General features: G+C 72.6%; 35 protein-coding genes (1 of these 35 running past the window's edge). 25 read left to right on the top strand and 10 right to left on the bottom strand.

The genetic code is table 11. The features are described from left to right. From ACFVX9_RS24930 to ACFVX9_RS24915, 4 genes are all read right to left on the bottom strand, one after another. Nucleotides 1-391: the 5' portion of an ABC transporter ATP-binding protein gene (locus ACFVX9_RS24930; RefSeq protein WP_387983548.1), read on the bottom strand. Its footprint begins 401 nt before the window's first position; 391 of the gene's 792 nt are visible here — the first part of the coding sequence; the start codon lies at nucleotides 389-391; its stop codon lies beyond the left edge, outside the window. Then, entirely contained in the window at nucleotides 388-2,283 is a 1,896-nt protein-coding gene (locus ACFVX9_RS24925) for a dipeptide/oligopeptide/nickel ABC transporter permease/ATP-binding protein (RefSeq protein WP_387983547.1), read from the bottom strand. Before ACFVX9_RS24925 ends, ACFVX9_RS24930 begins: the two co-directional genes overlap by 4 nt. Nucleotides 2,284-2,290: 7 nt before the next feature. Beyond that, nucleotides 2,291-3,253 (bottom strand): ABC transporter permease, encoded by a 963-nt coding sequence (locus ACFVX9_RS24920; protein ID WP_363377303.1) that lies wholly within the window; start codon nucleotides 3,251-3,253, stop codon nucleotides 2,291-2,293. A gap of 74 nt (nucleotides 3,254-3,327) precedes the next feature. Then, on the bottom strand, nucleotides 3,328-4,920 hold the full coding sequence (locus tag ACFVX9_RS24915) for an ABC transporter substrate-binding protein (RefSeq protein ID WP_387983545.1): 1,593 nt from the start codon (nucleotides 4,918-4,920) through the stop codon (nucleotides 3,328-3,330). 210 nt (nucleotides 4,921-5,130) lie between these two features. Between ACFVX9_RS24915 and ACFVX9_RS24910 the strand changes: the two genes are divergently transcribed. The 16 genes from ACFVX9_RS24910 to ACFVX9_RS24835 all read left to right on the top strand — a co-directional run bounded on the left by ACFVX9_RS24910 (nucleotide 5,131) and on the right by ACFVX9_RS24835 (nucleotide 44,265). Then, nucleotides 5,131-6,870 (top strand): DUF885 domain-containing protein, encoded by a 1,740-nt coding sequence (locus tag ACFVX9_RS24910; RefSeq protein ID WP_387983543.1) that lies wholly within the window; start codon nucleotides 5,131-5,133, stop codon nucleotides 6,868-6,870. A 312-nt stretch (nucleotides 6,871-7,182) separates the two neighbouring features. After that, nucleotides 7,183-7,539, top strand: a complete 357-nt coding sequence (locus ACFVX9_RS24905; RefSeq protein ID WP_387983541.1) for a DUF5132 domain-containing protein — start codon at nucleotides 7,183-7,185, stop codon at nucleotides 7,537-7,539. 204 nt (nucleotides 7,540-7,743) lie between these two features. Continuing rightward, nucleotides 7,744-10,047, top strand: a complete 2,304-nt coding sequence (locus ACFVX9_RS24900) for an ATP-binding cassette domain-containing protein (RefSeq protein WP_387983539.1) — start codon at nucleotides 7,744-7,746, stop codon at nucleotides 10,045-10,047. Nucleotides 10,048-10,150: 103 nt separating this feature from the next. After that, the gene (locus ACFVX9_RS24895) at nucleotides 10,151-34,144 is read left to right on the top strand and encodes a non-ribosomal peptide synthase/polyketide synthase (protein WP_387983538.1); all 23,994 of its coding nucleotides are present in this window, start codon (nucleotides 10,151-10,153) and stop codon (nucleotides 34,142-34,144) included. A gap of 3 nt (nucleotides 34,145-34,147) precedes the next feature. Beyond that, nucleotides 34,148-34,363, top strand: a complete 216-nt coding sequence (locus ACFVX9_RS24890; RefSeq protein ID WP_380373401.1) for an MbtH family protein — start codon at nucleotides 34,148-34,150, stop codon at nucleotides 34,361-34,363. Between the two features lie 11 nt (nucleotides 34,364-34,374). Further along, entirely contained in the window at nucleotides 34,375-35,622 is a 1,248-nt protein-coding gene (locus tag ACFVX9_RS24885) for a cytochrome P450 (protein WP_387983536.1), read from the top strand. Between the two features lie 38 nt (nucleotides 35,623-35,660). Beyond that, complete coding sequence (locus tag ACFVX9_RS24880; RefSeq protein WP_387983534.1) at nucleotides 35,661-36,410, top strand: SRPBCC family protein; 750 nt, start codon at nucleotides 35,661-35,663, stop codon at nucleotides 36,408-36,410. A 7-nt stretch (nucleotides 36,411-36,417) separates the two neighbouring features. Further along, on the top strand, nucleotides 36,418-36,618 hold the full coding sequence (locus tag ACFVX9_RS24875) for a hypothetical protein (protein ID WP_387983532.1): 201 nt from the start codon (nucleotides 36,418-36,420) through the stop codon (nucleotides 36,616-36,618). A 238-nt stretch (nucleotides 36,619-36,856) separates the two neighbouring features. Next, nucleotides 36,857-37,309, top strand: coding sequence for a hypothetical protein (locus tag ACFVX9_RS24870; RefSeq protein ID WP_380373410.1), 453 nt, complete (start codon nucleotides 36,857-36,859; stop codon nucleotides 37,307-37,309). A 110-nt stretch (nucleotides 37,310-37,419) separates the two neighbouring features. Further along, nucleotides 37,420-37,656 (top strand): hypothetical protein, encoded by a 237-nt coding sequence (locus ACFVX9_RS24865; protein ID WP_380373413.1) that lies wholly within the window; start codon nucleotides 37,420-37,422, stop codon nucleotides 37,654-37,656. Nucleotides 37,657-38,309: 653 nt separating this feature from the next. Further along, on the top strand, nucleotides 38,310-38,996 hold the full coding sequence (locus ACFVX9_RS24860; RefSeq protein WP_380486550.1) for a tRNA-dependent cyclodipeptide synthase: 687 nt from the start codon (nucleotides 38,310-38,312) through the stop codon (nucleotides 38,994-38,996). Between the two features lie 92 nt (nucleotides 38,997-39,088). Further along, on the top strand, nucleotides 39,089-40,159 hold the full coding sequence (locus ACFVX9_RS24855) for a cytochrome P450 (protein WP_380373416.1): 1,071 nt from the start codon (nucleotides 39,089-39,091) through the stop codon (nucleotides 40,157-40,159). 27 nt (nucleotides 40,160-40,186) lie between these two features. After that, nucleotides 40,187-41,428 (top strand): cytochrome P450, cyclodipeptide synthase-associated, encoded by a 1,242-nt coding sequence (locus ACFVX9_RS24850; protein WP_380373418.1) that lies wholly within the window; start codon nucleotides 40,187-40,189, stop codon nucleotides 41,426-41,428. Between the two features lie 22 nt (nucleotides 41,429-41,450). Beyond that, nucleotides 41,451-42,953: an FAD-dependent monooxygenase gene (locus ACFVX9_RS24845; RefSeq protein WP_387983528.1), complete on the top strand. Its 1,503-nt coding sequence runs from the start codon at nucleotides 41,451-41,453 to the stop codon at nucleotides 42,951-42,953. Between the two features lie 88 nt (nucleotides 42,954-43,041). After that, nucleotides 43,042-43,881, top strand: coding sequence for a class I SAM-dependent methyltransferase (locus ACFVX9_RS24840; RefSeq protein WP_380486557.1), 840 nt, complete (start codon nucleotides 43,042-43,044; stop codon nucleotides 43,879-43,881). Nucleotides 43,882-43,971: 90 nt separating this feature from the next. Continuing rightward, complete coding sequence (locus ACFVX9_RS24835) at nucleotides 43,972-44,265, top strand: putative quinol monooxygenase (RefSeq protein WP_380486560.1); 294 nt, start codon at nucleotides 43,972-43,974, stop codon at nucleotides 44,263-44,265. Between the two features lie 365 nt (nucleotides 44,266-44,630). Here the strand turns inward: ACFVX9_RS24835 and ACFVX9_RS24830 are convergent, their stop codons facing one another. Continuing rightward, the gene (locus ACFVX9_RS24830; RefSeq protein ID WP_387983553.1) at nucleotides 44,631-45,803 is read right to left on the bottom strand and encodes a sensor histidine kinase; all 1,173 of its coding nucleotides are present in this window, start codon (nucleotides 45,801-45,803) and stop codon (nucleotides 44,631-44,633) included. 89 nt (nucleotides 45,804-45,892) lie between these two features. Continuing rightward, entirely contained in the window at nucleotides 45,893-46,558 is a 666-nt protein-coding gene (locus tag ACFVX9_RS24825; RefSeq protein WP_063351822.1) for a response regulator transcription factor, read from the bottom strand. A gap of 182 nt (nucleotides 46,559-46,740) precedes the next feature. On the opposite strand from ACFVX9_RS24825, the gene ACFVX9_RS24820 reads away from it, so the two are divergent. From ACFVX9_RS24820 to ACFVX9_RS24805, 4 genes are read left to right on the top strand one after another with little or no spacing between them, the layout of a single operon-like run. Beyond that, complete coding sequence (locus ACFVX9_RS24820) at nucleotides 46,741-47,232, top strand: hypothetical protein (RefSeq protein ID WP_387983525.1); 492 nt, start codon at nucleotides 46,741-46,743, stop codon at nucleotides 47,230-47,232. After that, nucleotides 47,222-48,313, top strand: a complete 1,092-nt coding sequence (locus ACFVX9_RS24815) for an efflux RND transporter periplasmic adaptor subunit (protein ID WP_387983524.1) — start codon at nucleotides 47,222-47,224, stop codon at nucleotides 48,311-48,313. Before ACFVX9_RS24820 ends, ACFVX9_RS24815 begins: the two co-directional genes overlap by 11 nt. Next, complete coding sequence (locus ACFVX9_RS24810; protein WP_387983522.1) at nucleotides 48,310-49,020, top strand: ABC transporter ATP-binding protein; 711 nt, start codon at nucleotides 48,310-48,312, stop codon at nucleotides 49,018-49,020. The genes ACFVX9_RS24815 and ACFVX9_RS24810 overlap by 4 nt, the downstream gene beginning before the upstream one ends. Beyond that, nucleotides 49,017-50,213: an ABC transporter permease gene (locus tag ACFVX9_RS24805; protein ID WP_387983520.1), complete on the top strand. Its 1,197-nt coding sequence runs from the start codon at nucleotides 49,017-49,019 to the stop codon at nucleotides 50,211-50,213. Before ACFVX9_RS24810 ends, ACFVX9_RS24805 begins: the two co-directional genes overlap by 4 nt. Nucleotides 50,214-50,550: 337 nt before the next feature. On the opposite strand, the gene ACFVX9_RS24800 is transcribed toward ACFVX9_RS24805, so the two are convergent. Continuing rightward, entirely contained in the window at nucleotides 50,551-50,850 is a 300-nt protein-coding gene (locus ACFVX9_RS24800) for a hypothetical protein (RefSeq protein WP_380486566.1), read from the bottom strand. A 364-nt stretch (nucleotides 50,851-51,214) separates the two neighbouring features. Between ACFVX9_RS24800 and ACFVX9_RS24795 the strand changes: the two genes are divergently transcribed. The 3 genes from ACFVX9_RS24795 to ACFVX9_RS24785 all read left to right on the top strand — a co-directional run bounded on the left by ACFVX9_RS24795 (nucleotide 51,215) and on the right by ACFVX9_RS24785 (nucleotide 53,389). Then, entirely contained in the window at nucleotides 51,215-51,688 is a 474-nt protein-coding gene (locus tag ACFVX9_RS24795) for a hypothetical protein (protein ID WP_387983519.1), read from the top strand. A 175-nt stretch (nucleotides 51,689-51,863) separates the two neighbouring features. Next, on the top strand, nucleotides 51,864-53,078 hold the full coding sequence (locus ACFVX9_RS24790) for an RNA-guided endonuclease InsQ/TnpB family protein (RefSeq protein ID WP_387983517.1): 1,215 nt from the start codon (nucleotides 51,864-51,866) through the stop codon (nucleotides 53,076-53,078). An 83-nt stretch (nucleotides 53,079-53,161) separates the two neighbouring features. Continuing rightward, a complete protein-coding gene (locus ACFVX9_RS24785; RefSeq protein WP_387983515.1) occupies nucleotides 53,162-53,389 on the top strand; it encodes a hypothetical protein in 228 nt (75 codons plus the stop codon). On the opposite strand, the gene ACFVX9_RS24780 is transcribed toward ACFVX9_RS24785, so the two are convergent. Then, the gene (locus tag ACFVX9_RS24780; RefSeq protein ID WP_380373450.1) at nucleotides 53,373-54,134 is read right to left on the bottom strand and encodes a polyprenyl synthetase family protein; all 762 of its coding nucleotides are present in this window, start codon (nucleotides 54,132-54,134) and stop codon (nucleotides 53,373-53,375) included. The genes ACFVX9_RS24785 and ACFVX9_RS24780 overlap by 17 nt on opposite strands. A 203-nt stretch (nucleotides 54,135-54,337) precedes the next feature. Continuing rightward, on the bottom strand, nucleotides 54,338-55,318 hold the full coding sequence (locus ACFVX9_RS24775) for a GlxA family transcriptional regulator (protein WP_380486572.1): 981 nt from the start codon (nucleotides 55,316-55,318) through the stop codon (nucleotides 54,338-54,340). A 71-nt stretch (nucleotides 55,319-55,389) separates the two neighbouring features. Here ACFVX9_RS24775 and ACFVX9_RS24770 point away from each other — a divergent pair, with 71 nt between their 5' ends. Continuing rightward, nucleotides 55,390-56,064, top strand: a complete 675-nt coding sequence (locus ACFVX9_RS24770; protein WP_380373455.1) for an HD domain-containing protein — start codon at nucleotides 55,390-55,392, stop codon at nucleotides 56,062-56,064. A gap of 68 nt (nucleotides 56,065-56,132) precedes the next feature. After that, the gene (locus ACFVX9_RS24765) at nucleotides 56,133-56,555 is read left to right on the top strand and encodes a Rid family hydrolase (protein WP_387983511.1); all 423 of its coding nucleotides are present in this window, start codon (nucleotides 56,133-56,135) and stop codon (nucleotides 56,553-56,555) included. A gap of 407 nt (nucleotides 56,556-56,962) precedes the next feature. On the opposite strand, the gene ACFVX9_RS24760 is transcribed toward ACFVX9_RS24765, so the two are convergent. Beyond that, on the bottom strand, nucleotides 56,963-57,511 hold the full coding sequence (locus ACFVX9_RS24760; protein WP_387983509.1) for a YceI family protein: 549 nt from the start codon (nucleotides 57,509-57,511) through the stop codon (nucleotides 56,963-56,965). Nucleotides 57,512-57,671: the final 160 nt, after the last annotated feature.

Here is a 57,671-nt window from a genome sequence, read left to right as displayed (position 1 = left end):
CGAGCAGCTCGGCGACGCGCTCGGCACGGGCGTGCCGGTCGAGCCGGTGGAAGACGGTGGCGGCCTCGACGAGGCTCTGGCGGACGGTCATCCGGGGGTCGAGCGCGGTGTCCGGGTCCTGGAGGACGATCTGGACCAGTCGGCCGAGCCGGCGCCGGGCGCGGACGGTGCGGACCCGGACGTCCTGGCCGTCGACGAGGACCCGGCCGCCGTGCACGGGGGCGAGCCCGACGATCGCGCGGGCCAGGGTCGACTTCCCCGAGCCGGACTCGCCGACGAGCCCGAGCGTGGTGCCGGCCGGGACCTCCAGTGAGACGCGGTCCACGGCGGTGACCGGGCCGCGCGGGCCGTGGTGGCGGACGGTGAGGTCGCAGAGCCGCAGGCTGGTCATGACGGGTCCGCCTCCACCTGATGTTCCGTAGCCTGGACCGTTTCTTCCTCCACCGGCGGGGGGTTCCAGCAGGCGACCTGCTGGAGCGCGTCCACGTGGTCCAGCCGCGGAGCCTCCCGGGTGCAGCGGTCCAGCCGGTACGGGCAGCGGGGCTCGAACGGGCAGCCCGGGGTGGGGGCGATCGGGTCGGGCGGTGCGCCCGCCACGGTGGGCAGCGGCCGGTCGCGGTCCGCGGTGAGGTCAGGCACCGAGGCGACCAGGGCCCGGGTGTAGGGGTGCCGGGCGGCGGTGGCGAGCCGGTCGGCGGGGAGGGCCTCGACGACGGAGCCCGCGTACATCACCAGGACGCGTTCGCAGAATCCGCTCACGAGCGCGATGTCGTGGCTGATGAACAGGACGGCGGCGGAGGTGTCCCGCCGCAGGTCGGAGAGCAGGTCGGTGATCTGCCGCTGCACGGTGGTGTCGAGGGCGGTCGTCGGCTCGTCGGCGATGATCAGGCCGGGCCGCATCATCAGGCCGGCGGCGATCATCACGCGCTGGCGCTGGCCGCCGGAGAGCTGGTGGGGGCGTGACCGCAGCAGGGCGGGGGGCAGGGCCACCCGGCGCAGGGCGTCCTCGGCGTCCCGCAGGGCCTGGGTGCGGCTCGCGCCGAGGTGGGTGCGGGGTGCCTCGGTGAGCTGGGTGGCGATCCGGAGTGACGGGTTGAGCGCCGTGGCCGGGTTCTGGAAGACCATCGCCAGGCCGGTCGCGAGGTGCTGGTCGCGCTGCTTCGGCGTCATGGCGTCCAGGTCGGCGCCGAGCAGCCGGAGGGTGCGGTGGGAGACCCGGGCGCGTTCGGGGAGCAGGTCGGCGATCGCGAGTGCGGTGAGCGACTTGCCGGAGCCGGACTCGCCGACGAGTCCGACGATCTCGCCCGGCCGCAGGGACAGGCTCACGCCGCGGACGGGCCGGATCACGCCGTCGGGGGTGGGGAGTTCGACGCTCAGGTCCTCGACCTGGAGGACGAGGCCGTCCTCGGCGGGCCCGTTCGGCGCGATCGTAGGCTGGGGCGTACGGTCCGTACGGCCTGCCGGGCTGCGCCGGGCGGCGCCTCCTGCCAGGACCTCGCCGAGCAGTTGGAACGTCACCGCCGCGTAGAGGATGGCCAGGCCGGGGGCGAGGGCGGGCAGCGGCTGTGCGTAGATCCGGTCGAGCCCCTGGTTGAGCAGTTGCCCCCAGTCGTAGCCGGGCGGTTGGACGCCCAGGCCGAGGAAGCTCAGCCCGGAGAGCGCGACCAGGGAGGTGCCCGCCGCCGTGGTCGCGCTCAGCAGCAGCGGTTCGGCGATGTTGGGCAGGACGTGCCGCCACAGCAGCCGGTGCCGGCGCAGGCCGAGGACCCGGGCCGAGGCCAGGTGGTCGGTGCCCGCGACGGCGGCGGCGAGGGTCTGGGCGAGCCGGGCGAAGCCGGGTACACCGGCGACGGCGAGGGCGAGCATCGCCCCGGCCGCGCCCGCGCCGAACACGACCGCGAGGAAGAGCGCGACCAGGAGTGCGGGGAAGGCGAGCAGGAGGTTGATCACTGCCGCGAGCAGGCGGCGGGCGCGGGGGCCGACGACGGCGGTGGACGCGCCGAGGAGGATGCCGGTGCTCGCGCCGATCGCGGTCGCGGCCAGTGCGAGCAGCAGGGAGGGCCGGGTGGCGGTGAGGACCCGGGCGAGCAGGTCCCGTCCGAGGTTGTCGGTGCCGAAGGGGTGGGCGGTGGAGGGGCCTTGCAGCACCGCCGAGGGGTCGGGGAGGTCCGCCGCCGCGCCCCAGAGGAGCGGGCCCGCCAGCGCGAGCACGACCAGAGAGGCCAGCATGGCGGTGGCGGCCCAGGCCATGGGCGAGCGGAGGTACCTGGTGGGAAGGGGCATCGGCACCTCAGCTCTCCCGGATCGTCGAGCGCGGGTCGAGCAGCGCCAGCAGCACGTCGACCAGGAGCGCGGCGAGCAGGACGGTCGTGCCCAGGATCAGCACCATCGCCTGGATCACCGGGTAGTCCTGCGAGCTCACGGACTGCGCCAGGGCCGAACCGATGCCGGGCCAGGCGAAGACCTTCTCCACCAGCACGGTGCCGGCGATCAGGGCGGGCAGCAGGCCTCCGGCGACGGTGAGTGCGGCGGTGGCCATGTTCGGCGCCGCGTGCCGCAGGTAGCGGCGTAGCGGTGACAGCCGCTTTCCACGGGCGGTGCGCAGGTAGTCCTCGGACAGCACTTTCAGCGCCTCCACCCGGACGATGCGCACCAGGACGGCGGTGGGCGCCACGGAGAGCGCGAGGACCGGCAGGACGAAGGATCCGGCGCCCGCCGTGCCGGCCACCGGCAGCAGTTGGAGGCCGACGGCCAGTAGCGCGGTGAGCCCGGCGGCCAGGACGAAGTCGGGGATCCCGGCCAGGCCGGCGGTGAGCGTCGTGAACGCCAGCTCGCTGCGCGGGTGCCGGCCGTCCCGGGTGCGGACGGCGGCGAGCAGGCCGCAGGGCAGGGCGACGGCGAGGGTGACGAGGAAGGCCAGGCCGGCGATTTCGAGGGTGGCCGGCAGCCGGGTGCGGACGAGCTCCGCGACCGGTGTCGAGGTGACCAGCGAGGTGCCGAGGTCGCCGTGCACGAGGCCGTCGACATAGTGCCGGTACTGGGCCAGGAAGGGTTCGTCGAGCCCGAGTTGATGCCGGCGTGCGGCCACGAGGGCGGGGGAGGCGTCGACGCCGAGCGCCGCGCGGACCGGGTCTCCGGGCACCAGGCGGATCATCGCGAACGAGGCGGTGAGCACGACCCCGAGTGAGAGGAGCAACCGGGCGGTGCGCCGGCCGAGGAACACCGTCCACGGGTGCCGCAGGAGACGGGGCATGAGCTTCCACGGCAGACGTGGCAGACGCGGCAGAGGCGGCGAACGACGGAGTGCGGTCACGCGGGATCCCCCGGTCATCGGTGCAGGCGGATGCTGGTGGGGATGACCTGGCCGCCGAAGGTCGTGGCGAAGGTGGTGCTGCGCCCGTACACGGTGCTGCGGCCGTCGGCGATCGGCAGGGCGTCGGCGGAGCGGAAGAGCGCGGCGGCGGCCCGGTTCCAGGTGGCGCAGCCCGCGGTGTCCGGCTCCCGAAGGGCCTGGGCGACCAGGGCGTCGTATGCGGGATTGGCCACGCCCGCGAAGTTGAGGCCCTGGGCGGGGGGCGGGCCGGAGAAGAACGGGATGAAGCCGACGGGCAGGGCGAAGCCGGGGGAGGTGCCGACGACGACGTCGAAGTCGCCGGTCTGGTACATGGCGTTGACGAGGGCGGGCAGGCTCTCGGTGACCAGCTTGACGTCCGCGCCCAGGGCCGTCCAGGAGCGGGCCATCAGCTCGGCGACGGGTGCCAGCGTCGGGCCGAGGTCGGGGCTGGTGATCAGGCGTAGCCGGAGCGGTCGGCCGTTCTTCGTCAGTCGGGCGTCGGCGGCGCGGGTCCAGCCGGCGGCGCGCAGCGCCTCGGTGGCGTCCTGTACGGGCAGGTTGGCGGCGGCGAGGTCGGCGTGGCAGACGGCGCCTTGGGCGCCGAAGTCGGTGGCGGGTGTGCCGGTGCCGCCGACGGCGACGTTGGCGAGCCCCTGGCGGTCGAGTGCGGACACCAGGGCCCGGCGCAGTGCCGGGTCGGCGAGGGGGCGGCCGGGGCGCTGGTTGAAGAAGGTCAGCCCGATGACGGTGGCCACGTCGGCGGTGGCCAGGCCGTGGTCGGTGAGCCGGGCGCGGTCGGGTCCGTTGACGCTCGCGATGTCGATGCCGCCGGTGAGCAGCAGGTTGGCGGCGGTGGAGGCCTGGGGCACCACGGAGATGACGATGCGGGCGGGGAGGCCGGGTTCCGCGGTGGTGGCTCCGGCGGGCCCCCAGGTGTAGCCCTCGCGCACGGTGAACTCGTACGGTCCGCCCGGGGTGTAGTGGGTCAGCACGTACGGTCCGGTGCCCTGGGTGGAGCGGTCGAGTGACTGGGGCCGGTCGAGGCCGGCGGGGCAGACGATCGGCAGCAGTCCGAGTGTGCGGGTGAGGAACGGGAAGGGGGCGGTGGTGGTCGCCGTCACGGTGCCGGTCGAGTCGTCGGCGCTCGCGGTGAACGGGACGGTGGGCAGGACGGTCTGGGCACCGGCGAGCTGGTGGGCCGGGTCGGCGGCGTAGGTGAGTGCGCGGGCGACGGCCGTGGCGGTGAGGGGGGTGCCGTCGGAGCAGGTGGTTCCCGGGCGGAGGGTGAAGGTGGCCGTGGTGGTGGTGGCCTGCCAGGAGGAGGCCAGGCCGGAGACCAGGGTGGCGTCGGCGGCGACGTTGACCAGCGAGTCGTAGGCGTAGCGGGCCGGGCCGGCGCCGAAGGCCGTGTACGGGTTGAAGCTGGGTGTCTCGCTGGCGGCCGCGATCCGTACGGTCCCGCGGTCCACGAGGGGACCGGTCGTGGAGGAGGGGGCGACGCTGCCGCAGCCGGTGAGTGCGCCGGCCGTGACGGCCGTGGTGGTCAGGGCAGCCGCCAGCGGGACCGGCAGGGGGCGACGGGGCATGGCGTCATGGTGCCACCGAGTGCTGGCGCTGGCGAGTCAACTCACCTGTACGGCAAGCCTGTTCGAAAGGTCTTGGCCGTGTGCCGCCTTGGCGGGCGGAAGGGGGCGCGGGTGGCGGGGGCCGATCCGGTTCACCCGTTCGGGGGGCGCCGTGGCCGGTTGTCCGCGGACCGGGGTGGCCGGGCGGCGCGTCCTCGGCAGGATGGCCGGATGAGGACGAATGAACCGGGCCGGGAGATCGGTCGGCTGGCGGACCGCTACTGGGAGTTCCTGTTGGAGCGTGACCCGCTGCTGCGGGCCCGGCAGGGGCTCCCGGTCGAGTCGCTGCCGGGGGTGTCGCCGGCCGAGGCCGAGGAGCGGGCGCGGTTCGCCGCGGGTGTCGTGGAGCGGGTCGGGGTGATCGTGGAGGGAGCCCGGGCGCTCGACGGCGCGGGGCTCTGCGGCGCCGATGCCGATACGGCCGCCTTCCTCGTCGGGTCGGCCGAGCAGGAGCTGCGGGCCCACCGCTGCTACTGGCTGACGCCCGCCGTCACGCCGTACCGGCTGTTCCCGTTGTCGCAGTACGTCGATGCCGTCCTGCGGCCCCACCGCTTCGACCAACCTCCGGACGCCGAGCGGTACTTGGTGCTGGTGCGTGAGCTGGCCCGGGTGGTCGGCTCGATCGGCGACAAGGTGGCGGGGCAGGCCGTGCGCGGCTTCCGGGTGCCGGCACCCGCGCTGCCCGGGGTGCGCGCCACCCTCGCGGGCCTGCGGGCGTCGGCGGCGGAGCGCGTCGAGGTGGACGAGGGCCGGCTCGGTGGGCTGGGGCCGGCCGAGCGCGGACGCGTCCGAGACGGCGTGCGGCGGCTGGTGGAAGCCGAGTTGCTGCCGGCCTTCGACGGCCTGCTCGCCGCCGTCGACGGTCCGGACCAGCTGCGCGAGGCGCCGCAGGCCGTGGGCTGGGCGCGGTACGAGGGCGGTGAGGAGGCGTACCGGGAGTTCGTCCGGACGCACACGGGCGGGGGGACGCCGCCCGAGCGGCTGCACGAGCTCGGCCGCGAGCAGTGTCGCGAACTGGCCGAGCGGATGCGGGAGGTCCGTACCGCCCTCGGATTCCCGGGCCCCGAGGAGGAGTTCCACGAGCGGCTGCGGAGCGAGCCCCGGCTGTACGCCCGCACGCCGGAGGAGGTCGAGGCCCGCTACCGCCGGTACCTCGACCGGCTGGCGCCGCTGCTGCCGCGGTGGTTCGCCGCGCTGCCGGGCGCCCCGTACGGGCTGGCCCGGCTGGATCCGGCGCTGGAGGCGGGGCTGACGTTCGGGTACTACCAGCAGCCCACGGCGGCGGACCCGGTCGGGCGCTACCGCTACAACGGCGCGGGGCTGGAAGGGCGGTCGCTGCTGGGCGCGGCCTCGCTGATCTACCACGAGCTGGCTCCGGGCCACCACTTCCACCTGGCCCGCCAGGCGGAGAACCGGTCGTTGCCCCGGCTGCGCCGTGAAGTGGCCGGGTTCGGCGCGTTCAACGAGGGCTGGGCCGAGTACGCGGCCGGTCTGGGCTGGGAGATGGGCCTCTACGACGACCCGTGGGACGCGTACGGGCGCCTGGCGCAGGAGCGGTTCACCGCGCAGCGCCTCGTCGTCGACACCGGGCTCAACCTCGGCACCATGGGACTGGAGCAGGCGCGGGACTTCATGCGCGCCAACTCCACCGAGGCGGACGCCCAGATCGCCTCGGACCTGCTGCGGTACTCGACGGACCTGCCCGGGCAGGCGCTGTCCTACCGTGCGGGGTATCTGGAGTTCGCCCGGCTGCGGGAGGGGGCCGAGGCCAGCCCCGGGGTCCGTGCCGAGGCCGGCCCGGGCGGCGGGTTCGAGGTGCGGGCCTTCCACGAGGCGGTCCTGGGCGGCGGCGGGCTGCCGTTTCCCGCCCTCCGGCGGCGGGTGGCACGTGAACTCGACGGGCTCCGATGAGCAAAAAAGAATATGAACGGATTGTCGGGTGGGCATTTGTTCGTTAATCCGAGCTACAAAAACGGGCCGAGAACGCTCGCACGAGTGAAACCGGATGAGAAGGTTTGGCTTCGACGGGCCCGGCTCGACTACGGTGAAGCCAGAGCGGGCGGTTGATCCATCGAGTGCGGAATTCATCCCGGCGGGAAATCCGGCGGGGAACGTCGAATTCCGCAGTCGGGTGCTTCCGTCCGCCTAGTCGTGCGGTGCTCCGGTGCGTCCGCAGTTGCCCGGGGTCCCTGTCATACGTCCGCGTAGAGAGGATGGAGCATCATGCCGCCCCTAGTACCGCCCTTCCTGGTCGGCCTCATCGTCGCGCCACTGGCCAAGCGTCTCCTCAAGCCGCTGGTGCGAGGCGTCGTCAAGACGTCCGTCGGCCTCGTCCTTGAGGTGAAGAAGGCGGCCCACGAGGCCGGAGAGAACATCCACGACCTCGCGGCCGAGGTGGCCGCCGAGGTGGTGGCGGCGCAGGTCTCCGCCGGCGACGGCGTAGCCCCCTCGGGTGACGGCCGGCGCGCCGCCGAGGACGCCGCCCCGAGCAGCGGGAAGGACGAGGCCGCCGCCCGGGCCGAAGCCGAGGCGAGGAGCCCGAAGATCCGCGTGGGCGCCGGCGCCGGCAAGGTGCACTGACGGTCTGCCCGGCGACCCCGGCCGCCGTGTGAGCGCACCTTTCCGATGGATGGATGGATATCGGAATGAGGCTCCCGCGCGGCGGTCGGCTGCGGGCCCGTCGGTAGCAGCAATTCCCCCTCAAGAATTCCCGCCTCGTCGCAGCGATTCCGCCGTGCCCGTGACGGTCTTTCTCGCGACCTCCGCAAACAGGTGATCGTACACATGCCCTCTCTGCTGGGTGCCGCAGCCGGATACCGCTCCGTGGACGTGGACGCGGACGTGCGCCCGCGTTCGGTCATTCCGGGCCGGCAGCGCTGGGACGTCAAGCTGGTCCTCGGGCGGCCCCGGACGGCCGAAGTCCTCGCCGCGGCCCTGCGGCGCGTCCCCGGGATCAGCGAGGCGCAGGCCAGCCCGGTCACCGGCGGGGTCCTCGTCCGGCACGACGCGCGGGTGAGCGCCACGGACGTCGACCGGATCGTCCGCAGAGCCGTCACCCTGGTCGCGCAGGGCCCGGCCGGCGCGGGACACCGGGCGCCCGACCGGCCCGGCGCCCAACCGGCTCCGCGGGTGGACCGCGGCGTCGTCGTGCGCCCCGTGCTCGCCGTCGGGGGCGGTGTGGCGGCCGGTGTCGCGCTGATCCGCGGGTCGGCGCTGAGCAGGCAGCTGGTCGCGCTGGGCGGTGTGGCGGCGGCGACCGCCGCCGTCGCCCGGAAGGTCTGGCGCCGGACGGTCGACACGACCCGGGAGCTGTCCGGGGCCGGAGCCGAACGCCACCCCCTGCTGGAGATCGTCGGACCGCACCGCCGACGGCTGCGCCGCGCCTGCGCGCTGTCGGTCGCCTGCCAGGTCTCGGAGATGGCGCTGGGCACCTTCCTCGGTTGGACGGGGCTGGTGCTCATCAAGGGCGAGGCCGCGCCGCTGGTCAGCCTCGGCCTGGCCACCGCGTCCGCCCAACTCTGGGGTCTGGCCGGGCTGGTGGCGGCCGCCTGCGCCGCCGTGGCGGGCCTGTCGTACGCGTCGAACCTCCAGTGGCGCGCGCTCGGCCAGGACATCGAGCACGACTGGCGCAGCCGGACGTACGCCCACGTGCAGCACCTCGAACTGCGGCACCTGGAGGGCGAGCGGACCAGCCGGGTGGCCGGTGTGCTCACCGAGGACGTCGGTCAGCTGGGCGCGTTCTTCGCGACCTCGGCCAACGACGTGCTGCACCTGGGCACCAGTCTGGCCGTCCTGGTGCCGGTGTTCCTGCTGATGGCGCCGCAGATCGCCTGGATCGCGTTCCTGCCCATCCCGGTCATCGCCTGGCTCTCCTTCCGCTACCAGGAGAAGGTCGCGGGCGACTACGCCGTCTCCGGTGAGCACCGGGCCAGGTTGCACAGCCAGCTGGTCAACACGCTGGAGGCCGGTGCCACGGTCAAGAGCTTCTGCACCGAGGACTACGAGGCCGAACGCATCGACGGGTTGAGCGCGGTCGCCCAGGACAGCCGGCACCAGACCGACCGGAGCACGATCCGCCACGCCGAGACCGTCCGGGCCTGCACGACCGCCTCGATGGCCGGCACCCTGCTGGTCGGCGGCCGCGCGGTGCTCAACGGCACGCTGCGCTTCGAGGTGTTCAGCCCGTTGATCGGGCTGCCCCAGATGGTGCTGTTCCGGATGAGCCGGCTCGGCGGCATCGTCGACCAGTACCAGCGCACCCTGGCCGCCTACGACCGGGTCCAGCGGCTGCGGGCCCTGCCGGTGGAGGCCGAGGGGACCGGCGGGCCGCTCGACGTCGAGACGGTGAAGGGCGAGATCGTCCTCGACGGTGTGACCTTCGCCTACCCGGGCCGGCCGCCGGCGCTGGAGGACCTCTCGCTGACCATCCCCGCCGGGCAGGTCACCGCCCTCGTCGGCGCCACCGGCTCCGGCAAGACGACCATCGCCAAGCTGCTGATGCGCTTCCAGGACGCGGACTCCGGCGCTGTGCTGCTCGACGGGAGGGACGTGTCCGAGGTGCCGCGCCGCGACCTGCGCCACGCGATCGGGTTCGTCGCCCAGGACCCGTTCCTCTTCGACGGAACCATCGCCGACAACATCCGCTACGGCAGCTTCGCCGCCTCGGACGAGGCCGTCGTCGAAGCGGCCGCGACGGCCGAGGCGCACACCTTCATCGCGACGCTGCCGGACGGCTACGACACGGTGATCGGCGAACGCGGCGCCGCCCTCTCGGGCGGCCAGCGGCAGCGGATCGCCCTGGCCCGGGCGATCCTCAAGGACGCGCCGGTCGTCATCCTCGACGAGGCCACCTCCGCCGTGGACAACGAGACCGAGGCCGCCATCCAGCGCACGCTCCGGGCCTTCGCGACCGACCGGACGATGGTCATCATCGCCCACCGGCTCTCCACCGTCCGCCATGCCGACCGGATCTACGTCATGGACAAGGGCGGCGTGGTGGCCGAACAGGGCACCCACGACGGACTCCTCGCCCGGCACGGACTCTACGCATCCCTCTGGCAGCTCCAGGCCGGCGAACTCGCCGCCTGACCGCAGCAGGCCGCCCTGCCCGCCGACCGCGTGACGCCACCGCGGTCGGCGTGGCCCGGCGTGCCCCGCGCGCATGCCCGCCCACACTTCTGGAGGTACCCCCATGTCCCGTCGCGACGGCGACGCCCTTCCCCTGACCGGGGCCCAGCGCGAGATCTGGCTCGCCGAGCAACGCTCCCGGACACCGATTCCCGGCTACCGCGTCGGTGAGTGCCTGGAGATCCACGGGCCGGTCGACCCGGAGCTGTTCGAGACCGCACTTCGCCGGGTGGTCGACGAGGTCGACGCCCTGCACGTGACCTTCGTCGACGAGGGCGAGGGCCCGCGCCAGGTCCTCCGTGAGACCTGGGACTGGGCGCCGGTACACCTGGATCTCAGCGGGGAGCCCGTACCCCGTGAGGCGGCCATGGAGTGGATGGAGCGGGACCTGCTGCGCCCGCTGGACCTCGCGCGCGACCCGCTGTTCGGGCACGCTCTGGTCCGGCTGTCGCCGACCGAGTATCTCTGGTACCTGAACTACCACCACGTGGTGCTGGACGCGATCAGCAGCTCCATGGTCCGCCAGCGGGTCGGCGAGGTGTACTCGGCGCTCGCCGAGGACGGTGCCGTGCCGCCATCGCCGTTCGGCTCGCTACGGGACCTGGTCGACAGCGACGAGGCCTACCGTGCGTCGGCGGACTTCACCGCCGACCGCTCCTACTGGACGGAACGCTTCGCCGACCGGCCGGGACCGACGCGGCTGACCCGCACGGCCCCGGCCGACCCGGACCGCGCGCTCCGGTTGGCCGAGGAGCGGGAACTGCGGCGCCCGGACGCGCTGCGCGCGGCGGCGGGAAGGATCGGCGTCCGCTGGTCCCGCCTGGTGGTCGCGGCGGCGGCGCTCTACGCACATCGGCTGACCGGAACGCAGGACGTGGTGCTCGCCCTACCCGTCACGGCCCGTCGGTCCGCCGACCGCGACCTGATGTCGGTGCCGGGCACGATGTCCAACGTGGTGCCCCTGCGGCTGACGGTACGACCGGACATGCCGTGGCGCGACCTCGTCGCCCAGGCGGCGCGGGAGGTCGAGGCGGCCGTCGCACACGAGCGGTACCGGAGCGAGGACCTGCTGCGGGACCTCGGGGCCCCGGGCAGCATCGGGACGGCGTTCCCGCTGATCGTCAACATCATGGCGTTCAACTCCCGGCCGACCTTCGCCGGTCACCCCGCCTCCGTGCACCACTTCGTGTCGGGGTCGACCAGCGACCTGGCCGTCTGGGTGTTCGACTACCGGGACGGCAACCCGCCGTTGCTCAGGCTCCACGGCTCGCCCGAGGCGTACGGTGAGGACGACCTCGCCGCCCATCAGCAGCGGCTGATCTCCCTGCTCGACGCCGTCGCGGACTGGGACCCGGACGAGGTGCTGGGCCGGATCGACCTGCTCACGGCCGAGGAGCACCACCAGGTGGCGGCCCTCGGCACCGGGCCGACGGTGGAACTCCCGGCCGAGACCCTGCCGGAGCTGTTCCGCAAGCATGTGCGGGCGACGCCGGACCTGGTGGCGCTGGTGTGCGGGGACGTTTCCCTGACCTATGCGGAGCTGGACGAGCGGGCGAACCGGCTGGCGAACGCCCTGGTCGCCCGGGGCGCGGGGCCGGAGCGGCTGGTGGCGGTCGCCCTCCCGAGGTCGGCCGAACTGGTCGTGGCGATCCTCGCGGTGCTCAAGACCGGGGCGGCCTACGTCCCGCTCGATCCCGAGTACCCGGCCGCCCGGATCGCCCTCCTGCTCGATGACGCACGCCCGGCCCTGCTGGTGACCGACACCCTCAGCGAGGGCAGGCTGCCGGGGAAGGGTTCCGTCGACCGGCTGGTCATCGACGACCCGGCTACGGCCGAGCTGGTGGGTGGTCTGTCAGCGGCTGACCCGATGGCGGCCGTCGACCCGGGCCACCCGGCGTACGTCATCTTCACCTCCGGCTCCACCGGCAGGCCCAAGGGCGTGGTGCCGACCCACGGCGGCCTGCTCAACCTGCTCACCGACCTCCGGCAGGCGCACCTCCCGCCGGTGACCGACGAACGGCAGCGACTGCGGATCGCCCTGACCACGTCGGTGTCGTTCGACGCGTCGTGGAACCAGTTGCTTGCCCTGTTCGCGGGGCACGAGCTGCACGTCCTGGACTACGAGACCTGGACCGACCCCGACGCCTTCGTCGGCTACGCGGCGCGCCGCGGGCTGGACTACATCGAAGCCACCCCTTCCTACCTGCACGTCCTGGTCGCCCACGGGCTCCTGGGCGACCAGAGGTGGCGTCCGGCGCTGGTGGCGGCCGGTGGCGAGGCCGTCCCGGAGCGGCTGTGGGAAGAACTGCGGGCGGCGGACGGGGTCTCCTGCCTCAACCTCTACGGACCGTCCGAGTGCACCGTCAACCCGGTGGTCGCCTCCGTGGGGTCGAGTCCGCTCCCGGTCATCGGCCGGCCCGCCGGCAACGTCCGACTGTACGTGCTCGACGGCGCCCTGCGGCCGCTGCCGGCCGGTACGCCGGGCGAGCTGTACATCGCCGGGCCCTGCCTGGCCCGCGGCTACCTGAACCGGCCGGGCCTGACCGCCGGGCGGTTCGTGGCGGACCCGTTCGGTCCGATTGGCACGCGGATGTACCGCACCGGGGACCTGGTGCGGTGGGGTGCAGACCGGAACCTGGAGTTCCTCGGGCGCACGGACGATCAGGTCAAGGTCCGGGGCTTCCGGGTGGAGCTCGGCGAAGTCGAGGCCGTCCTCGCCGAGCACCCGCAGGTCGCCCGGGCCGCCGCCATGGTGCGTACCGAGGACGAGCCCCGACTGGTCGCCTACGCCGTCGCCGAGCCCGGCGCCACGGTCACCGGCACCGCCCTGCGCGAACACCTCCGGGAGCGGCTGCCCAAGCACATGGTGCCGTCCATCGTCGTGCTGCTGGACGCCCTGCCCCTGACTCCCAACGGCAAGCTCGACCGGCGTGCCCTCCCCGCGCCCGACCGGCAGCCCGCCGACCCGGGCCGTGCTCCGCGCACCGCGACCGAGCACCTGCTCGCCGGGCTGTTCGCCGAGGTGCTCGGCGTGCCGGAGGTCGGCGCCGACGACGACTTCTTCGACCTCGGCGGGCACTCCCTGCTGGCCACCCGGCTGGTCGCCCGGGCCCGGTCGGTGCTGGGCGTGGAGCTGGGGCTGCGCGACCTGTTCGACGCGCCGACGGTGGCGGAACTGGCGGCGGCGGTGGACATCGCCGGCCGGGCGCGGCCCGCGCTGTCGCGACGCGAGCGTCCCGACACGGTGCCGCTGTCCTTCGCGCAGCGCCGGCTGTGGTTCCTGCACCGCATGGAGGGCCCGAGCGCCACCTACAACATCCCGCTGGCGCTGCGCCTCGGCGGAACCCTCGACGAGCGGGCCCTGGAGGCGGCCCTGACGGACCTGGTCGAGCGGCACGAGAGCCTGCGCACCGTCTTCCCCGTGGCCGACGGCGTTCCGTACCAGCGGGTGCTGGAGGCCGACGAGGCCCGGCCGCGGTTGCGGGTGACCGAGGGCGGCGAGCGCGACCTGCCGCAGCGGCTGGCGGAGGCGGCGCGGTACGGCTTCGAGCTCTCCGACGAGCCACCGCTGCGTGCCGAGCTCTTCCGGCTCGGCACCGAGGACCACGTGCTGCTGCTGGTGGTGCACCACATCGCCGGTGACGGCTGGTCGGCGGGCCCGCTCCTGCGGGACCTGCGGACCGCCTACGCGGCCCGTACCGAGGGGGCGAAGCCGGAGTGGTCGCCACTGCCGGTCCAGTACGCCGACTACGCCCTCTGGCAGCGGGAGCTGCTCGGTGACGGCTCGGACCCGGACAGCCTGCTGAGCGGCCAGCTCGCGTACTGGCGGGGGCAGTTGGCGGACCTGCCCGAGCAGGTGGAGCTGCCCTTCGACCGGCCCCGCCCGGCGGTGATGTCCTACCGGGGTGCCCACCTGCCGGTGCAGGTCGACGCCGAGCTGCACGAGGGCCTGCGCGAGCTCGCCCGCGACGGTGGCGCCAGCCTCTTCATGGTGCTCCAGGCCGGTCTGGCCGCCCTTCTGGGCAAGCTCGGCGCCGGCACCGACGTCCCGATCGGCACGCCGATCGCGGGACGCACCGACGAGGCGTTGGACGACCTGGTCGGATTCTTCGTCAACACCCTGGTGCTGCGCACCGACCTGTCCGGCGACCCGTCGTTCACCGAACTGCTGGGCCGGGTGCGCTCCGACGCGCTGGCCGCGTACGCGCACCAGGATGTGCCGTTCGAGCACCTCGTGGAGGCACTGAACCCGACCCGGACACTGGCGCACCACCCCCTGTTCCAGACCATGCTCGCCCTGCAGAACGCCCCGCTCGGCGCCTTCGACCTGCCGGGGCTGCGGGTGACGACCGACCTGGTGCACACCGGCACGGCCAAGTGCGACCTGACCTTCATCCTGGCCGAACAGCCGGGTACGGAGGGGCTGTCGGGCGTGGTCGAGTACAGCACCGACCTGTTCGACGAGGGCACCGTGGCGGGGATCGTCGACCGGTGGCTGCGGCTGCTGCGCGCCGTCGTCGCCGACCCCGGTCGGCGGATCGGCCGGGTGGACGTGCTGTCCGCCGAGGAGCTCCGCGCGCTCCTGCCGGCCGAGGCCGACCGGAGCGGGGAACAGCCGGAGAGCAGTCTGACCGCGCTGTTCGAGCGGCAGGTGCGGGCCGACCCGGCCGCGGTCGCCCTCACGGACGGCGAAGTCAACCTGACGTACGGCGAGCTGAACGCCCGGGCCAACCGGCTCGCGCACGCGCTGATCGGCCGGGGTGTCGGTCCGGAGCAGTTGGTGGCACTGGCGCTGCCGCGCTCGGCCGAGCTGGTCGTGGCGGTACTGGCGGTGCTCAAGGCCGGCGGCGCCTACGTGCCGGTGGACCCGCAGTACCCGGCGGCCCGGATCTCCTACCTGCTCCAGGACGCCCGCCCCGCGCTGTTGCTGACGACTCATCAGATCGGTGACCTGCCCGGCGCGGAGTCCGTGGACCGGCTCCTGCTGGACACCGCCGACCTGGACGGCCTGCCGGACACAGACCCCGCCGTCGCCGTCGATCCCGGTCACCCGGCGTACGTCATCTACACCTCGGGCTCCACCGGGAAGCCCAAGGGCGTGGTGGTCCCGCACCGCAACGTGGTGCGGCTGTTCGGCACCACGCGGGCGCTGTTCGACTTCACCGCCGACGACGTCTGGACCCTCTTCCACTCCTACGCCTTCGACTTCTCGGTGTGGGAGCTGTGGGGCGCGCTGCTGCACGGCGGCCGCCTCGTGGTCGTGGACCACGAGACCAGCCGCTCGCCCGGCCGGTTCCTGGAGCTCCTCGCCCGCGAGCGGGTGACGGTGCTCAACCAGACGCCGTCCGCCTTCTACCAGCTGATGCAGGCCGACGCCGAGCACCCGAGCGAACTCGCCATGAGGACCGTCGTGTTCGGCGGCGAGGCCCTGGAGCCCGCCCGCCTGGCGCCCTGGTACGAACGGCACCCGGACGACGCGCCGCGGCTGGTCAACATGTACGGCATCACCGAGACCACGGTGCACGTCACGTACGCCGCGCTCGACCGGTCCGGCACCGCCGCCGGCCGGATCGGCGCGGCCCTCCCGGACCTGCGGACGTACGTGCTCGACGACGGCCTGCGGCCGGTGGCCCCGGGCGTGCCCGGGGAGCTGTACGTCGCGGGCCCGGGGCTGGCGCGCGGCTACCTGAACCGGCCGGGCCTGACCGCCGGGCGGTTCGTCGCCGACCCGTTCGGACCGCAGGGGTCGCGGATGTACCGCACCGGCGACGTGGTGCGCCGGGCTGCGGAAGGCAGCCTGAGCTACGTCGGCCGGGCCGACCAGCAGGTGAAGGTCCGCGGCTTCCGGATCGAGCTCGGAGAGATCGAGGCGGCCCTGGCCGCGCACCCCGGCGTCGCCCAGACCGCCGTCCTCGCCCGGCAGGACCGGGCCGACGACACCCGCCTGGTCGCCTACCTGGTCCCGGCCGCCGGTGCCGCACCGCGCCCGGCCGACCTGCGTGAGCACCTGACCGAGCGGCTGCCGGAGCACATGGTGCCGTCGGCGTACGTCGTGCTGGACGCGCTGCCGTTGACCGCCAACGGCAAGCTGGACCACCGGGCCCTGCCCGCCCCCGACCTCGCCCCGGTGGTCACCGGTCGCGCGCCGCGCACCCCGCGGGAGCAGGTCCTCTGCGAGCTGTTCGCCGAGGTCCTGGGCGTGGCGTCGGCCGGCGTCGAGGACGGCTTCTTCGACCTGGGCGGGCACTCCCTGCTCGCCACCCGCCTGGCCGCCCGGATCCGTGCGACGCTCGGCGTGGAGATGCCGCTGCGCACCCTGTTCGAGGCGCCGACCCCGGCCGGCCTGGCCGCCGCACTGACGGCGGCCGGACCGGCGCAGGCGGCGCTGGTACGGCGCGAGCGCCCCGAGCTGGTCCCGCTGTCGTTCGCGCAGCGGCGGCTCTGGTTCCTGCACCAGCTGGACGGCACCGGCGCGAACTACCACATCTCCCTGGCCTGGCGGCTGTCCGGGGACCTGGACCGCCGGGCAATGGAGGCAGCCCTCGCGGACGTGGTCGGGCGGCACGAGAGCCTGCGGACCGTCTACCCGGCCGTCGACGGTGTCCCGTACCAGCAGGTGCTGGGCGTCGTGGCGGCCCGCCCGCGGCTGCTCGTGCGCCGGACCGCCGAGGCCGAGCTGTCCGCCCTGATGGCGGCGGCGACGGACCGGCCGTTCGACCTGGCGGGTGATGCGCCGCTGCGGGCCGGCCTGTTCGAGCTGGCGTCGGACGAGCACGTGCTCCAGGTGGTGCTCCACCACATCGCGGGTGACGGCTGGTCGCTGGGCCCGCTCGCGCAGGACCTGACCGCCGCCTACGCGGCGCGCTGCCGCGGCGAGGCGCCGCGCTGGAAGAGCCTGCCGGTCCAGTACACCGACTACACCCTCTGGCAGCATGAGCTGCTCGGCGAATCCACTGACCCGGACAGTCCGTTCGCCCGCCAGGCGGCCTACTGGACACGGCAGTTGGCCGGTCTCCCGGAGCGGATCCAGCTGCCCGCCGACCGGCCCCGCCCGGCGGCCGCCTCGCGCCGGGGCGGCTTCGTGCACGCCGGACTGGACGCCGAGCTGCACCGCGGTCTGCGCGAGCTCGCCCGCGAGCACGGCACCAGTCTCTTCATGGTCCTCCAGGCCGGCCTGGCGGCGCTGCTGAGCAAGCTCGGCGCGGGCGACGACATCCCGGTCGGCAGCCCGGTCGCCGGCCGGACCGACCAGGCGCTGGACGAGCTGGTCGGCTACTTCGTCAACACCCTGGTCCTCCGCACCGACACCTCGGGCGATCCGACCTTCGCCGAGCTGCTGGGCCGGGTCCGGGACACCTCGCTGGCCGGGTACGCCCACCAGGACCTGCCGTTCGAGCACCTGGTCGAAGCCCTCAACCCGGTGCGCTCGCTGGCGCACCACCCGCTGTTCCAGGTCATGCTGGTGCTGCAGAACGCGCCCCGGGCCGACTTCGCGCCACCCGGGCTGCACGTCGAAGACATGCCGTTGACCACGACCACCGCGAAGCTCGACCTGATCTTCACCATGTCCGAGCGCCAGGCGCAGGACGGCACCCCGGAGGGGATCGACGGGCTCGTCGAGTACGCCGGCGACCTCTACGACCCGGCCACCGTCGAGACGATGTTCGGCCGCTGGGAGCGGCTGCTCCGCGTCGCGGTCACCGACCCGCAGCAGCGGCTCAGCCGGTTCGGCGTGCTCTCCGCGGAGGAACGCGATGACCTGACGGCACTGGGCACCGGACCGGAGGTGGAGCTTCCGGCCGCGAGCGTGCCGGAGCTGTTCCGGGCGCAGGTGCGGGCGACGCCGGACCTGGTGGCGCTGGTGTGCGGGGACGTCTCGCTGACGTACGAGGAGTTGGACGAGCGGGCGAACCGGCTGGCGCACGCCCTGGTCTCGCGGGGCGCGGGGCCGGAGCGGCTGGTGGCGGTGGCCCTGCCGAGGTCGGCCGAGCTGGTGGTGGCGATCCTCGCGGTGCTGCGGACGGGGGCGGCCTACGTCCCGGTCGATCCCGAGTACCCGGCCGCGCGGATCGGGCACATGCTGGAGGACGCCGGCCCGGTCCTGGTGGTGACCGACGCCCGGACCCGGGACCGGCTGCCGGAGGCCGGCCCGGCCGGGTGGCTGGTGCTCGACGACCCGGCGACGGCCGCCCTGGTGGCCGACTGCCCGGCGACGGACCCGCTGGTCGCCGTCGACCCCAGGCACCCGGCCTACGTGATCTACACCTCCGGCTCCACCGGCAGGCCCAAGGGCGTGGTGTCGACCCACGGCGGCCTGCTCAACCTCTTCGTCAGCCAGCGGCCGCTGCTGTTCCCCCGGCGGACGAAGGAACGGCTGCGCATCGGGCTGACCACCTCGGTGTCGTTCGACGCCTCCTGCGACCAGCTGTCCAGCCTGTACGCGGGCCACGAACTGCACGTCCTGGACGAGGCGACCTGGTCCGACCCGGACGCCTTCGTCGACTACGTCACGCGCGTCGGCCTGGACTACGTCAACGCCACCCCGTCCTACCTGCACGTGCTCGTCGCACGGGGGCTCCTGGACGACCCGGGGCGCCGTCCCGCGGTGGTCTCGATGGGCGGGGAGGCCGTTCCGGAGCAGCTGTGGGAGCGGCTGCGGGCGGTCGAGGGCGTGTCCTGCCTGAACTACTACGGGCCGACCGAATGCACGGTGGACGCCGTCGTCGCACCGCTGGGATCGAGTCCGCGCCCGGTGATCGGCCGGCCGCTCGGGGGCATCCGGCTGTACGTCCTCGACAGCACGCTGCAGCCGGTGCCCGCGGGCGTGGCGGGCGAGCTGCACCTCGCCGGAGCGGGCCTGGCCCGCGGCTACCTGAACCGGCCGGCGCTCACCGCGGGGCGGTTCGTGGCGGACCCGTTCGGTCCGAGCGGCACGCGGATGTACCGCACCGGCGACCTGGTGCGCTGGGGCGCCGACCGGAACCTGGAGTTCCTCGGCCGGACCGACGACCAGGTCAAGGTCCGGGGCTTCCGGATCGAACTCGGCGAGATCGAGGCGGCGCTGGCGGAACACCCGCAGGTCGCCCAGGTCGCGGTGACCGTCCGGGAGGACCGGGTCGGGGACGCGCGGCTGGTCGCCTACCCGGTGGCCGTCGCCGGGGCGGAACTCCAGCCGGAGGAGCTGCGGGCACACCTGCGCGAGCGACTGCCGGACCACATGGTCCCGGCCGCCTTCGTGCCCCTGGAGGGCCTGCCGCTGACAGCCACCGGCAAGCTGGACCGGCGCGCGCTGCCCGCACCCGTCCACACCGCCGTGCGGACCGGCCGGGCCCCGCGCACCCCTCAGGAGCAGGTCCTCGCGGAGCTGTTCGCCGAGGTACTGGGCGTCGCCGAGGTCGGCGCCGACGACGACTTCTTCGACCTCGGCGGGCACTCCCTGCTCGCCACCCGGCTGGTCGCCAGGGCGCGTGCCGCCCTCGGGGTGGAACTGGAGCTGCGCGCCCTCTTCGAGACGCCGACGGTGGCCGGGCTGGCCGCCGGGCTCGGCGGGGCCGGCCGGGCGAGGCTCGCGCTGCGCCGCGCGGAGCGGCCCGAGACGGTCTCGCTGTCCTTCGCCCAGCGACGGCTGTGGTTCCTGCACCAGCTGGAGGACGCCGGCTCCGTCTACAACATGCCGCTGGCGTGGCGGCTGACCGGCGACCTGGACCAGGACGCCCTGCGGGCGGCGCTCGGCGACGTCGTCGCCCGGCACGAGAGCCTGCGCACGATCTACCCCCAGGTCGACGGCGTCCCCCGCCAGGAGGTGCTGGACGCCCGAACGGCACCACCCCGACTGGCCGTCACCCGCGTGGGTGAGGCGGACCTGACGGAGCTGCTGACGGCAGCGGCGGCGAACGGATTCGACCTCGCGACCCAACCGCCGCTGCGCGCAGAGCTGTTCGAGCTGGCGCCGGACGAGCACGTGCTGCTGGTGGTGATGCACCACATCGCGGGTGACGGCTGGTCGCTGGGCCCGTTGTCCGCCGACCTGGCCACCGCGTACGCGGCACGCCGCCGGGGCGAGGAGCCGCAGTGGGCTCCGCTGCCCGTGCAGTACGCCGACTACACCCTGTGGCAGAACCGGCTGCTCGGCGACGCGGCCGACCCGGACAGCCTGTTCGCCCGCCAGGCGGACCACTGGACGCGGACCCTGGCGGGCCTGCCGGAGCAGATCCCCCTCCCTGCCGACCGCCACCGCCCTGCGGCGCCCTCCTACTCCGGTGGCCACCTCGACGTCGAACTGGACCCGGAACTGCACGCCGGCCTGGTCCGGTTGGGCCGGGAGCACGGTGCCAGCGTGTACATGGTGCTGCAGGCCGCCCTGGCATCGCTGCTGGACAAACTCGGCGCGGGCACGGACATCCCGGTCGGCAGCCTGGTCGCCGGCCGGACGGACCAGGCGCTGGACGAGCTCGTCGGGTTCTTCGTCAACACCCTGGTGCTGCGCACCGACACCTCGGGCGACCCGACCTTCGCGGAGCTGCTGGCCAGGGTCCGGGAGGGCGCGTTGGCCGCCTACGCTCACCAGGACCTGCCGTTCGAGCACGTCGTCGAGGCCCTCAACCCGGCCCGGTCGTCGGCCCGCCAGCCGCTGTTCCAGGTGCTGCTCGCGCTGCAGAACGTGCCCCGCACCGAGTTCGCGCTGGACGGTCTGGGCTCCGAGATCCTCCTGGTGCGCACGCCCACCGCGATGTTCGACCTCGGCTTCCACCTGCTGGAGCGCGGCGGCACCGGCGGGCCGGCCGAGGGCATCGTCGGGCGGGTCGAGTACAGCACCGACCTGTTCGACCGCGCCACGGTGGAGACGCTGTTCGCCCGGTGGCTGCGGCTGCTGGCGGCGGTGGTCGCCGAGCCGGAGCGGCCGCTGAGCCGGATCGAGGTCCTCACCACCGAGGAGCGGCACGAGCTGCTGGTCGCCCGCAACGACACCGCCCGCCCCGTCCCCACGGCTGATCTGCCCGCGCTGTTCGAGGCGCGGGTCCGGGCGACCCCGGAGGCTCCGGCCGTGGTGTTCGAGGGCACCGAGCTGACCTACCGCGAGCTGAACCGCCGGGCCAACCGCCTGGCCCACGCGCTGATCGCACGCGGCGTCGGACCGGAGCAGGTCGTCGCGCTGCGGCTGCCGCGTTCGGCCGAGCTGGTGGTGGCCGTCCTCGCGGTGCTCAAGACGGGCGCGGCGTACCTGCCGGTCGACCCGGACTACCCGGCCGCCCGGATCGCGTACATGCTGGAGGACGCGGGCCCGGCCGTGGTGCTCGACGACCTCGCCGCCGTCACGGCGGACGGGGACCTGCCGGAGCACGACCCGGCCGTGGCCGTGGACGGGCGCCGTCCCGCCTACGTCATCTACACCTCCGGCTCCACCGGCCGGCCCAAGGCCGTGGTGATGCCCGCCGCCGGGCTGCTGAACCTGCTGGAGTGGCACCATGAGGTCGTCGGCGGTGAACCCGGCACGCGCACCGCGCAGTTCACCGCGATCAGCTTCGACGTCTCGGTGCAGGAGGTGCTCTCCGCACTGCTCTACGGCAAGACGCTGGTGGTGCCGACCGAGGAGCAGCGCCGCAGCGCCGAGCTGTTCGCCCACTGGCTGGACCGGCACGAGGTGGCCGAGCTGTTCGCGCCGAACCTCGTGGTCGAGGCACTCGCCGAGGCCGCGGAGGAGGCCGGGCTGGACCTGTCGGCCCTCCGGCTGGTGGCCCAGGCCGGCGAGGCGATGCGCCTGGGCGGTGCGGTGCGCCGCTTCCAGGCCCGTCGGCCGGGCCGGGTGCTGCACAACCACTACGGGCCCGCCGAGACCCATGTGATCACCGCCTACTCGCTGCCGGCCGACCCCGCCGGCTGCCCGTCGCCGGTGCCGATCGGCCGCCCGATCGCCAACTGCCAGGTGTACGTGCTGGATTCGGCGCTTCGACCGGTAGCCCCCGGGGTGCTGGGCGAGCTGTACCTCGCCGGGGCGGGGCTGGCCCGTGGCTACCTGAACCGGCCCGGGCTCACCGCCGGGCGCTTCGTCGCCAACCCGTACGGTCCGGCCGGTGCCCGGATGTACCGCACCGGCGACCTGGTGCGCTGGCGTGCCGACGGCGAGCTGGAGTTCGCCGGGCGGGTGGACCACCAGGTGAAGGTCCGCGGGTTCCGGGTCGAGCCGGGCGAGATCGAGGCCGAGCTGACGGCGCATCCGGGCGTCGCCCAGGTCGCGGTGCTCGCCCGGGAGGACCGGATCGTCGCGTACGTCGTCCCGGTGGCCGGGAGCGGGGCGACCGCGGCGGCGCTGACGGCGTACCTGCGCGGCCGGGTGCCGGAGTACCTGGTGCCGTCGGCGTTCGTGCTGCTGGAAGCGCTGCCGCTGACGCCGAACGGGAAGCTGGACCGGGCGGCGCTGCCGGCGCCCGAGGCCACGACCAGGGAGACCGGCCGGGCGCCGCGCACGCCGCAGGAGCAGATCCTGTGCGAGCTGTTCGCGGAGGTGCTGGGCCGGGGCCAGGTCGGGGTCGACGACGACTTCTTCGACCTGGGCGGGCACTCGCTGCTGGCCACCCGGCTGGTCTCCCGGGTCCGGGCGACCCTCGGGGTCGAGCTGGAGCTGCGTCGCCTGTTCCGGACGCCGACACCGGCCGGGCTCGCGGCCGGGCTGCACGACGCCGCCACCGCGCGGCAGGCCCTGGTGCCCCGGCCCCGCCGTGAGCCCATGCCGCTGTCCTTTGCCCAGCGCCGGCTCTGGTTCCTCCAGCAGTTCGGGGCACCGAGCGCCACCTACCACATGCCGCTGGCCCTGCGGCTGAGCGGCGAGCTCGACCGGGACGCGCTGAGCGCCGCGCTCACCGACGTGCTGGCCCGGCACGAGACCCTGCGGACCGTCTTCCCGCACATCGCGGGCATCCCGCACCAGCGGGTGCTGGACCCCGCGGAGGTGCCCGTCCCGCTGACCGTGCGGGCGGTCGGCGAGGCGGAGCTGCCCGCCCTGCTGCGCGAGGCGGCGGTGCGCGCCTTCGACCTGACCTCGGAAGTACCGCTGCGGGCGGAGCTGTTCGCGGTCGCGCCGGACGAGCACGTACTGCTGCTGGTGATGCACCACATCGCCGGTGACGGCTGGTCCATGGGCCCGCTGGCCCGTGACCTGGCCACCGCCTACGCCGCCCGGCGGGATGGGGGGTCACCCGCCTGGCCGCCGCTGCCGGTGACGTACGGCGACTACACACTGTGGCAGCACGAGATCCTCGGCGACGAGCACGACGGGGACAGCCTCTTCGCCCGGCAGGTCCGGTACTGGAGCGAGGAGCTGGCCGGGCTGCCCGAGCAGCTGCAACTGCCGGTCGACCGGCCCCGCCCGGCCACCATGTCGTACGGCGGCGACCTGCTGGAACTCCGGATCGACGCCGAACTGCACGCCGCCCTCCTGGGGTTGGCGCGACGGTCGGGGGCCAGCCTGTTCATGGTGCTGCAGGCGGCGCTGGCGGCGCTGTACACGCGGCTGGGCGCGGGCACGGACATTCCGATCGGCAGCCCGATCGCGGGCCGGACCGACGAGGCGCTGGACGAGTTGGTCGGGTTCTTCGTGAACACGCTGGTGCTGCGCACCGACACGAGCGGTGATCCGAGCTTCGGCGAACTGCTGGGGCGGGTGCGGGAGACGGCGCTGTCGGCGTACGCGCACCAGGACGTGCCGTTCGAGCACTTGGTGGAGGTGCTGAACCCGTCCCGGTCGCTGTCGCACCACCCGTTGTTCCAGACCGGGCTGGTGGTGCAGAACGCGCCCGGCGGGGACTTCCGGCTGCCCGGCATGCGGGTCTCCGGGGTGAGCGTGCTCACCGGGACCGCGCGGCTCGACCTGACCTTCGGGTTCGCGGAGGAGCACGGGCCCGACGGCGCGCCGGCCGGGCTCAGCGGTGCGGTCGAGTACAGCACCGACCTGTTCGACCGTTCGACGGTCGAGGCCCTGGTCGCCCGGTGGACCAGGCTGCTGGCCGCGGTCGCCGCCGCGCCCGACCAGCCGATCGGCGGGATCGAGCTGCTGTCGGCCGAGGAGCGCCGCGAGCTGCTGCCCGCCGTCGAGGGCGGGGCGGCCGGGGTGAGCCTGCCGGAACTGTTCGCCGCGCAGGTGGCGGTGGTGCCGGACGAGGTCGCGCTGGTGTGTGGTGACGCGGAGTTGACGTACCGGGAGTTGAACTCCCGGGCGAACCGGTTCGCGCATGCGTTGGTCGCGCGGGGTGTGGGTCCTGAGCAGGTCGTGGCGGTGGCGTTGCCGCGTTCGGTGGAGTCGGTGGTGGCGGTCCTGGGTGTGCTGAAGGCCGGGGCGGCGTACCTGCCGGTGGATCCGGCGTACCCGCGGGCGCGGATCGACTTCATGCTGGCGGACGCCCGTCCTTCGGTGGTGGTCGACGACCCGGCGATGGTGGGCGACGCAGACCGGCCGGACACGGATCCGGTGGTCGCGCTCGACGTCCGGTACCCGGCGTACGTGATCTACACCTCGGGTTCGACCGGTCGCCCCAAGGGCGTGGTGGTGAGCCACGGCGGGGTGTCGGGTCTGGTGGCGGCGCAGGTCGAGCGGCTCGGCGTGGCGCCGGGCAGCCGCGTCCTCCAGTTCGCCTCGCCCAGCTTCGACGCGTCGTTCTGGGACCTGTGCAGCGCCCTGCTGACCGGCGCCACCCTCGTGCTCGCCCCGTCCGGGGCCCCGCTGGAGGCCCTGACGGACCGCCGGCTCGACGTCACCCATGTGACCCTGCCGCCCTCGGCCCTGGCCGCGCTGGACGGCGCCGACCTCGCGGCCGGCACCCTGGTGGTGGCGGGTGAGGCGTGCCCGCCGGAGCTGGTGGCGCGCTGGGCGCCGGGTCGGCGGATGGTCAACGCGTACGGTCCGACGGAGACGACGGTGTGCGCGACGATGAGCGACCCGCTGGCGGCGGGCTCCGGCGTGCCGCCGATCGGCCGGCCGGTCGCGGGCTTCCGGGTGTACGTGCTGGACGAGCGACTGCGCCTCGTAGCACCGGGTGTGGCAGGGGAGTTGTACGTCGCGGGGCCGGGTCTGGCGCGCGGCTACCTGAACCGGCCGTCCCTGACGGCGGGGCGCTTCGTCGCCTGCCCGTTCGGGGCGGGTGGTGACCGGATGTACCGCACCGGGGACGTGGTGCGGCGCCGGGCGGACGGTGAGCTGGAGTACGTCGGCCGCGCCGACCAGCAGGTGAAGGTGCGCGGCTTCCGCGTCGAACTCGGCGAGGTCGAGGCCGCCCTGGCCGAGTACCCCGCCGTCGCCCAGGCCGCGGTCGTGGCCCAGGGCGACCGGCTCGTCGGCTACGTCACGGCTCGTCCGGACGCGACCGTCCGTCCGGCGGAGCTGGCGGCACACCTGCGCGACCGGCTGCCCGACTACCTGGTGCCGGCCGTGTTCACGGTGCTGGACGTGCTGCCGCTGACGCCCAACGGCAAGCTGGACCGCGCCGCGCTGCCCGCACCCGACCTCGGTTCGGCCGAGGTCGGCCGGGCGCCGCGCACGCCGCAGGAGCAGATCCTGTGCGAGCTGTTCGCCGAGGTGCTGGGCCGGGGCCAGGTCGGTGTCGACGACGACTTCTTCGACCTCGGCGGGCACTCCCTGCTCGCCACCCGGCTGGCCGCTCGGGTGCGCTCGGTCCTCGGCGTGGAGCTCGGGCTGCGCGCGCTCTTCCAGGCGCCCACGGTGGCGGGTCTGGCGGGGGCGCTGACGGAGTCCGGCAGTGCCCGCCCGACGCTGACCGCGCGGGAGCGGCCGGAGGCCGTGCCGCTGTCCTTCGCCCAGCGTCGGCTCTGGTTCATGCACCGCATGGACGGCAGCGCCGCGACCTACCACATCCCGCTGGCGCTCCAGCTGACCGGAACGCTCGACCGGGCGGCGCTGGACGAGGCGCTGGCCGACGTGGTGGCCCGGCACGAGAGCCTGCGGACGGTGTTCCCGGAAGTGGGCGGCGTCCCGTGCCAGCGGGTCCTGGACCCGGCCGAGGCCCGGCCCCGGGCCGGGCTGACCAAGGTCTCGCAGGCCGAACTGCACCACTGGCTCGCCGAGTTCGCCCGGCGGCCCTTCGACCTGGCGGCGGAACCGCCGCTGAGGGCTGAGCTGTTCGCGGTCGCGCCGGACGAGCACGTGCTGCTGCTGGTGATGCACCACATCGCCGGTGACGGCTGGTCCACCGGCCCGCTGGCCCGTGACCTGGCCGAGGCCTACGCCGCCCGCTGCCAGGGCCGCGAGCCGGACCGCGACGCTCTGCCGGTGCAGTACGCCGACTACACGCTGTGGCAGTGCGAGCTGCTCGGCGACGCCGCCGACCCGCAGAGCCGGTTCGCCGAGCAGCTCGACTACTGGAAGCGCCAGCTGTCCGACCTGCCGGAGCTGATCCAGCTGCCCGCCGACCGGCCTCGGCCGGCCGTCGCCGGTTGGCACGGGGACCACGTCGGTCTGGAGCTGGGACCTGAACTGCACGCCGCTTTGACCGAGTTGGCGCGGAACACCGGCACCAGTCTGTTCATGGTGCTGCAGGCGGCGCTGGCGGCGCTGTACACGCGGCTGGGGGCGGGGACGGACATCCCGATCGGGAGTCCGATCGCGGGGCGCACGGACGAGGCGCTGGACGAGCTGGTCGGGTTCTTCGTGAACACGCTGGTGCTGCGGACGGACACGAGCGGTGATCCGAGCTTCACCGAACTGCTCGGGCGGGTGCGGGAGACCTCACTGTCGGCGTACGCGCACCAGGACGTGCCGTTCGAGCACCTGGTGGAGGTGCTGAACCCGTCCCGCTCGCTCGCGCACCACCCGCTGTTCCAGACGATCCTGGCCGTGCAGAACGCCCCGATGGGTCGGTTCTCGCTGCCCGGCCTGGAGGTGGCCACCTACGCGGTGGCCACCGGAACCGCCAAGTTCGACCTCGGGGTGAGCCTCGTCGAGCAGTTCGGTCCGGCCGGGGAACCGGCGGGGATCGTCGGCGCGGCGGAGTACGCCACCGACCTGTTCGACCGCTCGACGGTCGAGGTCCTCGTGCGGCGCTGGACGCTCCTGCTGGAGGCCGTCACCGCCGATCCGGACCGGTCGATCGGGGGGATCGACCTCCTCGACTCCGACGAGCGGAGCCGGCTGCTGGAGCGGGGCAACGCGACCGCCCGCGAGGTGGCCGCCGTGCCGGTGCCGGAGGCGTTCGCGGTACAGGTGGCGGCGACGCCGGACGCGCTCGCCCTGGTGTCCGGTGGTGCCGAGCTGACGTACCGGGAGTTGAACGCGCGGGCGAACCGGTTCGCGCATGCGCTGATCGCCCGCGGGGTCGGTCCGGAGCAGCTGGTGGCGGTGGCGCTGCCGCGTTCGGTGGAGTCGGTGGTGGCGGTCCTGGGTGTCCTGAAGGCGGGTGCCGCGTACCTGCCGGTGGACCCGTCGTACCCGGCGGCGCGGATCGCGTACATGCTGGAGGACGCCCGCCCGGTACTGGTGGTCGACGATCCGGCGCTGGTCGCCGAGGCCTCCGAGGCCTCCGAGTGGCCGGACACGGATCCCGTGGTCGCCCTCGACGTCCGGCACCCGGCCTACGTGATCTACACCTCGGGTTCGACCGGCCGTCCCAAGGGCGTCGTGGTCGCCCACGGCGGCGTGGCCAGTCTGGTCGCCGCCCAGATCGAGCGGTTCGCGATCGCACCCGACAGCCGGGTGCTCCAGTTCGCCTCGCCCAGCTTCGACGCCTCGGTGTCGGAGATCTTCACCGCCCTGCTGCGCGGCGCCGCCCTGGTGCTGCCCCCGGCGGCGGAGCCGGTCGCCGCGCTGACCGACCCGGGCCTCGCGGTCACCCACGCGACCGTGCCCCCGTCCGTCCTGGCGGCCCTGCCGGAGGGCGCGGTGACGGTGTCGACCCTGGTGGTGGCGGGCGAGGCCTGCCCGCCGGAGCTGGTGGCGCGCTGGGCCCCCGGGCGGCGGATGGTCAACGCGTACGGCCCGACGGAGACGACGGTGTGCGCGACGATGAGCGACCCGCTGTCCCCGGGGGCGGGCGTGCCGCCGATCGGGCGGCCGATCGCCAACGCGCGGGTGTACGTGCTGGACGAGCGGCTGCGGCCGGTGCCGCCCGGCGTCCCCGGCGAGCTGTACGTCGCGGGCGCGGGGCTGGCGCGCGGCTACCTGAACCGGCCGGCCCTGACGGCCGGGCGCTTCGTCGCCTGCCCGTTCGAGGCGGGCAGCCGGATGTACCGCACCGGCGACGTGGTGCGCTGGCTGGGCGACGGTCAGCTGGAGTACGTCGGCCGCGCCGACGACCAGGTGAAGGTACGCGGCTTCCGGGTCGAGCCCGGCGAGATCGAGACGGCCCTGGCCGAGCACCCCGCCGTCGCCCGGGCCGCCGTCCTCGCCCAGGACGACCGGCTCATCGGCTACGTCGTCCCCCACCAGACGGAGGCCCGCGACAGCGCCCTGGAAGCCGACCACGTGGGCGAGTGGCAGGACATCTACGACGCCCTGCCCATCACCCCCGAGGAAACCGCCTTCGGCCAGAACTTCGTCGGCTGGAACAGCAGTTACGACGCCAGCCCGATCCCCGCCGAGCAGATGCGGGAATGGCGCGACGCCACCGTGGCCCGCATCCTGGCCCTGCACCCCCGCCGGGTGCTCGAGGTCGGCGTCGGCACCGGCCTGCTCCTCTCGCAGATCGCACCGCACTGCGAGACCTACTGGGCGACCGACTTCTCCGCCACCGCGATCGACGCGCTGGCCGCCCAGGTCGCCCGGCAGGAGCAACTGGCCGGACGCGTCGTGCTGCACACCCGCCCGGCGCACGACACCGACGGCCTACCCGCCGGGCACTTCGACACCATCGTCATCAACTCGGTCGTGCAGTACTTCCCGTCCGCCGACTACCTCACCGACGTGATCGAAAAGCTGATGCGACTGCTCGCCCCCGGCGGCGCGCTCTTCCTCGGCGACATCCGCAACCTGCGGCTCCTGCGCCCGCTGGCCACCGCCGTCCAACTCCACCGGGTCGGCGACGGCGCCGACCTCACCTCGGTGCGGCGCGCGGTGGAGCAGTCCCTCCGGGTGGAGAAGGAGCTCCTGGTCGACCCGGACTTCTTCACCGCCCTGCGGGAGCACGGCACGGACATCGGCGTGGTGGCCGTGGAGGTCAAGCGCGGCCGCCACCACAACGAGCTGACCCGCTACCGCTACGACGTGACGCTGCACAAGCAGCCGGTCACCCCGACGGCCCCGGACCGGTCGGTCGAGCTGGCGTGGGGGCAGCAGGTCGCCGGGCCGGCCGAACTGCGCGAGCTGCTCGCCCAGCCGTCCGTCGGAGTGCTGCGGATCACGGGGGTGCCGAACCGCCGCGTGGCGCGGGAAGCCGCGCTGGCCCGGGCGGTGCAGAACGGGGACGGCTCGCTCGCCGAACTGCTGGAACGGCTGCACGCCCCGGAGGACGCCGACCTCCCCGACCCGGAGGACTTCCACGCCCTCGGGTCGGAGTCCGGCCGCTCGGCGGTCGTCACCTGGTCGGCCGCTGCGGCGGACGCCGTGGACGTCGTCTTCACCGACCCACAGGCGCTCCACCGCTCTCCGGTCGAGGCCTACCGGCCCGCCCGGGCCACGGGCCAGGCGCTGTCCTCGCTGACCAACCGCCCGACCGGCGGCCGGGGCACCGGCGCCCTCCTGGGCGAACTCCGTGACTGGCTGCGGAGCCGGCTGCCCGATTACCTGGTCCCGTCGGCGTTCGTGGCGCTGGAGGCACTGCCGCTGACCGCCAACGGCAAGCTCGACCGCCGTGCGCTGCCGGCCCCCGACCTCGGTCCCGTCGCTGTCGGACGGGCGCCACGCACCCCGCAGGAGCAACTCCTCGCCGAGCTGTTCGCCGAGGTGCTCGGCCTGGCACAGGTCGGCGTCGACGACAGCTTCTTCGACCTCGGGGGGCACTCCCTGCTGGCGACCCGGCTGGCCTCCCGGGTCCGGGCCGTCCTCGGCGCGGAGCTGGAGGTCCGGACGCTGTTCGAGAGCCCGACCGTGGCAGGGCTGGCGGCCCGCCTGGACGGCTCCGGAGCGGCGAGGCCCGCGCTGATCGTCCGGCCGAGGCCCGAGCGGGTGCCGCTGTCCTTCGCCCAGCGCCGCCTGTGGTTCCTGCACCGGATGGACGGGCCGAGCGCCACCTACAACATGCCGCTCGCGCTCAGTCTGACCGGCGAACTGGACCGCCCGGCCCTGCACGCCGCGCTCGCGGATGTGGTCGCCCGGCACGAGAGCCTGCGCACCGTCTTCCGCGAGACGGACGGCGTGCCCTACCAGGTCGTGCTGAGCGCCGCGCAGGCGTACCCCGCACTGCCGGTGGTCGAGCTCGACGAGAGCCGGCTGGCGGAGCGCCTGGCGGAGACGGCGCAGTGCGGCTTCGACCTCGCGGCGGAGCCGCCGGTCCGGGCGGAGCTGTACGCCCTGGCCCCCGGGCGGCACGTGCTGCTGGTCGTGGTGCACCACATCGCCGCCGACGGCTGGTCGATGGGCCCGCTCTCGGGTGACCTCGCCGCGGCCTACGCGGCCCGCTGCCGGGGCGAGGCCCCGCAGTGGTCCCCGTTGCCGGTGCAGTACGCCGACTACAGCGCCTGGCAGCGCGAGCTGCTCGGTGACGCCACCGACCCGGACAGCCTGTTCGCCCGGCAACTGGCCTACTGGAAGGAGGAGCTGTCCGGCGTCCCGCAGCAGCTGCAGCTGCCCGCCGACCGGCCGCGGCCGCCGGTGGCCTCCCAGCGGGGCGACCGGGTGGTGGTCCGACTGGACGCCGAACTGCACCAAGCCCTGCGGGACTTGGCCGCCGCGCGCGGCGCCAGCATGTTCATGGTGCTCCAGGCCGGCCTCGCCGCCCTGCTCACCCGGCTCGGCGCCGGCACCGACATCCCGATCGGCAGCCCCATCGCCGGCCGGACGGACCAGGCGCTGGACGAGCTCGTCGGGTTCTTCGTCAACACCCTGGTACTGCGCACCGACACCGCAGGCGACCCGGGCTTCTCCGAACTCGTCGGCCGGGTCCGGCAGAAGGCGCTCACCGCGTACGACCACCAGGACGTGCCGTTCGAGTACCTGGTCGAGGTGGTCAACCCGGCCCGGTCGCTGGCGCACCACCCGTTGTTCCAGATCATGCTGGCCCTGCAGAACGCGCCGCTCGGCGAGTTCGCGCTGCCGGGGCTGGAGACCGGACACCTGGAGGCGCCGACCGGGACCGCGCGGGTCGACCTGACCTTCAGCCTGGCCGAGCAGTTCCGCCCGGACGGCGCCCCCGACGGCCTGGTCGGCGCGGTGGAGTACGCGACCGACCTGTTCGACCCGGCCACCGTGGAGCTGCTGTTCGAGCGCTTGGCCCGGCTGCTGCGCGCGGCGGTCGCCGACCCCGACCGGCCGATCAGCCGGATCGACATCATGCCCGTCGAGGAACGCCGCCGACTGCTCGCCGGGTCCAACGGTGCAGTGGCCGAGCTGCCCGGAGCCGCGGTACCGGAGTTGTTCGCCCGCCAGGTGGGGGCCACCCCGGAGGCCGTCGCGGTCGTGGCCGGCGGCACCGAGCTGACCTACCGGGAGCTCGACCTGCGGGCCAACCGCCTGGCCCGGGCACTGGTCCGCCAGGGCGTGCGGCCGGAGACGCCGGTCGCGGTCATGCTGGACCGCTCGGCGGAGCTGGTCGTGGCGATCCTGGCGATCATCAAGGCCGGTGGCGCCTACGTGCCGCTGGACTCGCGCTTCCCCTCCTCCCGGATCGACCTGATCCTGCGGGAGAGCGGGGCGGCCCTGGTGCTCACCCAGGAGGTGACCACCGCGCTGGTGCAGTCCGAGGCCGCCGATCCCTCCGGCTTCGAAGTTCCCTGTGAACCCGGGCAGTTGGCGTACATCATGTACACTTCCGGCTCGACCGGTCGGCCGAAGGGCGTGGCCGTCACCCACCGTGACGTGGTGGGTCACGCGCTGACCCCCGAGTTCCGCGGCGGCGGACACGAGCGGGTGCTGATGCACTCCCCGACGGCCTTCGACCTCTCCACCTACGAGCTGTGGGTGCCGCTGCTCAACGGCGGCCGGGTCGTGGTCGCACCGCCGGAGCAGCTCGACCTCGACCTGTTGCAACACACGATCACCTCGAACGGGGTGACCGGACTGTGGCTCACGGCCGGACTGTTCCGCCTGGTCGCCGAGGAGCGCCCGGGCCTGCTCGCCGGGGTGCGCGAAGTGTGGACCGGCGGCGACGTGGTCTCCCCGGCCGCCGTCGCCAGGGTGCTGGCGGCCTGCCCCGGCATCGAGGTGGTCAACGGCTACGGGCCCACCGAGGCCACCACCCTGGCCACCTGCCACCCGGTGGGCGTCCTGCCCGAACACGCCGCGACCGTGCCGATCGGCCGGCCGATGGCGAACATGCGCGCCTACGTGCTCGACGACAGGCTGCGCCCGGTGCCGACCGGCATGGTCGGCGAGCTGTACCTCGCGGGGACGGGCGTGGCCCGCGGCTACCTCGGGCGGGCCGGCCTGACGGCGGAGCGCTTCACCGCCGACCCGTACGGGCCGGACGGGAGCCGGATGTACCGCACCGGCGACCTCGCGTCGTGGCGGGCCGACGGCACGCTGGACTTCGCCGGACGCGCCGACCACCAGGTCAAGCTGCGCGGCCTGCGGATCGAGCCCGGAGAGATCGAGGCGGTCCTGGCGGGCTGCCCCGGCGTCGCCCAGGCGGCCGTCGTCGCCCGGGAGGACCGGCCGGGCGACAAGCGGCTGGTCGCCTACCTGGTGCCCGCCCCCGAGGGCGCGCCCGAGGCGGGCGAGCTGGCCGGCCGGCTGCGCCGTGACCTGCCGGACTACATGGTGCCGGCGGCGTTCGTCACCGTGGACGCGCTGCCGCTGACCGCCAACGGCAAGCTGGACCGGGCCGCCCTGCCCGCCCCCGAGTACGGGGCCTCGGCCGCCGGGCGCGGACCCCGGACGCCGCAGGAGCAGCTGCTGTGCGGCCTCTTCGCCGAGGTCCTCGGCCGGGAGCAGGTGAGCATCGACGACAACTTCTTCGACCTCGGCGGGCACTCGCTGCTGGCCGCCCGGCTGGCCTCCCGGGTCCGCGAGACGCTCGGCCTGGAGCTGGGCCTGCGGATGCTGTTCGAGGCGCCGACCGTCGCCGGTCTCACCGAGCGGCTGCTCATGGACGATCCCGACGACGCGTTGGACGTGGTGCTGCCGCTGCGTTCGACCGGGACCGGGACACCGCTGTTCTGCATCCACCCCGGCGGCGGCATCAGCTGGTCGTACAGCGGACTGCTGAACCACCTCGGCCCGCAGCACCCGGTCTACGCCATCCAGGCGCGTGGCCTCGGCCGGCCCGAAACCCTGCCGACGTCCTACGAGGAGATGGCGGCCGACTACGCCGACCAGATCCAGAAGATCCAGTCGGAGGGTCCGTACCTGCTCCTCGGCTGGTCCGCCGGCGGGCTGATCGCCCACGCGCTCGCCTGCGAGCTGCAGTCACGCGGCGAACGGACCGCACTGCTGGCGATCCTCGATGCCTACCCGGTGAAGGACGTGCAGTTCGCGGAGGTGCCGGTGCCCACCGTGCGCGACGTGCTCGTCGGGGTGCTCGATGTCGACCCGGACGAGCTGGGCGACCAGGAGATCACCTACGCCGAGGTCGCCGAGGTCCTGAACCGGCGGGGCAGCGCGCTGGCCGGCCTGAACGAGCGACAGATCGAGGTGATCGTCGAGATCATGATCAACAACGCCAGGCTGGCGGTCGACTTCGTCCCCGGCGACTTCGACGGAGACCTGCTGCTGTTCAACTCCACGATCGACCGGGCCGAGGACAACGCGGGGCCCGAAATCTGGCGCCCGTACGTCGCCGGCCGGATCGAATCGCACGAGATCACCACCCGGCACGACCGGATGACCCAAGCCGGCTCGCTGGCGCAGATCGGACCGATCCTGGCCGCCAGGCTCGCCGAGGCCACCGGTGACACCGATCGTGCCGATGGCGCTGGTAACGCCGATCGCGCCGATGGCACCACCACCCTTTCCCACCAGGAGGACTGACCCATGACCAACCCCTTCGACGACCAGGACGGCACTTTCCTCGTGCTCGTCAACGACGAGAACCAGCACTCGCTCTGGCCGCAGTTCGCGGACGTCCCGGCCGGCTGGACCGTCGTCCACGGCCCCGACACCAACGCCGCCTGCCTGGAGTACGTCGAGAAGTCCTGGACCGACATGCGGCCCAGGAGCCTCGCCGACGCCATGGAAGCCCAGCGGTAGCGCGGCCCGCAGTGAACCTGACCGACACCACGGACGAGGCCCGCCGCACGGCGGGCCTCGCCCCGCCCCACGACCTCGCCGCCGACCTGCTCACCCCCGAGGCCCGGCGGGACCCGTACCCGTTCTACGCCCGCATGCGGCGCGAGAGCCCGGTCCACCGCAGCGCCCAGGGCATCTGGTACCTCACCCGGTACGCCGACGTCGAGACGGCGCTCGGCGACCTGCGGCTGTCCAACGACCGGGACCGGATGACCCGTGCTTACGGCGGCCTGGGCGGCGATCTGAAGGCCCTCAGCCGGCTCTCCGACCGGCTCGGCCGGGTGATGACCAACACCGACCCGCCGGACCACGCCCGGCTGCGCAAGCTGGCCAACCGCGCCTTCACCGCCCGGCGCGTCGAAGCCCTGCGCGACGGCGTCCAGCGGATCGTCGACCGGCTCATCGACGAGGCGGTCGCGGCCGGGCCGACCATGGACCTGATCGAAGCGGTCGCCTCCCCACTGCCGATGTCCGCCGTCTGCGAGCTCTTCGGCATTCCGGACGGGGACCGGCCCCAGGTCAAGAGCTGGTTCCACCGCTTCGGGCGGCTGGGCGAGGACATCGACAAGTCCGAGGAGGCGATCGGGCAGTACGAGGAGTACCTGTCCGGGCTCATCCGGCGGCGCCGGCGTGAACCGGGCGACGACCTGATCAGCGCCCTGGTCGCCACCCAGGCGCAGGACGACCGGCTCACCGACTCCGAACTGCTGTCCACCTGCTTCGTCCTGATCACCGCAGGCGACGAGACCACCACCCACCTGATCGGCAACGGCGTGCTGGCCCTGCTACGCCACCCCGACCAGCTGGCCCGGCTGCGCGCGGATCCGGGGCTGATCCGCGGCGCCGTCGAGGAGCTGGCCCGCTACGACACGGTGACCCAGGCGATCGTCCGGGTCGTCGCGGAGGACCTGGAGATCGGCGGGCAACTACTGCGCGAGGGCGAGCTGGCGTACCTGTTCCTCGGCGCGACCAACCGCGATCCCGAGCGCTTCGAGGACCCCGACCGGCTCGACCTGACCCGCCCCGGAAACCGGCACCTGAGCTTCGGCCACGGGCCGCACTTCTGCCTCGGCGGCCCGCTGGCCAAGCTCCAGACGGAGGTGGCGATCGGCACCTTGGTCCGCCGACTGCCCGAGCTGCGGCTGGCCGACGGGGCTGTGCTCGATTGGCGGCCCAACCCGCTGCAACGGCGGCTGAGCGCCCTCCCGCTCACCCACTGACCCACTGACCCACGAACGAAGACGAAGGAGCACCGACCATGGCCCGAGAATTCGAGGTCCGCCGGGAACAGGACCTGCCAGCCACGCCCGAGCAGGTCTGGGCCGCCGTCGCCACCGGCGCAGGCAACCTGGGCTGGCTGTACCCGATGGAGGTCGAGCCGCGCGTCGGCGGAAAGGCCACCCGGGGCGACTCCACCGTCGTGGCCTGGGAGCCGCCGCGGCACTTCGCCGTCCGGGCGACCCAGGACGGCGGCTTCTCCAACACGCTCAGCTACCGCATCGAGCCCGCCGACGGCGGATCGAGCCACCTGCGGATGGGGATCCACTGGGTGCACACGGGCATCGTCGACGAGGCCTGGAGGTGGGACGCCAAGTCGGACGTTGCCGAGAAGCACGTCGACTTCTACCAGCACGGCCTCGCCGAGTACCTGCGCCACTTCGCCGGCCGCCCCGCCGTCTACCTCAGGGCCCAGCGCCCCGAACCCACCGCCGACCCGGCCGACTTCGCCGCGCTGCGCCGCCGCCTCGGCCTCGCCGACGACGCGGCCGTCGGCGACCGGGTGCCGCTCCACCTCCCCGGTGCGGACAGGGGCTCGGAGGAGGTGGTCGTGGACTGGCTCAGCACCGACTTCGTCGGTCTGCGCGGCCCGGACGCGCTCTACCGGTTCTTCAACGGCAGCACCTGGAACGTGCCGATCTGGCTCGGCCACCACCTGTTCGCCGAGGACACCGATGAACAGCAGGCCACCGCGGCGTGGACCGCCTGGCTCAACGACACCCAAGCCTAGGTCCCTGATGGAAACCTCAACGGAAACACTGCTCTACGCCGCCGAACTCGTCGAGGAGAACGGCACCTACACGCTCGTCGTCGAGGACGTGCGGCGGGGCGGCATCCAGACCACCCCGGTCCCCAAGGCCATGGTCGACAAGCTCCCGACCTTCCTCTCCGCGCTCGCCGCCAAGCTCGACCCGTCAGCGCCGCCCCGCCGCTGGTAGATCTCCTGGCCCCTCACGAGGCCGGTGCCGGCCGGAAGCCACCGCTCCCGACCGACACCGGCCTCGCCGCCCCGGGCAGGAGTTGACGGCACACGCACCTCGGGATGGGTGATTCCGAACTCCAGCGGGGTGAGGCTGTGAGCTCAGGGACGTCGGTTACGTGATGCTCATGAGGTCGTCGAACCGCGGTGACACAACGGTCAAACGGCGTGAAAAGAGGCCTCCTAGCTTCTTCCGCATGACCTACGAACACCGAACGTCCCATGACCACGACACCCCTTCCGTTAACCGGGGCCTGCGCCGGGGTGGCGTCCTCTGCGCGGCCGTCCTCGCCCTGACCTCCTGCGGAAGCTCCCCGGCCGAGGACGGGAGTGGCCCGGGGCCGGCGAAGGCCGAGGCCGGCGCGGAGCGGCAGCCGTCGTCGCCCGGCACCGAAGGGCTGAAGAAGCCCTCAAGGATCCTGTGGATGGGTGACTCCATCGCCGTCGGGCAGGCCCAGCCGCTGGCCGCCGCGCTCAAGTCCACCGGTATCGAGCTCACCTCCATCGCCGCCGACGGCGGCGGCGCAGCGGTCGGGCCGGTGGCGATGTCCAGCGGCGACGTCGCCTCCCGGCTCGCGTCGGTTCGCCCCGACCTGGTGGCCTACCAGATCACCACCTATGACTGGGGTAGCCCACAGGCGCCGATGTAGGAGTCGGCGGCGGCCCGGCCTCGTCGCGCGCGTGCGCGCTACGGGGTCAGGGCACGGGCGCCGCGGCATCCGGCTTGGCCCGCCGACGTGCCGGCGCTACCGTGCCGCTGGTGGAGACACCCCGGTCCCGGAGCGACGTGAAGACCCCGGCCCAGGCCCAGGCCCTGGCGGCCGAGTGCGACCGCCGCGCCCGCGAGGCCGCCGCCCAGGCGCAGATGTACGGGCGGCTGCGCGACGCGGCCGCCGACCTGCCACGCCTGGCCGCCCTGTGGGACGACCTGGTGGCCCTCGACCGTCAGAAGATCTCGGCATTCGCTTGCAACGCAGTGACCGTGCCCAGCCGGTGAGCGGGCACCAGGAGTCCAGGATCACGTGCACGGCGAGCGGACTCGCGGCCCGGGCCGGGGCCACTGCGATCCCAGGGGCCACGGCGGGCGCGCGGTCCGCCAGGGCAATGTCGCCGGCGGTCACCCCGAACGCGAGATCGTCCTTCCGACCGCCCAGGCTGAGCACCGGAGAAGACGCGTGCGGCTCGTGCCGGACATCTGTGATCAACGGCGAGTCGTCACGGGTTGCGGAGCGACGGGCGGGCGCATTCGAAATATTCTCCTATTGACGAACACAATAACGATTTTCACCGCCCGTCGAAGGCGGCTTCCCAGGCCGAACCAATATGGCAATAAGGCCTATCGCATCGTCATGACATCCCGTAGTGTGTGGCAGCACGGCGAGGAGGCGTCGGCGCACTGCGGAGTGATCGCGAGTGACGCGCACGACTCGACCGTCGAATTGCATGTATGCCGCCCGGACGGCAGTCGTGACGAGAAGACAAATTCCCTCTCGAAATGAACTGAGCCGTTCGGGCAGGTCATTCGATGTGCATTCTGGCGCGACGGCCGTCCTTGGGCCACCCACTTCATGGCGGACTTTCAGACCTGGCGACCGGGAAAGGTATTGGCATGAGAACGTGGCACACAGCTGCAGGCGACCGGTGGTGACCATGGATTTCCTGATTCGCCCGCAGAGCGAGAACTGCCGCCGGATCGCCGATGCCTCCGACCACTGCCTCGTGGGCCTGAGTCCGTTCAACGGCTACTACACACCACGCCGGGTGGAGGCACTGGTCCAATGGGCGGCCGGACAGTTCAAGAGGGTCGACGTCCTGGTTCCCGGGTTCGAGGCGGCACACACCCTCACCGCCGCTGGCGTCAGGCCACTGGAGGCGGTGGGCCGTGTACGGCGGGCCGTGAACCAGCTCAGAAATCCCGCGGTGCTGGCCTTGTCACGTGCCGGCGTGTCCGCGCCGGAACAGCACGTGCACACCTGGACCCAGCTGATGAGCCGACCCGAGTACACGACGTTGCGCGAGCAGGCCAGGACGGCGTACCAAGCCGATGCCGCCCTCAGGGCGGCCTGCCGGGCGGTTGCCCGGGGAGCGGTCCGGTCCATCGTGGATACGGAGCCCGGCGAGGAGCAGGTCGACGCCTGCGTCAGTTATCCGATCGCCGAGTTGCCGCTGATCGTGGACAGCCCGTCGATCTTCGACGTGCCTTCTTCGGTGTTCGTCTACCACCGGCGGATCGAGCTCGCCACAGCCGTGCTCGCCGGCCCGGCGACAGGGCTGCGGTCGGCTGCACAGCAGGGGTTCGTCGTGGCCGAGCCCGTACTGCCGGACGGTTCGAAATGAGGCAGCTCAGGCAGCTCCCGATGCCGGCGGTAACACCGGAAGTACCGTTGAGGTTTCCCTTCACGCTGGGCCCCTTGGGCACACCTCCGCCCGTGATCCACTGGGCACGCCGACGGCGGCCGGTCTGCCCGGTCGAGCTTCCGGATGGATCCCGGCTGTGGATGATCTCCCGGCGGGACGACATCCTGCGAATATTCACCGACCCGGACCTCGTGCGGCTGAGCGATGCCGCTGGAGCACTTCCCTCTCCGGCCTGGATCAGCGGGGCAGCACGCTCGCGGGCCGGGCAGCCGAGCGCCGGGAATTGCGCGACGCGGGCGGTGGAATCCCACCGGGCGGCGATCGTGAAACAGACCGGTCTCGTCCTGGACGCCATGGAAACCGGGAACAACCCGGCCGATGTCCTGGAACAACTGGCGGCGCCGCTGACAGCCGCCGTGTGCCGCGAGGTCTTCGGGTTGTCATTCGATCCCCAGGAATTGCGGAACCTTCTGATCCAGGAAGATCCCCCAGGAAATTCGGCTATCAGGAATCCGGACCTGCACCCGCTCACAGACAACCTCCGGGACGGCCCCGTCCGCGGTGATGCGGCCGGTGCGCCCGTCAAAGCCCACGAACAGCGGGAGGCCGACACCGAACCGCCGCACACCGTGGTGACAGGCTTGCCCGTCCGGTGCGCGAGGTCACTCTTCTCGGCATTGCTGACCGGCCCGTTCACTCTCCTGCTCCACCCCAAACCGTTACGGGAGTGCCTGCGCGATCCGGTGCTGTGGCGGGCCGCAGCCGGGGAACTGCGCCGCTACCACCCGGGCACGGTACTCGGCCCCGCCCATGTCGCGCTCAGAGACCTGGAACTGCACGGCACCCTGATCAAGGCCGGAGACACGCTGTGCGGCTCGCCCCTCGGCGCGGCCTGGGACGAGGAGCACTACCCCACCCCGGCGAAATTCGACATCCATCGTCCGGTCGTCCGTCCAGCGGACTTCCGCACGAGCCTTGGACCCGTCACGGACGGCGACCTCGACCGGCTGGTTCTCACCATCGTCTGCCCCGCTCTGTTCGAACGCTTCCCACACCTGCGCCTGGCCGTGGAAGAACACGAGATTCCCTGGAGAAGCGATCTGACGTTCATCCGTCCGGCCTGTCTGCCCGTGGCCTGGTGACGGCCAACCCGGTGAGAGGGGAACACCATGCATTCGACTGCCCGCATCATCAGCGTCCTGTCCGACGAGTTCGCCCGGGACCCGTACGCCTGGTACCCCCAGCTGCGAGAGAACGACCCCGTCCACTACGAACCCGGCATCGGTGCTTACTTCCTGAGCCGGCATGAAGATGTCCGCCGGGTTCTGACCGAGGACCAGATCTTCACCACCCAGGCGCTGCGAGAGCGCGCCGAGCCGGTCATGCGCGGTCGCGTCCTGGCGCAGATGACCGGCGCCGAACACACCGCAAAGCACCGAACGATGATCCGCGGATACACCGGACCGATGCTGGAGAACCAGATCCCGCTCATCCGCCGCAACGTGGAGGAGCTCATCCGCCCCCATCTGCGGCGCGGCCGGTTCGACCTGGTGAAGGACTTCGGACAGCCGCTGGCCATCTGGGTCGCGCTGGACAGTCTCGGACTGCCCAAAGACGACTGGCGCAATGTGCACTCCTGGTTCCAGGGCGTGGCCGAGTTCGTGACGAGCGTCACCCTGACCGAGGAGCGTCACCGGTACTGCGTCCAGTGTGCCCGCCGTCTGGAGGACTACCTGCGGCCCTTCATCGAGGAACGGCGCGAGAACCCCGGCCAGGATGTGATCTCGCTGATGTGTCACACGGAGTACGAGAGCGGACGGATGAGCCTGCACGAGGTCACGGCTCTGTGCCACAACGTACTCCTCGCCGCGACCGAACCGGCGGACAAGACACTGGCCCTGCTGTTCCGGCATCTGATCACCCGCCCCGATCAGATGGCCCTGGTCCGCAGCGATCCCGGGCTGGTGACCGCCGCCATCGCGGAGACTCTCCGCTACTCACCGCCCGTACAGCTGATCCCCCGCAGGACAGCGGAGAGCGTCGAGATCTCCGGTGTCGCCATACCGGCCGAGACCATGGTCTGGTGCATGCTCGCCGCGGCCAACCGCGATCCTCGTGCCTTCGAGCAGCCCGACACCTTCGACCTCCAGCGCACCGACCTCGGTCCCGAACGGTCCTTCACCGCCGCTGCGACCCACTTCGGGTTCGGCGCCGGCATGCACTCGTGCGTCGGGGCGGCATTCGCGCGCAGGGAACTGGAGACGGTCGTGACCATGCTGCTCGACCTCATGGAGAACATCGGCTTTCCCCAGGACGCCTCCTACGAGGAGACCGGCTTCTACTCCCGCGGCCCCGAATCACTCATCCTCACATTCGATCCCACCGCGGCAGGCCGGCACCTGGCGGCCTGAACCACTGAAGAGGGGACATGCCATGGACAGTACCCGCCACCACACATCCGTTCTGATTGCCGGAGGAGGACCTGCCGGACTGGTCCTGGCGGTGGAACTGGCCCGCCGGCGCGTCGACTTCCGGATCATCGATGCCGGCACAGGCCCCTTTCCGGGATCACGGGGCAAGGGTCTCCAGCCGCGCACCCTCGAGGTCTTCGACGACCTCGGAATCATCGACTCCGTACAGGCGGAGGGAGCGCCGCTGCCGCCGATGGTGGCCTGGGAGGAGGGAAGAATCGTCAAGGAGTGGGACGTCATCTCCCGTGGTGATCCCACCGGGTCCACGCCCTACGCCGAACCCCTGATGCTTCCTCAGTCGCGTACCCAGGAACTGCTCCGCGAGCGACTGCTGCAGCTGGGCCACCGTGTCGAGTTCGGATCGCGGCTCGACGGATTCTCCCAGGACGAGGCCGGGGTGCGGGCCCAGGTCGTCCGGGCCGACGGACAGACGCGGGAGATCACGGCCGACTACCTGGTCGGGGCGGACGGGGGCGGCAGCACCGTACGGAAAATCCTGGGCGTACGGTTCGACCGCGAAGAAGTGGATACCCGGCCCCTGCTCGTGGCCGATGCCGATATCCCCGCACTGGACCGCGAGCACTGGCACACCTGGGGCAACGCGGCCGGCATCATGACCGCGATCTGTCCCGTCGCCAGAACAGACTACTTCCAGGTCATCGCGCGGTTCGCGGAGGGAACCCCCGACCCCGCCCCGGAGCGGGTCCGCGAGCTGGTGGCCGCCCGCACGGGCCTGCGGGTACGGAAGGTGCGGTGGTCATCGGTCTTCCGGGCCCGAGCGGCACTGGCGGAGCACTTCCGGGTCGGCCGGGTATTCCTGGCCGGTGACTCCGCGCATGTTCATTCCCCGGCGGGCGGCCAGGGCATCAACGCGAGCATCCAGGACGCCTACAACCTGGGCTGGAAACTGGCGCTCGCGGCAACCGGCCAAGCGGCACCCTCGCTCCTGGACTCCTACGAGGCGGAGCGTCGGCCGGCCGCGGCGGAGGTACTGGGCGTGAGCACCCGCATCCACCAAGGGTCGGACCGGGTCAGAGAACTGGCCGCGCATCGTGACCGCAGCACGCACCACCTGGCGCTCGGATACCGGGGCATCCCACCCAACACGGAGATGCGCCCCGCCCTAGCCGAGGAAGCCCTCCACGCGGGCGACCGCGCACCGGACGCTCCGTGTACCGGGCGCGACGGAGCCCCTGTACGTCTCTTCGACCTCTTCCGCGGCCCCCACTTCACGCTGCTCTCCTTCGGAAGCCCGCCCATCCGGCCCGCCGGCGCCCGGGACCCCGCGGTGGTCCGTGTGGTGCGTGTCGGCCACGACGTCTCGGACGCCGCGGGGTTCGCCGCCGTTGCGTACGCACCCCACGGCCTGTTCCTCGTGCGGCCGGACGGATACATCTCGCTGGCCACTGAGACCTCAGGTGATGTGACCGGCCACCTTCGCTCACTCGGCTTGCAAGCCGGATGACCGGCGGGGGCCGGATCCGAGGCGGCGCGCGCTCGCGCCGGCGGCCCAGCGCCACTCACCTGGCCCGGAGAGAACAGAGAGGCAGACCATGACCGATCCGAATCGCCCGCAACCCACTCCTTACGTTCTGGATTCAGCCGCCCGAGCGGATCTCGAATTCGACCGCCTGCGCACGATCGAGCAGGTCTACGACCCCGGAACCGAGGAGATCCTCACCCGGGTGAACCCGGCACCCGGGTGGTCATGCCTCGAAGTCGGCGCGGGAGCCGGCAGTATCGCCCGTCTCCTGGCATCGATCGCCGGAGAGACCGGAAGAGTGGTGGCAACCGACACCGATCCACGATTCCTGAGCACTATCACCCATCCCGGGGTCGAAGTGATCGAACACGACATCACCGCAGACGCTCTGCCACCCGGTTCCTGGGATCTGATCCACGCCAGATCCGTACTGGAGCACCTGCCGGACCCCGAATCCGTCCTGGCCCGGCTGATTCCCTCGCTGGCACCACACGGGCGGCTCTTCGCCGAGGCGATCGACACCAGTGCCGAGGCACTCGCCATTGCCGCCGCACAGACCCCGGACAGGAAAGCGGCCACAGCCTTCCTGGAGTTCGCGACCGCTGTGCACCAGCTGATGACACTCGCCGGAGCACACCCCGAGCTCGGCAGCACCCTCCCGGTGATCCTCGCCGCTCACGGCCTGGAGGGCATCACCCACCAGCGGCGGCACCCCTTCGTCCCCGGTGGAAAGCGCGGCTTCTACGCGCTCTCGCTCGCCCGCCTCGCACCGTCGTTCCAGGATCACGGACTGCTCGACACCGCCGACGGCCGGCTCTTCTCCCTGTTCGACGACCCGTCCATGGTCTTCCCCGCACTCCCCATCGGCGCCGCCCATGGACACACCCCCGCGACCGGACGGCGACAGTGAGCACCGGAGGAGCCGATCCGGCAGGAAGGGCGGGGAGCGCCCATCCGAGCGGAACAACACCCCGACGCGACAACGAGAGAGGCGGAGCCGATGAGTGAGGTAACGGTCGTGGGACAGGTCGTCGCCAAGGCGGGCAAGGAGGCAGAGCTCGCACAACTGCTTCAGTCGGTCGTCGAACCCACGCGGAACGAGGAGGGAAGCCTGCACTACTCCATCCAGCAGAGCATCGAAACCCCAGGGGAATTCATCGCCATCGAGCGGTGGCGACACACCGAGGACCTCCAGCGCCACTTCCGGAGCGCGCACTCCCAGCACCTCGCCGCCGCGGTGGAAGACCTCCTGGCGGAACCGATCAAGATCACGATTTACCACGAGCTGACGTGAGACGAGAGTCCCCACGAGGGCGACCGCCGGCCCCACGGAGACCGCACGGACAGGACCTGAGGCCAGACCCCATGTCCAGCGCAGACTCCGAGCTGCCATCTCCGGTACCCGGGACCAGCCCTGGGAAGCCCGCCTGGGGGACACCCCGGGCTTCACCCTCGCCCCCGCCGCGCTGGTACTGACCTCGGCGCTTCAGGGTGTTGGTGGTGGGAGGTCGAGGGAGAGATCTCCAGAGCAGCGGGAACGATCACGTCAGCGACCAGGCATGCTCACAGGTCAGCGAATTCTGTCGGTTGACCTTCCCCGTCGTCCTCCGGAAGGCACTGCACGGGACGGCCGTGCGCCCGGGCCTTCGGGCAGCCGGATCAGGCCGTGGGGAACTCGACCCGGACCCGCAGTCCGCCCGTGCCGCCGGGGACGGCGGTGATGGCAGCGTGGTGGGCGCGGGCGATGGAGGCGACGATGGACAGGCCCAGGCCCGCGCCCTCACCCGGGCTGTGCCGGCGCTCCCGGAGGCGGCGGAAGGGCTCGAAGAGGTAGGGGACCGTCTCCGGCGGCACCTGGGGGCCGGTGTTGGCGACCTCCAGGACACCGTCGTGCACGCCGACCTCGACCCGGCCGCCGTCGTGGTTGTAGCGCAGGGCGTTGCCGACCAGGTTGCGTACCAGGTGTGCCAGCAGCACCGGATCACCCTCGACGGACACGGGGACGGTGTCGGTCCGGACGGTGACGCGGTTCTCCCGGGGCTCCTGCGCGGCGGCGCACTCGGCGGCCACCGCGCGGGCCAGCTGGTCCAGTGCGACCGGTTCGCGCCGGTCCAGCCTCTGGTCGGAGACGGACAGCAACAGCAGTCCCTCGATGAGCCGTTCGCTGCTCTCGGAGACCTCGATCAGTTTGCGGCGGACCCGGGCGACGGCGGCCGGGTCCGCGGTGGCCAGCCCGATTTCGGCGGCGGCCCGCTGCACCGCGAGCGGAGTCCGCAGTTCGTGCGCGGCGTTGGCCGCGAACCGCTGCTGCGCACCCACCAGTTGTTCCATGCGGTCGAGCATGGCGTCGAAGGTGTCGGCGAGCTGTTTGAGCTCGCCCGGGGGTGCGTCGAGGGCGATCCGCTCGTGCAGGTTCTCACCCGAGAGCCGCCGCGCTGTGTTGGTGATCACCGCCACCGGGCGCAGCACCCGCCCCGACATCCACCAGGCCAGTGCCACCGAGATGACGGCGAAGGCGGCCAGCGCGATCAGGGAGACGGTCAGCAGCTGGTTCTGGGCCGCCTGCTCGGCGGCCTGGGTGACGACCTTGACGGCCTGGAAGTGGGACTGTCCGCCGTCGGCGGGGGTGGTTCCGGGTAGAGCGTTTGCGGGTGCGGCGGTTCCCACCGTGAGGGTTTGCGCCGCGGAGGGGGCCGGGGTCCCCAGTGCGGCCAGTCGCGGTTCGACGGCGACGGCCGTGCTGATCGAGGTGTACAGGTTCTCCCGGACCAGGAAGTTGACCAGGAAGATGAGCATGGCCCCGGCGAGGACGAGCAGCCCGCCGTAGAGCATGGTCAGCCGGCCCCGTTCCCCGCCCGGCAGCTGCGGGCTTGGTCTGCCGGGCAGCGGAGGGCGGTTCAGGCCGGCCGGGGCGAAGCGCCTCACGCCGGGACGCCGATGCGGTAGCCGTGGCCGGGCACGGTGTCGATGACCGAGGGCTCGCCGAGCTTGGCGCGGAGTTTGCTGAGGACGACCCGAACCGCGTTGGTGCGGTATCCCATGTTCTGCTCCCACACCTGCTCGATCAGGTCATCACCGCAGACCACGGCGCCCTCGGCCTGCATCAGCACCTCCAGTACGCCGAATTCCTTGCGGGACAGGGCGAGGTAGCGGCCCTCCCGGAAGGCCTGGCGGCGGGCGGTGTCGAGGGTGATGCCCGCACGTTCGATGACCGGCGGAAGGGCGGGGTGGGTGCGGCGGCCGAGCGCCAGGACCCGGGCCAGCAGCTCCTCGTAGGCGAACGGCTTGGTGAGGTAGTCGTCCGCGCCCAGGTCCAGGCCGTCGACGCGGTCGCGGACGGTACCGGAGGCGGTGAGCATCAGCACCCGGGTCAGCAGTCGCTGCTCGACGACGCTCCGGCACACCTCGTCGCCGTGCGCCCCGGGCAGGTCGCGGTCGAGCACGAGCACGGCGTAGTCGGTGAGCCTCAGCCGCTCCAGCGCGTCGGCGCCGTTGTACACGACGTCGACGGCCAGGGCGTCGCGCCGCAATCCCTCGGCGATCATGTCCGCCAGGAATTCCTCGTCCTCCACGATCAGTACACGCATGACACCAGGTGTACCTGAAAGCCACCTTTCGTCGCCGTAAAGGTCTCGGCTGACAGCGGCGAAATGCGGGTGCGTGCCAGCCTCTGCGTGGTCGGAGCGGCCGGAGCGGTCGGCCGCTCGTCATCGGCCGCTCGTCATCGGCCGCTCGTCATCGGACACGGAGGAATTCCATGCGGAACCACATGCGGAACCACAGGTACGGCGCGGCGGCCGCGTTGGTGGCAGGGCTCGCGCTGTTCGCCACGGCCTGTGGCGGAGGCGGCACGGGCTCCGGCGGGGGCGGCGGCTCGGACTCGTCGGGCCAGGGCGCGGCGGCGGACCAGGCCTACGAGCACCGTAAGTGCCTGCGCGAACACGGCGCCCAGGTGAAGGAGCCCGAGCCGGGCCAGGACCCGCGGGCCATGGTCCTGGAGGGCGGCCAGGACAAGATGGCGGAAGCCCTCAAGGCCTGCGGGGGAGCCGGTGGCTCGGGTGGCGCGAAGATGTCCCAGGCCGACAAGGACAAGGCCCTCGCATTCGCCCGGTGCATGCGCGGTAACGGTGTGGACATGCCGGACCCGAAGTTCGACGGCGACTCGGCGATGTCGGGATCGGCGATGAAGATCCCGGAGGGCGCCGAGAAGGACAGGTTCGACCAGGCGAACAAGGCGTGCAGTGGTCAGAATGCGCAGTGAGCGCGGGCGCAGCCGCCGAACGTACCTGATCGCCGTGCTGGCCACCTCGGTCACGCTCGCGGGCGGGGTCACGGCCCTCTCGCAGGCCGGAGGCAGCGGCAACGCCGGCGTGGCACGCACGGACGGGCTGCCGCCGAGCACGGGCTCGGTGGAGCGGCAGGACCTGAGCAGCCGGACCCGAGTGGACGGGGTCCTCGGCTACGCGGAGGAGCGCCGGATCAACGCCGGTGTGCCGGGCACCCTCACCTGGCTCCCGGAGGCCGGCGCGGTGGTGAAACGCGACGGGGTCCTCTACGAGGTCGACGGCCGGAAGGTCCGGCTCATGGTCGGCGAGCGCCCGATGTACCGGACGCTGAAGGCCGGAGACGAGGGGCCGGACGTCAGGCAGCTGAAGGAGAACCTCCGCGACCTGGGCTACGGCAAGGGGCTGGCCGCGGACGAGAAGTTCACCGCCGGTACGGCGGATGCGGTCAAGCGCTGGCAGAAGGCCCACGGCCTGGCCCGGAGCGGCGAGATCGGCCCCGACCAGATCGCCTTCTCGCCCGCGGCGGTGCGGATCAAGAAGAACGACGCGGCCGTCGGCGACCAGGCCGCTCCCGGCAAGCCGGTCCTCACCGCCACCGGCTCCGAACGGCAGGTGCAGATCAAGATCGAGGTCTCCCGGGCCGACCTCGCCAAGCCCGGCACCCGGGTCGAGGTCGCCCTGCCCGGCGGCGGCAAGGCCAAGGGCAAGGTCGCCTCCGTCGACCGCACCATCGGTGAGGACGGCAAGGAGCAGGGCTCCCCGGACAAGCCCGCCAAGATCACCGCCCGGGTGGTCTTCGACGACCCGGGGCAGGCGGAGGGCTTCGACCAGGCGCCCGTCACCGTCGAGCTCGAAGGCGAGGTCCACGAGGACGTGCTGACCGTACCGGTCAACGCACTGCTCGCGCTGTCCGGCGGCGGCTTCGGCATCCAGATCGTGGAGAACGGGAAGGTGCGCGAAGTCCCGGTCGAGCTCGGCATGTTCGGACAGGGCCGGGTCGAGGTCAGCGGGACCGACCTGACCGAGGGAATGAAGGTCGGGGTGCCCAAGTCATGAGCACGGTGGTCGAGTTGAACCAGGTCACCAAGGAGTATCCGGGCGGGGTCACGGCGCTGCACGGGGTGGACCTGCGCATCGGACGCGGCGAACTGCTCGCCATCGTCGGCCCCTCGGGGTCGGGCAAGTCCACCCTGCTGCACATCGTCGGCACCCTGGACCGGCCCAGCGCCGGATCCGTCACCCTGGCGGGCCACGACGTCGCCGCCCTCTCCGACCGCAGGCTGTCCGCCCTGCGCGCCCGGCACATCGGCTTCGTCTTCCAGTCCTTCCACCTGGTGGCCGGGGTCAGCGCCCGGGACAACGTCGCTGAGGGCCTGCTCTACTCGGGCCTGCCGCGCGCCCAGCGCCGCAGGCGCGCGGCCCTGGCCCTGGAGCGGGTCGGGCTCGCGGACCGCATGCGCCACCGTCCGCACGAGCTGTCGGGCGGCCAGCGCCAGCGGGTGGCCATCGCCCGGGCGGTGGTCGGCGAACCGGACCTGCTGCTGGCCGACGAGCCGACCGGCGCGCTGGACTCCGCGTCGAGCGAAGCGGTGATGGAGCTGCTGTACGACCTCAACGCCCAGGGCGCCACCATCGCGGTGATCACCCACGACGGCGAGATCGCCGACAGCCTGCCACGCCAGGTCCGCATCCGCGACGGCCGCGTCGTGGCGGATCTGCGTACCGGCGCCGCCGCCCCGGCCGATCGGGGTGGGCAGCGGTGAGCCGCACCCGGCTGGCCCCGGCCCGGCTCGGCCCCCGCGACGTCCTCCACGTCGGCTCGGCCGGCCTGCGCACCCGGCCGCTGCGGGTGGTGCTGTCCGCGCTGGGCATCGCCATCGGCATCGCCACCATGATCGCGGTGGTCGGCATCTCCTCCTCCAGCAAGGCCCAACTCCTGCGGCAACTCGACCAGTTGGGCACCAATATGCTGGTGGCCTCCCCTGGCCAGGGGCTGTTCGGCGAGAAGGTGAAGCTGCCCGAGGAGTCGACCGGCATGCTGGGCCGCGTCCCCGGGGTCGAGCAGGTCGGCGCGACCGGGGACCTGGCGCAGTCCGTCAGACGCAGTGAGAAGATCCCCGACGGCGAGACCGGCGGCATCACCGTGAAGGCCGCCACCGAGGGACTCCTGGACGTCGTGCGCGGCGCGGTCGGCTCGGGCACCTGGCTCAACGAGGCCAACGGACGCTACCCGTCGACGGTGCTCGGACACGTCGCGGCCCAGCGCCTGGGCATCACCGCCCCCGGCCAGCAGGTCCACATCGGCGACCGGTACTTCACCGTCATCGGCATCCTCGACCCGCTGCCGCTGGCCCCCGAGATCGAACGGGCCGCCCTGATCGGCTGGGACGGCGCCGGCACGCTGCTGGGCTTCGACGGCCACCCGACCCAGATCTACGAACGGTCGACGGACCAGACGGTCAGCGCGGTCCGCGCGCTGATCCCCCGCACCGTCGACCCGCAGAACCCGCACAACGTGCAGGTCACCGACCCCTCCTCGGCGCTCCAGGCCAAGGCCGCCACCGAGGGGGCGTTCACCGACCTCCTGCTCGGGCTGGGCGGGGTGGCGCTCCTGGTCGGCGGCGTCGGAGTCGCCAACACGATGATCATCTCAGTGCTGGAGAGACGCCACGAGATCGGACTGCGCCGCTCCCTGGGCGCCACCAGGGGCCAGATCCGCCTCCAGTTCGTGACGGAGTCCCTCCTGCTCTCCGGACTGGGCGGGCTGGCCGGCGTGGCCCTGGGCGCGGCCGCCACCTACGCCTTCGCCGCCGCGGGCGGCCTGCCCTGGGTAATCCCCTTGTGGGCCGTCACCGGAGGCTTCGCCGCCACCCTGCTCATCGGCACGGTCGCAGGCCTCTACCCGGCCGTCCGGGCCTCCCGACTCTCCCCGACCCTCGCCCTCCACGCCGGCTGACGGGCGGCACGGCGTGGGGCACTCCTTGGAGTGCCCCACCCGCCGGACCGCAGCGGGCACGACCGGGGCGGAAGGAGACACGGCGTCGGCGGGTCAACCGCAACACCCCCAGAACCCCACAACCGGATCCCGAGCGGCCACCCCTCCAGCAGCTGGTCCACCCGACCCGCCCAGAACGTGTCCGGCCCCGACGTCTCCGTCGGGGCCGGACACGTTCTGCAAGGTTTCGATCCGACCAGCCTCATTCGGTCAGTTGACCTGTGTCACTGCGCCACCGAGGACTCGATGCCGACGTCGTCCTGCGGCGGCCGTCCTCGACCACGGTTGCGGAAAACCCTCAGGCTCCGTGCTCCCGGGCCGCCGCGATACCCGCCCGTACCGCTTCCAGCAGGGCTTCCAGGCCCTGGGCCCGCTGCCATTCCTCGGCCGAGTGGTGCCATGTGTGCTGCGTCGCCGGGGCTTCGGGCGGACCGGCGACGATCTCGACGGTCCGCCTCCCCTTCCGGTCGGGGCCCGTGACCCGCAGGTCCATGTTCTTGATGTGGAACCGCTTCGGACAGCTGCCGAAGACCTCCAGGATCCGGCCGTCGAACGTGTAGAACTCTCTGCCTGCCCTGGCCGTGGTCTCGTCGGTCATGCGGCGACGCTACAGGCGGGGACCGGCGGCTGCCAGGAGCGGAGGCCCCGCAAATTCACATGACAGCTGCGGCCGGCTCCGCGATCCTTTGCCGGTGGCCACGGAACCGGATCTTCTCAGTCTGAGCATCGTCTGCCCACCGCCCGGCGAGGGCGGCGTGGAGGTCCGCCCGTTCGTCAGTGGCCGGGATCTCCTGGCCGACCTGTCCCTGCGTAGCAGGGAATCGGGCGGCCCCCCGTTCGCGGGATCAGACCCCCGGTATCTCCTGGGCCGGGGCGGGCCGTTGCATGCCACCGGAACTCCCCACGAGGTTCGGCTCGCTCGATCCGGGTGCGGCTTTGAGCGGTGCTGCAGCGCTCTGTACGTGACGGTCACGCGCGACGAGGAGCATGTCGTCTGGGCGGGCTGGCGCGACCCGGTCGAGCGGGGCTTCGACCTGCCGGAGTTTCGGTTCGCCGCGGATCAGTACGAGGCCGAGGTCCTGCGAGCCGAGGAGGACCGCGGCTGGGAGTGGCCGGCGGCAGTGGTCGCGACGCTGCTGGAGGCGGGGCTGAGGGGACGCGAGGACTGGCTCGCCAGGTGGGAGTGCGAGTTGGAGGCGGTCTGGGCCTTCCGCGGGGAACCCGATCGGATCGACGTCGTCCTGAGGCATCCCCCTGGCCGGGACGAGACGGATCTGCCTTGGGCCCAGTTCCTGATGACCCTGCCGATCTCCGCGGACGACCCGTCGGACCAGGCCGAGCACCTTGAAGCGCAGCTGACCGCAGGCGATCCCCGTGCCACCGCCGAGCTCTGCGGAGGCTACCGGCCGGAGCAGGTGGGCTACCCGTGGCCGTAGCCGGCCGACCCGCTGTTCATCATGGACCTCCGTGGATACCCCTGGCTTCAGCCGGGGGAGGAATTGGACTGCCCGCGTAGCGGGTCAGGTGGCTGCGTTTCGCCCCCGGGGCGGACCGCAGTGCTGTGACGTGCGGGATTCGAGCTGCACGGTTTGCCCCGCCAGGTTGTGGGTCATGACCACGACTCATGTGAAGCGGGCGTTCAAGTACCGCTTCTATCCGACGGATGCGCAGGCGGCTGAGCTGTCGCGCACCTTCGGGTGTGTGCGGAAGGTCTACAACATGGCGTTGCAGGCCCGTTCGGAGGCGTGGACGCTGCGTCAGGAGCGGGTCGACTACGACGCCACGTCGGCGATGCTGACGGGGTGGAAGAAGACCGGGGAGCTGTCCTACCTGTCCGAGGTGTCGTCGGTTCCGTTGCAGCAGGCGCTGCGGCACTTGCAGGGGGCGTTCACCAACTTCTGGCAGAAGCGGGCGAAGTACCCGACGTTCAAGTCCCGGAAGAAGTCCCGCAGGTCCGCCGAGTACACGTCCTCCGCGTTCCGGTTCCGGGACGGCCGGCTGACGCTGGCGAAGATGGACCAGCCGCTGGACATCGTGTGGTCCAGGCCGTTGCCGCAGGGCGCTGCGCCGTCCACGGTGACCGTGTCGCAGGACAGTGCGGGGCGCTGGTTCGTCTCCCTGCTGTGCGAGGACCGCCCGTTGATGCCCGCACCCGTGAACCCGGCCGTGGGTGTCGACGTCGGTGTCACCAGTCTGGTGACGCTGTCCACCGGGGAGAAGATCACCAACCCCCGGTACGGGCGCAAGGACCGGGAACGCCTGGCCAGGGCTCAGCGGGAGCTGTCCCGCAAGGTCAAGGGCAGCGCCAACCGGGAGAAGGCCCGGCTCAGGGTCGCCCGTGTGCACGCGCGCATCGCCGACCGCCGCAGGGACTTCCTGCACAAGCTCACCACTCGGCTCGTCCGCGAGAACCAAACGGTCGTGATCGAGGATCTGACGGTCCGGAACATGCTCAGGAGCCGGACGCTCGCCCGTGCCATCGGTGACGCGGGCTGGGCCGAGATGCGGTCCATGCTGGAGTACAAGGCCCGGTGGTACGGGCGGGACCTGGTGACCGTCGACCGGTGGTTCCCCAGCTCGAAACTGTGCTCGGCCTGCGGCGCGACCGCCGCGAAGATGCCACTGAACGTCCGCGAGTGGGAATGCGCCTGCGGCGCACAGCACGACCGGGACGTGAACGCGGCACGCAACATCCTGGCCGCCGGACTGGCGGTTACAGCCTGTGGAGACGGTGTAAGACCTCAACGGAGCACTCCGGGCGGGCAGTCGTCGGTGAAGCAGGAAACATCCCGACCGCAGCGCTCGCGCGCAGCGGCTCAGCCGTGAGGCTGAGGGGAATCCCCCGGCTCCAGCCGGGGGAGGAAGTCAAGGCCGGGGACTTCGTCCGGTGCCCGGTGAACCTGGCCATCATGGAGGGTGAGAACCAGAGCGGTAGGGCGGCGGCGAACGCGCTGCTGGAGGCCGCCGGGCACGGCGCCGAGCCGGCCGTGGTCCACGCCCTGTACGAGCCGCAGGAACTGCGCCGCCTGAAGGAGGTGGACGCCGCGCTCTACCGGCAGGGCCGTGCGCACATCCTCGATACCCCGGCGCCCTGGTCCTCCCGCGCCGGGGGCGACCGGCTCAGTACGACCGGTTGACGATCAGTTCGCAGAGCGCGTCGAGGTCGGCGACGGCACCGGGCACCGCGCCGGGGCCGTCGGCGAGGCTCCGCAGACGGCGTCGGGCCCCGTCCGCGTGCTCGGCGGCGCGCTCCACCGTCCAGCGCCGGCCGCCGGCCTCCTCCACCAGCCGGGCCAGCTCCGCCTCCCCGGCCCGGCCAGGGCCGGCCGGCAGCGCGTAGCGGCGGGCCGGTTCGTCGCCCGCCGCGGTGTCCGAGGCCATCGCGGCGACCACCGGCACCGAGAGCTTGCGTGCCCGCAGGTCCGCGAAGACCGGTCTGCCCGTGACCGCTTCGTCGCCCCAGATCCCCAGCAGGTCGTCCACCAGCTGGAACGCCATGCCCAGGTCGTGTCCGAACGCGGCCAGGGTCTCGACCTGCGCCGGCCCGCCGCCGCCGTGGAGGGCGCCCAGCCGGCAGGCGCAGGAGATCAGCGACGCCGTCTTGCCCGACACCATCTCCAGGCACTCGGACAGCTCGACGCGGGGCGCGGCCTCGAACAGCACGTCCAGGCTCTCGCCCACCGCGAGCTGGATGAGCGTGTCCAGCAGGGCAGCCGACGCCTCGCCGGCGACGGCTTCGCCGTCGGGGCCTGCGAGCACCTCGAACGCCAGCATCAGCAGCGCGTCGGCCGACCGGGTCGCCGCGCCCGGCCCGAACACCTCCCAGGCGGCGGCCCGGTGGCGACGGAGCGCATCGCCGTCCAGGACGTCGTCGTACAGCAACGACAGGTGGGAGGACTGCTTCGATCACGTGCCGGACGCGGTAGCCGAATACGACCGGCTCAAAGTCCGGATCACCGCGGAGGCGTGATCGCCTGATCCGGTAGCCCTCCTGGCTCGCGTAGGAGCCTCACAGGCGCTGCGAAATCTCTCATCGGACGGCAGCGACCCGCCTGTGAAACCCCGCAGTGTCGTGGTGGCCGTTCTCAGGCCGAGGGCGTGACCGCTGGTGAACAGGCCGGACTGCGCGACGTCGAGCGTGTGAAGGTGCGGCGGTAGGCGGTGGGGGTGGTGTCCAGTGCGCGCCGGAAGTGCAGCCGCAGGTTGGCCGCCGTGCCCAGCCCGCAGTCCCGCGCCACCTGCTCCACCGAGCGGTCCGTGGATTCCAGCAGCTCCCGCGCCCTGCCCAGCCGGGCGTTGAGCATCCACTGCAACGGGGTCGTGCCCGTCTCCTCGGTGAACCGGCGCATGAAGGTGCGCTGCGAGAGGCCCGCGTGCCGGGCGAGCACGCGCAGCGAGAGCGGCTCGCCGAGCCGCTGCAGGGCCCATCCACGGGTACCGGACAGCGACGCCTCGCCGGCCACCGCGACGGGAGCCGGCACGTACTGGGCCTGCCCACCGTCTCGGTGCGGGGCGGCGACCAGACCGCGGGCGATCTGGTTGGCCATCTCCGCGCCCAGGTCGCGGCGCACGATATGCAGGCACAGGTCGATGCCGCAGCACACCCCGGCCGAGGTGAGCACGTCGCCCTCGTCGACGTAGAGCACGTCGCGGTCGACCGAGACGGCCGGGAAGCTCCGCTCGAACTCGTCGATGTGCTTCCAGTGGGTCGTGGCGTGCAGCCCGTCCAGGACGCCCGCCGCGGCCAGCGCGAAAGCGCCCGTGCAGATCGACACCACACGCTTGCCTCGGTCGCGGGCTCCGGCCAGTGTCTCGAGCACGGCGTCCGGCAACGGGAGGATCAGGTCGAATCCCGGCACGATCACGGTGTCGGCGGTGCTCACCCGCTCCAGGCCCTCGTCGGCGACCAGGGCGAAACCCGCGCTGGTGGCCACCTTCGGCTGAAGCGCGCACAGGGTCATCTCGTAGGGGGTTTCCGGCCGGGTGGTGAAGATCTGCGTCGGGATCGCCAGGTCGAGGGGGGTGACCCCGTCCAGCGCCAGGACCGCGACTCGATGCACTGCCATGGCAAGATTCTAGCGAAGTAAGGAAATTTTGCCTCTCGCCAGGTCAGGGCGGTCACGGCCAGGCTGAAGACATGACCGGACCTACCCGCGAGGCGACCGCCGACCTGATCACGCTGCCAGGCACACCGCTTGCCGACGCCGTCATGAACCTCATCCGACCGGTGGAAACGCCGTCCGTCTTCAACCACAGCGTCCGCAGCTACCTGTTCGCCCGGCTGGTTGCCGGCCGCCTCGGCCTGGTCGTCGGCCACGACTACCAGGACGACCTGTTGTTCGCCGCGTGCGCGATGCACGACCTCGGCGTGGCGTCGGACGGCCCGCACAACCAACGGTTCGAGGTCGAAGGCGCCGACCGGGCCGCCTCATTCCTCATCGACCGCGGAGTACCGGCAATCGATGCCGACCAGGTCTGGCAGGCCATCGCCCTCCACACCTCCCCGGGTATCGCAGAACGCCGTGGCACGCTGTGCGTGCTCGTCCGCGAGGGCGTCGCACTCGACTTCGGTGGCCCGATCGGCGCCGCCCACATCGACGCCGTCACCGACGAGCAGGCCGACGCCGTGCACGCCGCCTATCCACGGCTGGACATGATCCGCTCACTCACCGACGCGATCGTCGCGCAGGCCGCGAAAGACCCGAAGAACGCACCCCGGTACACGATCCCCGGCGAATTCCTCCGTGAACGCGAGACCTTCGGCCGGACCCGGCTGGAGCACGCCTGCCGTTCGTCCCGCTGGGGCAACTGACTCCACGGACTCCACGGCCGCGTCACCGAAGAACACGACCGCGTCACCAAAGAAAAGGAAGCACCGCAATGACCGTCCACACCGTCGCGATCCCCGAGGACAACCCGGTCTTCGGGCAAACCACCAGCGCCTTCGCGAGCTTCGGCTATTCCGCCGCGGTCCGCGCGCACGGCCTCCTGTTCATCGCCGGAACGATCGGTCGCCGCGCCGACGGAACCATCCCGGACACCATCGAAGAGCAGACCGAGATCGCCATCCGGAAGATCGAAGAGATCCTTCGACTGGAGAACCTCGACCCGTCCGCCCTCGTCGACGTCACCAGCTACCACATCGACATCCGCCGGCACTTGCCCGGCTTCATCGAGGCCAAGCAGCGCCTCGTCGAAGCGCCCTACCCGACCTGGACGATCATCGGTGTCAGCGGCCTCGCCAGCCCGGGACTCCTCGTCGAAATCCGCGCGACCGCCGCGTATCCCGCCGAATCCCGGTAGACCGCCGCTCCTGGACCGGCGCCCGGGCCCAGGAGCCCGTCGCGACGGACGTGAGGTTCTCACGGGACTGCGGCGGCACCGAGGAGACGACGGGACCCAGCCCGGTCTGCAGATGGTGGTCGTAGAACGCCGCCAGCACCGACACCGCGTGGTTGACGGTGGCCGGGGCGTAGCCCGACCTCAGGTACGGCTTGCCGGTGGCGCGTTCAGCGATCCCGGTACGGGCGCATCCGGTCGGCGCCGGTCCCGCGCCGGGTTGTGGCACGTCCGCAGCCACAGGACGAAGTCGGGTACGTCCACGCAACGCGGCCGGTGAGGTGCCGTGGAACCTGCGGATCAACCTCGTCAGCTCCGCTTCCAGGGCCCGCCCCAGTACGGGGCCGGGTCGGGGGGCGGGGACCGGTGGGTCAGCGGTGGGTGAAGCGGGTGGTGAGGGTGACGGTGGTGAGGCCCTTGATCATTGCGGCTCTGTTCCAGTTCATGCCGAAGCCGTTGCGGTCGACGGTGATCTCGCCGCTGAGGGTCACCTCGTGCGGGCCGGCGGCGGTGGCGCGGGCGGTGAAGGTGAGCGGGCGGGTGGTGCCGAGCACGGTGAGGCTGCCGGTGACCTTGGCGGTTCCGGCGCTGTCGGCGACGACGCGGGTGGCGGTGAAGGTGAACGTCGGATACCTGTCGACGTCGAAGAAGTCCGCGGAGCGCAGGTGGGTGTCGAGTTTGGCCTGCTTGCTGAGGATCGACGCGGCCTCGACGGTCAGTGTGCCGTGCGCGGAGCCGTCGGGGCTGATCTCGCCTTCGCCGCTGAGCTTGGTGAAGGCGGCCCTGATCGTGGCCAGTCCCCACATCGACTTGTGCTTGATCTCCACTGATGACGTGGCCGGGTCCAGGACCCAGGGGCCGGTGCTGAGGTCGGACAGCCTGGTGGAGGGCTGGGTGGGGTCGGTGGTGCGGCGGGTCATGGCGACCGTCTTTCGCGGTGGGGCAGGCAGTGGCGCTTGGGTGGGGTGCGGCGTCGCGGGCTGGTGAGTCGCGCGCCTGCTTCCGCCCGGTGGTGGTGGGGCGGGGCCTGAATTCGGGGGCGTCCGTCGTCGCGGGGGCGTCGCGGGGGCGGCCCTGCCC

Source organism: Kitasatospora sp. NPDC058243 (genome assembly GCF_042882025.1).
Taxonomy (GTDB): Bacteria; Actinomycetota; Actinomycetes; order Streptomycetales; family Streptomycetaceae; genus Kitasatospora.
The sequence above is the reverse complement of the archived record's forward strand: the minus strand, read 5'-3'. Positions and strand labels throughout refer to the sequence as shown.

What these genes read in the sequence shown, in the direction of transcription:
- ACFVX9_RS24925 (WP_387983547.1), bottom strand. Translation starts at nt 2,283, where the DNA reads ATGCCCCTTCCCACCAGGTACCTCCGCTCGCCCATGGCCTGGGCCGCC.
- ACFVX9_RS24920 (WP_363377303.1), bottom strand. Translation starts at nt 3,253, where the DNA reads ATGCCCCGTCTCCTGCGGCACCCGTGGACGGTGTTCCTCGGCCGGCGC.
- ACFVX9_RS24915 (WP_387983545.1), bottom strand. Translation starts at nt 4,920, where the DNA reads ATGCCCCGTCGCCCCCTGCCGGTCCCGCTGGCGGCTGCCCTGACCACC.
- ACFVX9_RS24910 (WP_387983543.1), top strand. Translation starts at nt 5,131, where the DNA reads ATGAGGACGAATGAACCGGGCCGGGAGATCGGTCGGCTGGCGGACCGC.
- ACFVX9_RS24905 (WP_387983541.1), top strand. Translation starts at nt 7,183, where the DNA reads ATGCCGCCCCTAGTACCGCCCTTCCTGGTCGGCCTCATCGTCGCGCCA.
- ACFVX9_RS24900 (WP_387983539.1), top strand. Translation starts at nt 7,744, where the DNA reads ATGCCCTCTCTGCTGGGTGCCGCAGCCGGATACCGCTCCGTGGACGTG.
- ACFVX9_RS24895 (WP_387983538.1), top strand. Translation starts at nt 10,151, where the DNA reads ATGTCCCGTCGCGACGGCGACGCCCTTCCCCTGACCGGGGCCCAGCGC.
- ACFVX9_RS24890 (WP_380373401.1), top strand. Translation starts at nt 34,148, where the DNA reads ATGACCAACCCCTTCGACGACCAGGACGGCACTTTCCTCGTGCTCGTC.
- ACFVX9_RS24880 (WP_387983534.1), top strand. Translation starts at nt 35,661, where the DNA reads ATGGCCCGAGAATTCGAGGTCCGCCGGGAACAGGACCTGCCAGCCACG.
- ACFVX9_RS24875 (WP_387983532.1), top strand. Translation starts at nt 36,418, where the DNA reads ATGGAAACCTCAACGGAAACACTGCTCTACGCCGCCGAACTCGTCGAG.
- ACFVX9_RS24870 (WP_380373410.1), top strand. Translation starts at nt 36,857, where the DNA reads ATGACCTACGAACACCGAACGTCCCATGACCACGACACCCCTTCCGTT.
- ACFVX9_RS24860 (WP_380486550.1), top strand. Translation starts at nt 38,310, where the DNA reads ATGGATTTCCTGATTCGCCCGCAGAGCGAGAACTGCCGCCGGATCGCC.
- ACFVX9_RS24850 (WP_380373418.1), top strand. Translation starts at nt 40,187, where the DNA reads ATGCATTCGACTGCCCGCATCATCAGCGTCCTGTCCGACGAGTTCGCC.
- ACFVX9_RS24845 (WP_387983528.1), top strand. Translation starts at nt 41,451, where the DNA reads ATGGACAGTACCCGCCACCACACATCCGTTCTGATTGCCGGAGGAGGA.
- ACFVX9_RS24840 (WP_380486557.1), top strand. Translation starts at nt 43,042, where the DNA reads ATGACCGATCCGAATCGCCCGCAACCCACTCCTTACGTTCTGGATTCA.
- ACFVX9_RS24835 (WP_380486560.1), top strand. Translation starts at nt 43,972, where the DNA reads ATGAGTGAGGTAACGGTCGTGGGACAGGTCGTCGCCAAGGCGGGCAAG.
- ACFVX9_RS24830 (WP_387983553.1), bottom strand. Translation starts at nt 45,803, where the DNA reads ATGCTCTACGGCGGGCTGCTCGTCCTCGCCGGGGCCATGCTCATCTTC.
- ACFVX9_RS24825 (WP_063351822.1), bottom strand. Translation starts at nt 46,558, where the DNA reads ATGCGTGTACTGATCGTGGAGGACGAGGAATTCCTGGCGGACATGATC.
- ACFVX9_RS24820 (WP_387983525.1), top strand. Translation starts at nt 46,741, where the DNA reads ATGCGGAACCACAGGTACGGCGCGGCGGCCGCGTTGGTGGCAGGGCTC.
- ACFVX9_RS24815 (WP_387983524.1), top strand. Translation starts at nt 47,222, where the DNA reads ATGCGCAGTGAGCGCGGGCGCAGCCGCCGAACGTACCTGATCGCCGTG.
- ACFVX9_RS24810 (WP_387983522.1), top strand. Translation starts at nt 48,310, where the DNA reads ATGAGCACGGTGGTCGAGTTGAACCAGGTCACCAAGGAGTATCCGGGC.
- ACFVX9_RS24800 (WP_380486566.1), bottom strand. Translation starts at nt 50,850, where the DNA reads ATGACCGACGAGACCACGGCCAGGGCAGGCAGAGAGTTCTACACGTTC.
- ACFVX9_RS24790 (WP_387983517.1), top strand. Translation starts at nt 51,864, where the DNA reads ATGACCACGACTCATGTGAAGCGGGCGTTCAAGTACCGCTTCTATCCG.
- ACFVX9_RS24785 (WP_387983515.1), top strand. Translation starts at nt 53,162, where the DNA reads ATGGAGGGTGAGAACCAGAGCGGTAGGGCGGCGGCGAACGCGCTGCTG.
- ACFVX9_RS24775 (WP_380486572.1), bottom strand. Translation starts at nt 55,318, where the DNA reads ATGGCAGTGCATCGAGTCGCGGTCCTGGCGCTGGACGGGGTCACCCCC.
- ACFVX9_RS24770 (WP_380373455.1), top strand. Translation starts at nt 55,390, where the DNA reads ATGACCGGACCTACCCGCGAGGCGACCGCCGACCTGATCACGCTGCCA.
- ACFVX9_RS24765 (WP_387983511.1), top strand. Translation starts at nt 56,133, where the DNA reads ATGACCGTCCACACCGTCGCGATCCCCGAGGACAACCCGGTCTTCGGG.
- ACFVX9_RS24760 (WP_387983509.1), bottom strand. Translation starts at nt 57,511, where the DNA reads ATGACCCGCCGCACCACCGACCCCACCCAGCCCTCCACCAGGCTGTCC.